Consider the following 44,440-nt stretch of genomic DNA (forward strand, 5'->3'; position numbering starts at 1 on the left):
TTCGTCGCAGAAGCCCATATCGAGCATCACAGTAAAGCGACCGCCTTCGAATCCCAGAAATTCGATATCTCCGAAATCATCATTTGGCATGTTGCCGGGCGGATCGAAGGAAATGTGATCGACACCCTCGAACACCAGGAAACCATCCACCACGTCTTCAGCAGAGTAGAAATCCCAAGCCTCTCCCCGGATCCGCGATATGGCATCAATCTGGATCTTCACCTCTTCCTTCCATCCATCGAGAAGGATGGCCTTGCAGGCACGGTCGCCGAGATAGATCGAGTTCAGGAATTCGTCGGGTTTCATTCTGTTTAGTCCCTGATCCGCGCGCTTTCCTCGCCAGGCTTCTCGATCGCCACCGACTTCGCGCGGATAGTGGTCTTGACTTTCACATAGTCCGCGAGTTCGTACCCCGAACCGATTTCCATGACGACAGTGAAGCGCTCGCCATCGTAGCCAAGAAACTCGATGGCGCCGAACTCGTCGTTTAGCAGGCGACCGGGCGGATCGAATGAAATGTGATCAACCCCTTCGAACACCAGGAAACCATCGTCAACATCTTCAGCCGTGTAAAAATTCCACGTTTCCCCGCGAATGCGCGACAAGGAATCGATTTGGATCTTGACCTCGTCCTTCCAGCCGTCAAGCACGATGGACTTGCATGCACAGTCGACGAAATGGATCGTCTTCAGGAAGTCATCCGGTTTCATTTCATTTCCTTATTGGCCAATGTGCACGCGGGCTTTTTCGAGGCACTACATTCCCTTGAACATCAAGCGAAGGGCCTTGTCCTCTTGTGTTTGGCCCAGTTCCCTCAAGGTGACCATGCCCATGTGGTATCGGATCATCTGCGTGCCCCTGCGGATTCAGTCTCTGATAGTTTGATCCATTCGGATAGAGCGTATGTGTGTCAACAGGGTTGTGCCCCGGCACGGTGCTGCCTCCCAAAGGCTCAATCATGTTGTTGCCTAGTCCGTCGTCGATGAAGCGCTGAATGGGCCACCCGGTTTTCTCGTCGATAACATGTGCCCTCTCCAATTCCTCTTGGCGGATTCGCAACTTCTCGCGCTGCTCGTCGAGATATCTGGAGGTTGTCGGCATTCCGCTGTGTGGCCCCGCAATGCCCGGGCCGAACAGCGGAATGCCGTCCTCCCTGCGGCTTCTTCCGGGGAATGGCTCGTAGACAGAGGACGGCGCCAGGGCGCGATCATCCGAAGTCTGGTAGTTGTCCGGAATTCCATCGTCGTTCTTGTCGGCATCAGGTCCGCTGACGAAATCGACCAACCCGCGCACACGATTATCCCGCATGCCTCGATTGCGGTCCCAACGCGGGTGCGATTGGAATTGCAACCCTGTGGATACCGGGCGGCCGGTTTGCCGGTAGATATCGCCGCGCTCAGGATTATCGCGGTTTGACGCCCAACTGGTCGCCTCCTCGCCAAAATCGCGAAGCTCCAGCGCGCCGCCAAGCCCGATCGGCGCTTCATAAAAGTCGTCAAAGTCACTAATTCGTCTCATCCCGGCATCCCTCCGATATGCGCTGTGCTCAGCGCCGTGCCGCCGGCCATTTCGGCCAGGTTCTGCTCGCGTTTCAGGTTGAGTTCGGCATCGATCTGGTAGCGTTTGAGCGCGCCGTTCTGCTGGATCTCCGCAAGTTTCAGCTCGCGCTCCATCTCCAGCTTGCGCCTGGCGTTTTCGCCGTCCATGCGCGCCTTCTCGTTCGCCAGCTGCATCTGCATCTGCAGTTGCTGCATGCCGAAGTCAGGCTGTTGCTGCGGCTGCGCCGCCTGCATCCGCTTCTGGATGTCCTCGGGCGTCGGCTTGGTGAAATAGAGGTCGGGCGATTTCAGCCCTGCCGCCTCCACGGTCTTGGCAATGCCGTTGTAGAGGTTGTCGGGCGAAACATAAGGATTGTCCGGCCCGAGCGTCGTCAGCAGCTTTTCCTGCAATTGCTGGATCATCTGGATCATCAGCATGTCGCGCTCGCGCGTTCCCGCACCAAGCCCGGTGTTGACGGTCGCATCCATGCCGGCGTTCCAGTGGCGCGGGTCGAAGGTCACCCATTTGCCGCGCAGGCGCACTGCCCGCGGCCGGTCCTGGTGCTTGATGGTGAGGCCGAGCAGCCCCTTGAACACGCGTCTCAGCCCTTGCGCGAAGGTGCGCACCATCAGCTCCGTCTGGCCGATGCCCGCCTGTTCGACGAGTGCCGTCGCCTTCGCCGTCATGTTCTGCAGCGCATCCGGCGCCATGCCGCTCGACGCATCGGAAATCCCGGTGCGGTCGGTCGCCTCCTGGTCGAGATAGCCGAGCATGGAGAAGGATTCGCGCGCAACGAAGGGCACCGCCGTGTAGCCGACGGCGCCGCGCACATCGACGCCCTGGCCGACGCGGATGGGCTGGCCGAACTTCGGGTTCAGCACCGATTCCGGGTTCTGGATCACCCCTTCCTGCACGATCGGCTGCTGGTTGTTCTGCCAGTAGAGATTGTCGAGCGTCTGGCGAAGCAGCACGGTCTTCACCCGCTGGATCTCCGCCATGTCGTCGGTGATCGCGTTGCCCTCGCGCTGGTGCGGCCGCCTTTCGGTGATGAGATCGGCAAAGGGCACCTCGTCCCATTCCGCATCCTCGAGCAGACTGTCGGCCCCGGTGCCGCCGGCAAAGACCAGGCGGCGCAACTCGGCAATGCCGTCGTCGTCCGCATCCACCTTCACATAGAGCTCGTAGTAGTCGACCTCCTGCAGCGCTGTCGCCGTCTCCTCGCCATCGCCGAAGATGCCGCGCCTGCGGGCAAATTCCTCGTCCTCGCCATCCGCATTGCCGGCAATGGCAAAGCCCTCGACGAGGTCACGGTCATAGCCCATGGCGATCAGGTCCGAGCGGCGCATCCGCCGCTTGATCCCGGCAATCGGGCTATCGTCGATCGAGATCGCATCGGGGTGAATGAGGAATTCCTCGAGCGGCACGGCCGCAAGCCTTGTTGCCCCGCGTTCCGCCGTGCGGCGGATCTTCACGGTGAAGACCGGCTGCTCGACAGGCCCGGTCGCAAGCTCGATCCGCTCGACCGATTGCGCCTGTTCCAGAACCTCCACCGTGTCGTCGGCGATCAACTGCACCAGCGCCGCCTCGTCGAGCCCGCTATGGGTCGAAACCTCGACGCTCTTTTTCTTCTCGTACCACCAGCGGATCACGCCGTTGCCGAGCTTCAGCGCGTCGTGTGCGGCATCCTGCACCGCGTCATAGCCGTCACTTTCGGGAAAGACGATGTAGTTGATGTAGTCGGTCGCCTGCTCGGCGCCCGCCTCGTCACCCTGGTTCACCGGCTGGTATTCCACCACCTTGTCATTGCCGAGCACGGTGCGGATCAGCGACGGCAGCACCTTCTTCACCGCGGCCCGCACATCGCGCGAAACCACCTTGGAGCGGTTCGCTTCGACAGGCACATCAGCCATCACGCCGTCGTAATATTCCATCGCCCGCACGCGCGTGGCCGAGAGCTGGTCGCGATAGTCCTCGCAATCCCTGACGAGCTGGCTCACGAGCTCCGTCAGTTCCGGTTTCGTCATCGCTGCCATCTGGAGAACCTTTCAGGGAATGAGCTTTGGTTGAGCAGCCGGTGTTGGCACACGTGGAGTAAACGCCGCGAACGGGTGCCCGCCAGCGCTTTGGCTGGTAGGGGGAGCGGACAGACGCCGCGAAACCATCGTGTAGTTGTCATGAATTGACGGCAGCCCGGGACGAACTGCTCTTCGGTCGCCGGCTTAATACCTGTTGCAACCGGATCGGAAGCGGCAAGAGAAGGAATAGGCGGCAACAAGACGCAGCCGTTACCCGGTGGGTTCAGCCCTTGCGGCAAGACCTAGATGAGCGCCGAGAGGCGCCGACCAGTTTGGAGCACTAGGCTGTGGATCGAAGCCGAGTGCGATGTTAGTGCCGTCTGGCACAACGTGACGCGATGGTCGCCCTAATGACAAGGAACCCGCCTTTGAAGGCGGGTCCGATGCATTAGGCATACATACGGCGTTCCCAACTGTGATTATGTTGTTCAAAAAGGACATCGTCACTTGTTGGAGTGTCCTTTTCGATAAGTTTCCGGATGGTCTCTATCCATCGGGTCAAAATCTCGGAGCCCTCCGGCTGAGCAACTGGAGACCCAAGGAAAAGCACACGGTAGGCAACGTCGGCCGTGCCTGACAGGTTCGTCTTTCCTTTTTCCCAACGCGCCACAGTCTGGTCGTCCACGCGCAGGAGGCTTGCTACCTCCGCCTGCGTCTTGTCCATCTTGTCGCGCAGATACTTGATTTCCTGAGGAGAAAGAATTTTTTTGTTAGTTACTAGATTTAGTCCAATCGCTTTCCAAAGTTCATCCACGGAGTCAATGCTTACATACTCCTCCCCATCTTCCTCTTCTATGGTATAGCCATTCATGAGGTAGATGTTATCAAGACCGCACTCCATGTAGTGATACGGCCGTTGTGCCAAATCGTCGTCACCACAATAGAAGTTTTCTCTGTTCATAGGTCTTCCCATTCCACGGTTTTGATGAAAAGCCGCTGGTGCCTGATCACGATAGTGACGACCCCAACCTCCCTCTTTCCTTTCATCTGTTTAACCATCTTCGCTTTCCACTCGCCCGGACAGCGCCCGGGCTCGACGTCCCCCTTTAGGTACCCCGTCCTGAGAACGTCGAACATCATGCGGTCTGTGATGTCTCGCCATTCCATTCGACTCTCAGCGTGGGTCTCATGGGTTATTGCCCGCCACCTGACGTTGCTGGAGTTCATGGCTAGCTCCCTGATCGTTCGCTCAAGATCGGAAGCACGGGGTTTAAACGGCACAACAACAGGTGTTTGAGTGGGCTTTGTCATAACGCCTATCATAGTGATAGGTTCATGCCTGTCAATATGATAGGAACCCGTTAACGGTCAATTAATAAATTATTAAAAATTCGTTACCATCGCTCCACTAGCGCCAAAGCTGCCCCTCCACCCTCTGAAGCCAGCGACTTGTTGGTTCGTCATCGCTGCCATCTAGAGAACCTTCCGATCGGTAAAGGCCCAGGCGGCGCTGTCCGCCTTCACCCGGGCAAAGCGTTTCATCATCAGCGCGTAGCGAGAGGCCGAAATCACGTCGTCGCGTTCCTTGACGATCCGGCCGTCCTTGCGGTGGTAGAGCCTGAATTCCTCGAACCAGTCGCCAGCGGTCGAAAACACCTTGAAGCGCCCGGTCTGCATCCTTTGCAGCATGTCGGAAATCCCCGCCTCGACACCGTTGCTGCCGTCGTCGAAGGTCGCGCGTTCGGGCAGCATGACGAGCCCCTGCCCGCGATATTGCGCCGCCAGTTGCTCGCCCGAGCCCTTGTCGTGCTGCAGGCCGTCATGCGGCCAGGCCCATGGCAGCCAGGCCCCCCAGGGTTTGAGGCTCGCCGCATGGATGATCGGCGTCGCCTCGCGCTCGCGGTAGCAGCGGGTCACGTAAAAGACATCCGCATCCCGGTCCCAGGCGCAGAGCGCTGCGGCAAAGGGGTGGTCCCAGCCGAAGTCGAGCCCGCCGATCTGCACCCAGTGCCTCGGGATCTCGAACGGCTCGACGCGGATCTGCTCTTCCGTCACCGGGAAGATCCGGCCGGAACCGAGCGTCGGCACGCCCTTGGTGCGCGCCTCTTTCTCGTGCGCCGGATAGCTGGCGATGATCTTCGCGCGCTCCTCCGGCGAATAATGTTCGGCATCGTCGATCGTCATCGTCACCACCGTCCTGTCGTCCGACGGTTCCAGCAGATAGCGGCTGACGACCGAGCTCATGCCTTTGAGCGGCGTAAAGGTCACGGCAATCGAGCCACCCGTCGCATTGGTGCGGGTGATGCCCTCGAAATAGACGTCCTCCGGCGGCTCCTCGTCGAACCAGACATAGTCCACCGTGTTGGCCTGCCACTTGGCACGCCCCTGCTCATAGGCTTTGAGAAGCAGCGTCGAGGTGCCGCCCGAGACATGGCGTACTGTCACGCTGTCGAGCGCGCCCGACGCGCTTGAACGTCGGGTCCAGCCGGCAAGGGCCGCCTTCGGCAGATAGCCGGTGCCCCACTCCTCCTCGCTCATCGGCGGGCCGACGAGCAGCCGCTGCACGCCATCGCGTGTCAGCTCGTGCGATTCCGAGCCGCCGATCATCGTGATCGGCCGGTCGAACCGTCGGCCCGCCCACCAAGAGGGATAGTCGCCTGTCAGGTGCATCGCCGCTTCCGCAGCCCCGGCAAGCGTCTTGCCGAGCTGGTTGCCGGCCATGAACAGCCGTTCGCGGACTGTGGCGCCCGCCGCATGGAATGCCGTCTGCTTCGCATAGGGCTGGTAGTAGCGCAGCCTATTGGTTTTCTGCCTGCGCCCGATCTCCATCGCCAGTTCCATCCGCTCCCTGAGCATCAAGGAAAGGCCGGATGGTCTGGTCGAGCGTGTGGATCCGCCTGATGAGTTGTTCATCCGTCATCTCGCCGATCTGGTTGGCATGGATGGTCGCGTCCTTCGGCATCAGCGCCGCGATCGTCTTTAAGAAATCATTCGGGTTCTTCTCGATCAGCGCGTGGATCGCGGCCGCTCCCCGGCTTTCCCAGGCCGAAAGCATGTCTTCGAGAAAAAGCTCGCCGAGCTTGTTGCGCACTGCCTTGCGGGCGCGCGGCCGGATAACCGAGCGTGCCCGTTCGTTGCACGGCAAAAAGCGCCCGGTCTTCGGGTCCTTGGCAGGTCTGGTTGTCATGGCATTGCTCCGTGGCATGGACACGCGGCAACACTCCTCGGGCGCAAGGGGGACGCGCATCTTGACCGGGAGTTGCATTTCGCCATCAATGCCAATGGGCCGCATGGTCGCGGCAAGATTTGTGGAGGCGGTAGCAGGTGATCGGCAGATTGTGGGCGAAACTGTATCGTACGTTCGCGAAACCGGCCCCGCCCTCGCCCGAAGCAGCAAACGTGTCGTCTCCAGGTGCGATCGCCTCCGTGCCGGCGGGCGCTACCTTGGTGTCTCCCCGGCTGTTCGAACTCGCCGAGGCGGGTGATGTCGATGCCCAGGCCGCCCTCGGCGAACATTTCTTCGACGATCGCAAGGAAAACTATGCCGCCTGCTACCATTGGAACGAACGCGCCGCGCTTGCGGGACACATCGGGGCCCAGGGCCGGCTGGCAACGATCTATCACGAGGGGCTCGGCGTCGACCGCAATCCCGAAAAGGCGTTCCAGTGGTGGTACAGTGCCGCCCGTCAGAACCACCACGGCGCACAATTGATGGTCGCGGCTGCCTATCAGACCGGGACCGTCGTCAAGGCCGACCTGATGGAATCGGCCTATTGGGCGTCGCTTTCCTATCTCAATGCCCGAAACAATACGGAAGGGCGTGAGTGGGCCAACGCCTACTATCGATCAGTCCTGAACAAACTGACCGAAGAGCAAAAAACGCAGTTGCTCGCGCGGCTTCAGCGTCAGGTGAAACAGGATTGACGGACGCGCGAAGGTACACCTTTGCGCCTTTCACCGTCGGACCTCGGCACGACGCAGCTGCCTCAAGGTGAAAGCGTGACGACAACTCACCGAAAATTGCGGATGTCACGCCTGATGTCACGCTTGCCAACTTGACTTCAGGTTGCATTCAATCATCAATGCTCCTCGTCGCTTGCCGGAAGTGTTTGCATGCTGCCGGTGCGTGACTGGCAGTGACAGGAAAAAGCCAAAGTAATTCAAAATTCTGAATAGCTTGCCAGTTGAGCAGCTCCACCGCGGGAACCATGCAATGAATGCAGAAGGTACCAGATGATCCGCAACACAATCAGGACGTTGAAGACCATTCTCACCCCTCGGCCCTCGGCTACGAATATCTCGCCACGGTTGCTGGAGCTGGCCACGTCAGGAAACGTCGACGCCCAGGCCAAGCTCGCCGAAATCTATTTCAGCGATGGCGGCGAGGAACACTACGCCGCGTCCCTGCATTGGAACAGGCAGGCGGCCCACCAGGGCCATCCCGCAGCTCAGGCACGTCTCGTCACGATCTATCAAAGAGGCCTTGGCGTTGAGCGCGATTCGCAGGAGGCGTCACGCTGGCTTCGCAGCATCGGCCAGCCTCGCCCCCGCCACGAGCCGGTGCTCGCCGTCGCCGGCAAGATCGCCAAGCAGGAAGCGTAATCAAGCCAAACGGGAAGCATACTCAGGAAGGAATCAAAAAGGCCGCTTCAATGACGAAACGGCCAGCCTGGAATATCCTTAGCCCGCTTCATGGCCCTTGGCAAGCCCCTTCGCCTAAATTTGTTTCCGTTTTGTTCGAATTCTTCCGCGAGCGGAGTGCAAGCTCTGTTCCATAGCGCTCCCACACGGCTTCACCCGTTTGGTGATATACTGGCGCCCGGCACGGCATGCCACCGCCGCTCGACTCCCCACAACGAAAGGGCGCGCGCCAGGCCGGTGAATGGCAAAACGGCCGGAAGCCGTTCTCGCGATCACGGGAGGATCTCATGACATCTCGGCATCTGCTCGTCGCGATTTCCGTTGCGATCCTCATCCTTGCCGGCTGCGCCACCAAACCGGGCCGCACTGCCCCACCCGGCCCAAGCCAGGGAAGCGATCGAGACATGGGAAACCAGGGCTCGCAGGGCGGCGGAGGCTACGGCGGCTACTAGAGTGACGCGCGCTCAAGAAGAACGCATTGAACTTCCGGCCCGGAAACGCGTTTCGTAACCATGCCGCGCAATCTCCCTGCCACGCCATTTGTTTGCGCGCATTCTGTGTTAAGCTTGCGTCCGGGAGGAAAATGCTATGGAGAATTTCTTCGCACTCGCCGCCATCGTCGTCGGCTCGGCCATCCTGGGACTGGCGCTCGCCTACGGCTTCCGCCGCAAGGACGCCCACCGGCCTCCCGAACATGACGATGCCCGCCTGAAGTTTTAGGTCAGCCACGGCTTCCTCAGGTCGGCCCGTCTGCTAGCACCCATTCTCCAGCGTTGAATGCACGCGTTTGCTGTCCTGCCGGATACCGGTCAAGTCCGCGGTGGAAATGGCCCGGCCGCATTCGCCGGCAAGCACTCTCAGCGTCAAAGCCGCACATCCATCCCCCACCCCCATGCAAAAGGCCCGTCGGTCATGACGACCAACGGGCCATTTGAATGTCTGCGAAGCCGCCTCAGAAGTAAGGCGAGTAGCACTGCTGGCGTGGGCCGCCATAGGGCTGGAACGAGTTGTCCCAGGCGCGATAGGAACGGTAGCGCGCATAGCACCAGTCGGCATGGCGCGGATTGACGCCGCTTTCGTAGCGCCGCGGCGGTGTGGCAATGGCGCCGCCGATGATCACGCCGGTGCCGAAGGCGGCCAGCGGATACCACCAGCCGTCATTGTGGCGGCGATAGCCATAGCGCTCGTAGCGATAGCCGCGGTAGCCGTTGTAGCGGCCATAGCGGTAGCCGCCGTCCCAACCGGGACGCGGGCGATAGCCGCCATTCCAACCTGGCCGGTATCCGCCGTCCCAGCCCGGCCTGTAGCCCGGCCGATAACGGGGGCGATAGCCGCCGTCCCATCCGCCGCCGTGCCAGCCCCGGTCGCCGCGTCCGCGCCAGTCCTGTACCGGCACGACGTCGCTCTTCTGCACGCGCTCAATGGCAACAGCCGGCACGGCATTTGCCGGCGTGATGCCTGAAAGAGCCGTAATCGCCGCCAGCACGACGATGCCAATCTTCCTCATCTCGTCACCTGTCCGTTTGAAAAACAGGTGTCACAGCGCCACACGTCTGACCGTGCGGGTAAAATGCCGCTGTAACACGTTGAACTGCTGCATTCTTTTGCCTTTGACCGGTCACGATCAAAGACCGATGCAGCAGTTTTGGTCCGGCGACGTGAACCTACAATGAATGCGACAAGCCTAATATTCACCGCAACCCAAGGACGCCGATCCTCAGGCGCGTTCGCCGCGCAGCGTCAGCGCATGCGCGATCAGTGTCTCCACCACCTGAGCGTAGGAGATCCCTTCAGCCGCCAGCGCCTTGGCGTACATGCTGATGTTGGTGAAGCCCGGAATGGTGTTGATCTCGTTGATAACAAGGCTGCCATCGGGCTTGAGGAAGAAGTCCACCCGCGCCATGCCGTTGCAGGCAAGCGCCCGGAACGCCCGCTCGGCCATCTCTTTCGCCTGCGTCGCGATCGCGTCGGGCAGATCCGCCGGTGCCTTGACGACCGCGCCATCGGCGTCGACATATTTGGCGTCGTAGCTGTAAAAGCCGTGGCTTTCCGCCGGAATGATCTCGCCCGGCCGCGATACCGTCACCCGGCCGCTGGCGTCTTCCAGCACCGAGCACTCGATCTCGCGCGCCTTGACGAACTCCTCGATCAGCACCTTGTCGTCGTGGCGAAACGCCTCGTCGAGCGCCGCTTGCAAGCCCTCTGCGCTGTCGACACGGCTGACGCCGACGGAGGACCCCTGCCGCGCCGGCTTGACGAAGAGCGGCAAGCCCAGCGTTTCGACAATCGTGCCACTGGCAAGGGCGTCGCCCTTGCAAAGGGTGATCGCGCCGGCAACGGGCAGGCCGTCGGCGGCAAGCAGCTGCTTGGCGAGGACCTTGTCCATGGCCACCGCCGAAGCCGCCACGCCGCAGCCGACATAGGCGATGTCGGCTGTCTCGGCATAGCCCTGCACCGTTCCGTCCTCGCCGAAGGGCCCGTGCAGCACCGGAAAGATCAGGTCGACCGGATCGAGCAGCCCTTGGCCGCCGTCGGCCGCAATCGTGACTGCCCGACCGCGCCCGCCCGGGATCAGCGCCACCTGCGTTCCGGTCGCCGGGATGGCCCTGGGCAGGTCGCCGTCTTCAAGGTCGAGAAGCAGCCATCGGCCATCCCTGGTGATCCCGATCGGCACGATCTCGTAGCGGCTCGGGTCGAGCGCCGCGACGACATTGCGCGCCGACATCAGCGAAACCTCGTGCTCCGCCGACCGGCCGCCGAACAGAACGGCAATACGCAACTTTTTCGTCATGTGAACTCTCTCCAGAATCGCAACCAAATGGAACGCGGAGGGAAGCCGCCGAAAATGGCAACAAGAGGTCAAGGATGGCGCAAATGATCATTACGCTTCCTTCAACTCTTTGGTGCAATTTGAACGAGAACTTACCACCGCGCAGGCTCAACAGGATTGGGAGCACGGCATGCCGGATACCGTCTGGGTCAGCAGCGTCATGAGCGACCACTCGATAGGAAACAGGCTAGGCATCCGCGAAAAGTTCTATGGCAGCGATTGGGCGCCTCCGACCTTTCAGCTTGGTGTTGAACCTAAACACGTGCTCAACGCCCATATGCGCCATAAAAGCGGCGAGACCCTCGAGCGAACCGATTTTCCGGAAGCAATGTACGTGTTCGCCGAAAACAACTGGAGACGGGTGGGCGATCTGTTCTGTGCCGGCCCCTTCTATGCGGTGAAGGGCAGACTGGCCGAGGTGTTGAAGGATTTCGACCTCGGCAAGGGCGGCCTGATCGAGTTTCCGATCTATCAGGCCGACAAGACCAACCGGCTTCCGGGCCCCTTCTATCTGCTCAACTTCGGCACCGTGAAGGACAGTTTCGTGACGAGCGAAAGTCGCAAGCTGCGCCCGCGCCGAACGATCGACAAGGACGGATACGAGTTGTGGGCGACATACGAACTCGAGGATGGCGATCTGGCTCTGACGGCTGCGGCTTTCGAGGGCGCCGACCTCTGGCACGAGCGCAAGGTTGAAAACAGGCTTTTCATGAGCAGCCGGCTCCATGACGCCATCCTTGCGGCAGAGGTCAAGGTCAAGTTTCGCTTCGTGCAAGCACGGATCATTGGTTGACGGTGCGCGCACCCTGCCTCGGCATATGATCGGAGAAGGTCGTTGCCGGGGTGGCTTTTGCGAGATGATGCCGTAGTTAAGCCGTGAACCCACATCGAAAGGGAAACCTCCATGGCCGAGATCCTGCTGTTTCACCATGCTCAAGGGCTGACACCGGGCATGTTCGCCTTCGCCGAGGCACTCCGGGACGCCGGCCACGTGGTCCACATGCCCGATCTCTTCGAAGGCCGCACCTTCGAAAGCATCGATGCGGGCCTTGCCCATATCAACGCGGTCGGCTTTGACGCGATGCGCGAGCGCGCCGTTCGGCTCGCGGATCCCCTGCCCGACAGCCTCGTCTATGCCGGCTTCTCCTTCGGCGTCCTGCCGGCCCAGCAACTGGCGCAGACCCGCCCCGGCGCGCGCGGCGCGCTCCTGTTTTATTCCTGCCTCCCGATCAGCGGCGAATGGTCCTTCGGCCCCTGGCCAGATGGCGTGCCGGTTCAGATCCACGGCATGGACAACGACCCCATCTTCGTCGGCGAAGGCGACATCGACGCCGCCCGCGAGATCGTCGAGAAGGTCGAGGACGCCGAACTCTTCCTCTACCCCGGCGACCAGCACTATTTCGCCGACAGCTCGCTGCCCTCCTATGACGCAGAAGCAAGCGCACTGCTTAAGCAGCGGGTACTGGCATTTCTGAAAAGGGTGTGAGCAAAGGCTCCCGGCACCGGTCCTCAAGGCAGGATCGGCGGCAAATGGCTGCCCCCCCACTTGCCGGCACGCCGCCAGGGTTGCGCCTGATGGACGGCTGAAATGGATCGTATTAGAGTGCGCTCAATTGCGAATGAGGCATGCACGTACACCTGATCCAGGGGGTAAACGCAGATGTCCAAGCGGTTCGCCTATTCCGTTTCTCTTCTCGCCATCGTCATCGCCACACCCGTCGCAGCCCAGGAGCCGTTGATGGACGCCGGCGAGATCGATCCGGCGACCGTCGCCAAGTTCTACAAGAAACCGGGCTACTCGCCCTATGCAGGACGCCACTATCCAACGCGGGTGTTCTTCGGTGACCAGCATCTTCACACCGCATGGTCCGCCGATGCCGGGATGTCCGGGGCCACGCTGACGCCCGAAGACGCCGTCCGCTTCGCGCGCGGCGAAGAGGTGACATCCAACACCGGCCAACCCGTCCGGTTGAGCCGGCCGCTGGACTGGATCGCGGTCACGGACCATTCCGACGGCATGGGCGTCATCTCAGAGCTGAAAGCCGGCAATCCGGAACTGATGGCGGACACGGTGCTCAAGCGCTGGCATGACATGATGCAGCAGGGTCCAGATACCGCCGCTGCCGCGACGATGGAGTTGATCAAGGCGCAATCCAACAAGCAACTGCCGCCCGAGATCATGGATCCGAAGTTCGCCAAGTCGGTCTGGCAAAAGAGCAACCAGATCATGGAAAAATACAACGAGCCCGGCCATTTCACCGCGTTCATCGCCTATGAATGGACCTCGAACGCCGGCGGCGGGGACAATCTCCACCGCAACGTCATCTATCGCGACGGCTCCGACAAGGCCGACCAGATGATCCCCTACACGACCTTCCAGAGCGAAAATCCGGAGGATCTGTGGAAGTGGATGGAGAACTGGGAAGAAAAGACCGGTGGTTCGCTTCTGGCCATTCCGCACAACGGCAACCTTTCCAATGGCCGCATGTTCGAGCTCAAGACCTTTACCGGCGGGCCGCTGACGAAGGCGTGGGCGGACGAGCGCAGGCGCTGGGAAGTGCTGTTCGAAATGATCCAGACCAAGGGGCAGAGCGAGGCCCATCCGTCGCTGTCGCCGAATGACGAGTTTTCGGCCGGCTACGAGCTGTGGGATCGCGGCAACCTCAACCTCGTTCCCAAACAGCCCGGCATGATCCAGTACGAATACGCCCGCGAGGCGCTGAAGAACGGGCTGAAGATCGAGAAGGAAATCGGCTCCAACCCGTTCAAGTTCGGTTTCGTTTCGGGCAGTGACGCCCATACCGGGCTGACGGCGATGGAGGAAGACAACTACTTCTGCAAGTTCGTCAGTTGCGAGCCGCGTCCCGAGCGCTGGAGCGAAAACGCCATGAAGTTCGGCGACCGCGTCGTCAAGGGCTGGGAAGTGACCGCGGCCGGCTACACCGGCGTCTGGGCAACGGAAAACACCCGCGAGGCCCTGTGGGACGCCATGAAGCGCAAGGAGACCTATTCGACCAGCGGCCCGCGCATGATCGTCCGCTTCTTCGGTGGTTTTGACTTCATGCCTGCGGATGCGACCAGCCGCACACCTGCGGAGATCGGCTATGCCAAGGGCGTGCCGATGGGCGGTGACCTGCAAAAAGCCCCGGATGGCAAGGCCCCGACCTTCCTGGTCGCCGCCCTCAAGGACCCGCTCGGCGGCAATCTCGATCGCGTCCAGATCATCAAGGGCTGGGTCGACAAGGACGGCAAGACTGAGGAAAAGATTTTTGACGTCGTCTGGGGCGACGCCGAAGCCCGCAAGCCCGGCGCGGACGGCAAGTTGCCGGCCGTCGGAAGCACGGTCGACGTGGCCAACGCCACCTGGACGAACACGATCGGCGACCCGGAACTCGCCACCGTCTGGACCGATCCGGAGTTCGACCCGACGCTCAGCGCGGTCTACTACGCCCGCGTGCTGGAAATCCCGACCCCACGCTGGACCGCCTACGACGCCAAGCGTTTCGGCGTGAAGATGGATGCCAAGGTGCCGATGGTGACCCAGGAGCGGGCCTTCACGTCACCCATCTGGTACACGCCGTGATGTGAGGGGCCGTGCGCGCAATGCTCCGTCTTCTCCGCGAGCCCCTGCTGCAGTTCATGCTACTTGGCGCGGTCCTGTTCGCACTGGCGACCCTTGTGACCGGGGCGCCGGAGGATGCGCCATCGAAGATCGTCGTAACGGCCGCCCAGATCGACAACATGGCCCTGACCTTCGCGAAGGTCTGGCAACGAAACCCCTCGCCGGATGAACTGCGCGGATTGATCGAAGACTATGTCCGCGACGAGGTCTACTACCGCGAAGGCAAGGCCCTCGGCATCGACACCGACGATATCGTGATCCGTCGCCGAATCCGGCAGAAGATGGAATTCTTCGCCGAAGACGCCGCCGCAATAGAACCCACGGACGACGACCTTCGATCCTATCTCGCCGCCCATCCGCAAAACTTCCGCACTGAGCCGAAGGCGACGTTTCGTCAGGTGTTCCTCAGCGCCTCGCGTGAGGGGAGCCTCGACGTCGATGCGACGAATGTCGGCCTGAAACTCGCAAAGCCGGACATCGATCCCGAAACCCTCGGCGACGGTTTTCTACTCGGCACCGAGTTCGACGGCAGAGACCGAAGCGAGGTCGCAACCGACTTCGGCGAGCGCTTCGCCGAAAAGATCTTTTCCGTTCCCCTGGGCGGTTGGCAGGGTCCGTTCGTTTCCCCCTACGGCCTGCATTTCGTCTTCGTTCTCGAACGCGCCGAAGCCGCCACAAGGCCGCTTGGCGAAGTGCGTGATGCGGTCGCAAGAGAATGGGCGAATGCCCGCCGCATCGAAAAACTGGAGCAGTTCTATCAAACGCTTCGCACCCGCTACGAGGTGGTCGTGGACCCGCCGGCCGGTGCGCCGGCCATTGCGACGGCCGAAAAGCCCGGAGCAACAAGATGAAGCGGTTTTGCATCGCGCTCCTGGCGACAATGACGCTCTTTGCGCATGCCGCTTTCGCGCATGAAGTACGGCCCGCCTATCTTGAAATCAGGCCGATATCGGCCGAGCGCTTCTTCGTGCTCTTCAAGGTGCCGGCACTTGCCGAAGCGTACCGGCTCGGGCTTTACCTTCGCCTTCCCGATAACACGCGTGACCTAGCCCCGCCGCAGGTGACATTCGAGGCCGGAGCCCATCTGGAGCGCCGCACCATCGAGGTCATAGGCGGCCTCGACGGCAAGACCATCACCATCGATGGGCTTTCGGCCACGATGACGGACGTGCTGGCGCGCGTCGAGCATCCCTCCGGCGCCCTTCAGATCGAACGGCTGACCCCGACAAGGCCAAGCTTCGAAGTCGCCGCATCGCAATCGCTCCTTGAGCGCGCGATGACCTATCTGCGCACCGGCGTCGAACACATCCTTAGCGGCATCGACCACCTGCTCTTCGTCCTCGGCCTGCTCCTGCTCGTCAAAGGCTGGAAGCGGGTTGCCGCCACGATCACCGCCTTCACTGTCGCCCACAGTCTGACGCTTGCCGCCGCCACCTTCGGCGTTATCCATGTGCCCTCTGGCCCCCTGGAGGCGGCGATCGCCATGTCGATCCTTTTTCTCGGCGTGGAAGTCGTCCATCAGTACCGCGGCCAGGCGACACTCGGCACCCGTTATCCCTGGGCGATCGCCTTCGGCTTCGGCCTGCTGCACGGCTGCGGCTTCGCCACCGGTCTCGCAACAACGGGATTGCCTGCCGGTGACATTCCCTTCGCGCTGCTGTTCTTCAATCTTGGTGTCGAGATCGGGCAGCTCGCCTTTGTGGCGCTGGTCTACGCTCTCGCCTTGGCAGCGCGAACGATCGGACTGGCCGCCCCCAAAAGAGCGGAGCTTCTGCCTGCCTATGTGGTCGGGACTGCTGGCGCCTACTGGACCATCGCCCAGACACTGCCGCTGATCCGGGCGATCACATGAAGCCGTGCGGTGTCGAAAATATCCGGAAGGATTAATCGGACACTGGAATTCCACTGCGAACTAACTCTACTATAGATGAACCCGGATTTTGTAGATCATCTCCGGGACTTGGAACAATATTACTACCAATATTGAAATATCTTGGAGTTTCCGTGCTTATCTACTCGGACGAAAACCTGGAGGTCATCCATCGACCTGGCAATTCGCCCTATCTTCTCGTCACCTTCAACGAGATGGAGATCCAGGCCAACGGCAGCCGCTACTGGGGCCAGCGCTTCTGCGAAAAGGCCGATATCGCAGCACTCGGCTTCATCAGCCGCCGCCCCAACTGGTTTCCGGCGGAAAGTGTCGTCAAAGCGGTCGCGGCTGCGGCCGCCATCCTGAAGGCCGCGCCAGAGCGCATTCTCTATGGCCATTCCCAGGGCGGTTACGCAGCGCTTCGCTACCGCCGCCGCTTCAACGCGACGACCGCGATTGCCTTCTGCCCGCAGGTCTCGATCGATCCCCGCTCCGTGCCCTATGACAATCGTTTCCTCAGGCATTTCTCGCCCGCGCTTCACGCCAACATGGGCATATCGCCCGATCAGGCGGCCGGCCGCGCCTATATCTTCTACGACCCCTTCCACGCCATTGACCGCCGCCACGCCGAACGCATCGCGTCCCTTCAGCCTGACACCCATCGCGTCCCCGTGCACATGACCGGCCACGGCACGGTGCGGGTCTTCACCGGCACCGAACGCGCCCTTTTTCTGATTAATGCCTGCCGCGCCGATGACCGCGCAGGCCTTGCCACCCTTGCCCGCGCCGCCCGTATCGATGCGCCCATGCGTCCCTACCAGATCGCCGTTGCCGCCATGCCCCGCCACCCGGCCTGGGCCGACCGGATCAACGCCCGCTTCGGTGATCGTTTCGCGCCGATGGAGCGCGTCAACTTCCTCTACCACCGCGCCAACCGGCACATCGCTGACGGCGATATCCTTTCGGCCCGCGACCAGCTCGAAACCGCGCGCTCGCTGCTGCCCGGCGCCCCCGCCATCCAGCACCGCTTGAGGGAACTCGACGCCCGCATCCTTCGCGAGCGCAAGGTTGCGAGCGCGTCGTAAGGCGCAGCTTCAAGACGCGCGCCGCTCTTCCAGCGGCAGGACGACCTCCGCCAGGACACCCAGCCGGTTGTCGCGGATGCGCACATCGCCCGCATGCAGGTCGGCGATTGCGCGAACAAGGCTCAGGCCCAGGCCGCTTCCCACCGTCGTCCGGCTCTTGTCCAGCCGGTAGAGCCGGCGGAACACTTTTTCCCGCTCGCCGGCGGGTATCCCGGGGCCGTCGTCGCTCACGGCCACCACGGCCTTGCCGGCGCCAACTGGCAGATGCTGTTTCATCAAGGCACGATCACCAGGACCAGCGCGTAAGCCGAACCGAGGCCTCGCGCCGGCGCCGGGTACAACCCAGGTGTCGAAGCTGCTTCGTTTGACTTTTTCTCCTCCGATGTCGGAACCTCGGCCAGCCCTTCGTCTTAAAGGTGAGACCAGGCGACGGAGGCCAATATGACGATCACGATCACCGCTTTTCAACGCTCGCCCGATCGCGGTCGCGGGCTGGCGCGCGACATGCGCGTGCGCTGGGCGCTCGAGGAAGCGGGCCTGCACTACGACGTCCGCCTCGTTTCGTTCCGAGAAATGAAGGAGCCCGCGCATCTGGCGCTCCAGCCCTTCGGGCAGATCCCGACCTATGAGGAGGACGATCTTGTGCTGTTCGAGTCCGGCGCGATCGTCTTCCACATCGCCGAGCGCAACAAGGGCCTGCTTCCGGACGAAACCAACGGACGGGCCCGCGCCCTCGCCTGGATGTTTGCCGCCCTCAACACGGTCGAACCGCCGATCTTCGACCGCAGTCTCGTTACGATCCTGGAGCGCGACCAGCCCTGGTACCAGCACCGCCTCAGCGCGCTCGAAGACACCATCCGGGTGCGGCTCGCCAGCCTGTCGGCACGCCTCGGCGATGCCGACTGGCTCGATGGCGCCTTTAGTGCAGGCGACCTCCTGATGGTGACGGTGCTGCGCCGGCTGCACGGCTCAGGCATCCTGGAAGAGTACCCGAACCTTGCCGCCTATGTTGCCCGCGGCGAAGCGCGGCCCGCCTACAGCCGCGCCTTCGAGGCGCAACGCGCCGTCGCAATGGCGGCTTCAGCAGGGTGAGAACCGGCGGCCGGGTCCCGCCTCACCATTCACGCCGACATCGAGCGGACCTCGCCCTGCAGCCGCCGGGCCGGCTCTGCCTGGTGGAGATGGACCGCGAACGTATCCCACGGCGGCGTGATCCCGAGCCGCCAGACGATCCGTCCGACCTCGCCCCGGTGGTAGCCGCCATGCAGCGCCACATGCATGAGCATCTCCTCCCGGCTCATCGCGCCCTTGTCGCCATCGGTGAAGGTAAAGGCGATGGTCGCGGAAAGCTCGGCCGGGGAAACCTTGCCAAGATAGTCGACGTACCAGCGGTCGGACGATGCGACGGCTGCGCGAAGCTCGTCCAGGCTCGGCGTATCCGCGGTGTTGTCGGACCTGTAGCCATGCCGGGCGCCACAGAGGTGCCCGGCAAAGATCCGCGCCACCACATGAGCATGGTTCATCAGCCGCAAGCCGGTGACAAGCTCGCCCTCGTTCGCCTTCGGGTCGAGCGTCAAAAGGGTGTCGAAGAGTTCGCTGTTGGCCCAGGCCTGATACTCAAAAAGCTTCCGAAGCAACCCGCTCATCAGATTCGTCCTTCCAGCTGCGCAGAATGTGAGTAATTTGCTCACATTCTGAAGGAGGACACCCTGATGTCTACTCGCATTGAGAAGAGGCAGACGGTGATGCGCAAGGCGCCACGCCAGGCCCGTTCGCACGCGACCGTGGCCGCTATCCTTCAGGCCGGGGCTCGCATTTTGAGCGACCAGGGATGGGCGGGCTTTACCACCAACCGGGTTGCCGAAATCGCCGGCGTCAGCATCGGTTCGCTCTATCAGTACTTTCCGGACAAGCTCACCCTGGTCGATGCCATTCGCCGCCGGCATCTCGACGACTGTCTTTCCGTCATGAAGAAATCCCGGGCAACCGAGCGTTCGCCGGCTGAGTTTGCCGCCGATCTTGTCCAGGCGATGATCCTTGCCCACAGCACCCATCCCGGCCTTCACAGGGTCCTGCTCGACGAAGCGCCGAGTTCTGAGGACTACCGAAACCCGAGCAGCGCATTCGAGGTCGAGTACCTCGCCCATTACGCGCAAGCCGTCGCCATCTACCGCAACAGGCGCCCGACCGCGGCCGATCACACGACAGCCCTCATCATCTCGGACGCCATGGACGGCGTGATCCACAATGCCGCCCGGCGCGGCATGCTCGCCGATCCTGGCATAAAGGACGAACTCGTCCGCCTGATCAGCCTGTTCCTTGCCGATACCGGCGGCTAGCCGTCGGGCGAAGCGAGCCATTCGACGCTGGCCCCTGCAGTAAAACTGGACGAGGCAATGCCGGTGCATCCGACGGGCCGGGCGATGCCGCCGTATCTGGCCTGCCTTGGAAGGCATTGCGCATACCCGCTTCCGCCAACGTGTTCAGCTGAGCGCAGCAGCCGGCGAGCCGTTTTTCGCCCCGATACCAGCCAGCCGAATTCCGGGCTATGATGCCCCGTGCCTGTTCCAATCCATGTCTTCCACGCCTCCGAGGAGCGACCGAGCATGACCCGCGATCAGATGCTTGCCCACCTTCGCGTCGCCGACGAGGTTGCGCGCGAAGCCGCTGTCCATGGCCATCACCCCTTCGGCGCAGTCCTTGTCGGCCCCGACGACCGCGTGCTCATGCGCCAGGGCAACCTCGACACCGTGCGCCACGCCGAGACCGAACTTGCCCGGCGCGCCGCGGCCGCTTATCCGGCAAAGTTCCTGTGGTCCTGCACCCTGGTTTCGACCGGCGAGCCCTGCGCCATGTGCACCGGCACGCTCTACTGGGCCAATATCGGCCGGCTCGTCTACGGCTACGAGGAGGAAAAACTGCTCGGCGAGACCGGCGATCACCCCGACAACCCGACCATGAACCTTTCCTCCCGCACCGTCCTTGCCTCCGGCCAGAAGCCGATCGAGGTCGTCGGCCCCTTCCCCGAGATCGAGGACGAACTGCTGGAGCCCCACCGGACCTTCTGGCGGCGATAAGGAGGCTCGCCGGACAGCGGAAAGTTCGGCCATATCCGCGAACGCCGGAGCAACGCCGCTGGCATTTGCCAGAACGGCCGCGCCGGCGCCCGTCTCACTGCATGTTTCCTTTAATCGTATTCAATTGGAGGACAAAAACATGAAGATATTCAATGTTCCATAGCGCCGCGAATCTGAATAGATGCGCGGCGCTGTAGGAAATTAGTTCATGTACTTGGCCAGATAGGACAGCACCTTCTCAGGATGGCGGCCAAACCAGTTGTAGCCGTCCTCGAAGCGCTTCGTCGTTCCCTCGATCCAATGGAGCTCCTTGTGGTTGCTTGCCAGGGCATCGAAGGTGCTCTCAGCATCACTCGGGTTGTTGATGACGGCATCGTCGAGCACCTGCCACATGAAGACCGGCAGCTTGACATTCGGAGCCCACAACCTGCCCGACATGTCGGCAGCGGCAAATCCGCCGAGCTTGAGAAGCTCCAGGTCGATCAGTTCCTGGTACTGTGCGATGCCCTGGTAGCCGGAGAGTTTCGCGAACACCGACGTCATGTTGGGAACCAGGGGGCTCAGCAGGCACTTGACGTTCTCAAACAGCTCAGGGTGCTTGGTGATCGCCGCATATTGCGAAACGCCGCCCAGGCACTGGCTGAATAGGGCAACGTCCATCTTGCTCAGGCGCGGATGGGCGTCGACGAACTTCTTCACGCCGACGCAGTCACGCCATTCCCACTGGCCGACACCGCAGACGCCGCCATTGGCAGCGCCGCTCTGTCCGTGATTGCGAAAGTCGTAGGTCAGCACGTTGTAGCCGGCGTCGGTCAGGTGCTTGTACTGGATGACGAAGTCGATCTCGACCGGCTCGATGAAGTTGGCCCACGGCGCGCCCATGTGGCCGGGATAGCCGGCGCGGCACATGGGAAGGGCGTGGTTGAAGATGACGAGCTTGTTGCTCTCGCCGCCCTTGGCCGGGATGTACCAGGCTTCGAGCGGCGTGCCGTCGTCAGACGGGATGGACAGGTCGTGCCAGCCTTCCATGCCGTACGCGTCGGGGTTCTTGAAGAGGAAGCTGCGCGGCATCTTCACCATCCCGGCGAGCGCCTTGACCTTGGCGTGATCCTCCGCGGAGATGGTCCGTTCCTGCTCCAGCGCCCGCTGCATTCTTTCCTTTGAAATTCCGGTCATGACGAGGCTCCTTTGCCTGTTCGAAGATGCCGCCACCGAGGCCATGCCCTGGCTGCAGAGACATGATGTCGGTCGGTACAGGCAGCATTTTAGAAGGCGGAATAGGTTAGATAAACGACCTGGACACGACATCAGTGTTAAGTGATAACTGACAATATGTCGCTTGATCCGTCCCTGCTTCCCGCCATGGCGTGGTTTGTCCACGTGGCCCGCCGCCGCAGCTTCACCAAGGCCGCCACGGAGATGGAGGTGACGCGCGCGACCGTGTCACAGCACCTGAAATCCCTGGAGCGGCACCTGAACGTGCGGCTGTTGAACCGCACGACGCGCGACATGTCCTTGACCGAGGAAGGTCAGCGTCTGTTCGACGTGCTTCAGCCCGCACTTGCGGCCATAGAAGCCGCGGTCACCGACTTGGGCGAAGCCGGTACCGAGCCGACGGGCACGATCCGGCTGTCCGTCTCGCGCGTCGCCGCACGCTCGCTGATCGAGCCGCATATGGCGGCGTTTCTGGCACGCTACCCGAAGCTGCGGCTGGAGCTGGTGACCGACGACGGCTTCTCCAACATCGTGGCTAAAGGGCTCGACGCCGGCATCCGCTTGGGGGAAAGCCTGGACGAACACATGATTGCCGTGCCCATCACGCCGCCGCTCACGATGGCGATCGTCGGCTCGCCCAAGTACTTCGAGCGCTGCGGCGTCCCGGAGACGCCGCAGGACCTGAAACACCACAATTGCCTTTCCTATCGTTTCACCTCAAGCGGCACCATCGACCGCTGGACCTTCCTCATGCCCCACCAGGAAACGGGCACCGTGGTATACGAGCCCCAGGGCAACGCCATCTTCAACGACGACGGCAGCATGTTGCAGGCCGCACTGGAGGGCGTCGGCCTGGTGCAGCACCTTGACCTCTGCGTTCGGCAACATCTGGAGGACGGAACGCTGGTGCGCGTGCTTCTGCCGTGGGCTCATCCTCGTCCCGCCTTCTTTCTCTACGTGCCGTCGCGTGCCCAGATGCCCGCCAAGACCCGGGCGCTCGTCGACTTTCTTGTCGAACAGCGCAAGAAGCTCATGCGGCAAACCACAGCGTAGCGCTTGACGATCGCTCCACGCCGTTGACCTGTGCACCGACGACCAATGAGATTGTGGCTAGCCCCAGCCAAATCTGGGAGCTGTGTCGGGGAGCGAACGGGCGCTCCAACGTTCCTTCTCCCCGCCTGGCGGGGAGAAGGTGCCGACAGGCGGGTGTGGGGCACACCCTCATACAAATCCCGCCTCAAACCGCCTCCTTCTCCCGCGACAGGCCCAGATGCCAGTGCAGCTCCTTGAGCCCACGCTTCAGCCATAAAAGCTGCGGCTCCGGCATCGTGCGCAGCATCTCGTAGTCCATGATGCAGACGTTGAAGACGGTCGTCTTGACCTGCGGCCCGTCGGGCAATTTCAACAGCGCGCCTTCGAGCTCCATCATCCGATTGGCGGCCTGGCGGGCGCCGCGGGCGCGCTCCCCACTCGTCTCGCCGGCAAAGCCCTTGACGTCGAACAGCGACTGCGCCCGCACACTCGGGAAGGGAATGCCGGTGAGGCTGTAGTAGCGGGCCATCTGCCTTGCGTACTCGTCTCCCGCCTCGCGCTCATGCGCCGTCAGCTTGCCGTCGAGAAACATGCGGCCGAGCGTGTAGCCCGCAAAGGGGCTTGCAACATCGACGTCGCGCTTGCCGGCAAAGTGCATGCGCTGGCGCGCATCGAGCGCGACCGAGCGCACCTCGCGCTCCGTTTCGCCGTGTTTGATCTGCCCGCTCGGATAGCGCGCCACGTTAACCTTGCGCGGCCTCCCGGCCCGGCTGGCGCGCTTGATGCGGATGCGCTCTGCCTTGGATGTCATGATACCAGTCTCCTTGCTCAAATCGTGAAATGCTCTTGGCTGCGGTCGTCCGGCCGATATCTCTGCGCCGATTTCCCTGGGCCGAATTCCCCGCGCTGAAATCGCCTCGGCTGCAGCCGCCTGGTGTCCACGCCTGCCGCGGCGAGGCGCGAGGCGTGGGCACGTCGCCAAGTCGTGAAGGCGTGAAGGCGTCAAAGCGCCGGCGCGCCGACGCTGTCGCCGTCTGCCGATGCGCGCAATCGGGCGGGCTTTCGCGCCCGCGCGCGGCGCGGCTGGTCGCCCTCGCCAGATTTGCTGGCCGCGTCGCTCCTGCTGAAGCCATCGCTGCAGTCGGCCCGGTCGCTCCCGTCGGCCCTGTGTCGCTTGTCGGCATCGTTCCCCTTATCGTCCTCGTCCCTCTTGTTGACCGCGTGCAGCACCGAGGTGTGGTCGCGGTGGAAGATGCGGCCAAGCGCCGGCAGCGACAGATCGGTGCGCTCCTCGTAGACGGCGCTCATGCACCGGTGGCGCGGCTCGACGAGGCGACGCTCGCGGCCGACGCCGATGATCTCCTCCCAGCGGATCCCCGGATAGTGCGCCAGCACCTCCTCGACGATCTCGCGTACCGGCCTGCGGCTGAAGAGATCGCCATCGGCCGCAAGCGTGGAAGCGCAGATGAGCCGCGCCTGGGAGAGAATGCGTGCCTCGGCATCGGCGAGCGCCAGCTCCAGTTCCGCAATCCGGCGCGTCTGCCCGCGAACCTCGGCGGCAACGATGGAGGCGAGGTCGTCGAGCGTTGCCGAAAGCGCGCCCTTGCCCGCTTCGGCCGCCGCGGCGTCAGCCCGCGGTGCTTCGGCTCGTACCGTGCCGGTGCATGTGCCACGCTGCGCAAGCGCGCCTGGGGAAAGCATCAGCGATGCGCCGCCCGGCCGTTCCTTTGCGCCGGAACGATTGGCGACGTCCTCGAGCATCCCTCCGGATGCTCGCCCGGTCGTTGCTGCCCGGCCCTGTTGCGCGCGGCCCGCTGCCCGCTTCGTGGTGAAATCCGTTGTTTCAGGCTGCATGGAAGGTTTCCTTGGAAAAGCTGGGGTTGAGCTCTGCGGCGCAAATGCCGGTTTCTGTGTCGGTGTCAGCGCCGAGTTGGGACGCCTCCCGCCTTGCGGCCGCATGCGCCCGCCGGAAGTTTTCAAGCAGCGCCTGAACCCGGCTGCGGCTGGCCGCCGATCGGCGCTTGTCCGTCCGGTCGGCGGTCAGCGCGGCCACGATCTCGCGCTTGCGGGCAAGCTCGGCCCGCAGTGTCAGCGCTTCGGCCTTGGCAAGCGCCGAAAGCACCGGCGGCTTGGGGATCGTGCCGAGAAGCACGTTCGGGTTGGCGGCATAGTCGCCGCGGATCAGCTTCTGCGTTGCCGCCGCCAGCCCCGATCCCGGCACACCGCAAAGCGCGTAGTGATAGACAGCCAGGATCTTTTTCGGCTCGATCGCCGGCGGCATCGTCATGCCGGCCGTCTGCATCGCGTCGAGGCTGCGCAGCACCGCCGCTTCGCTGACGCCGGCGAGGCGCTCAGTGAGCGCGGTAATCTCCCGGCTCAAGGTCGAAAGCCGGGCCTCTCCCGGCAAGATCATCGTCTCTGAAAAGGTCATTGTTCTCGTTTCCATGGAGTTCCTGTTCGATTGCTTGCCTGCATTCCCGCTGGTGGCGGGCAAAGGCGGTTTCTCGCGGCGGCGCCTGGCCGCGCTGCGACCGGTGCGGTCGGGCAGCGCGCCGTGGCCTGCCGGCATTGCGCATCCAGTTGCGCCAGGTGGCAGCCCAGTCGAGCTTGGTGGCGTCGCGCCCGGATTTGGCGCGCCAGTAGTCGCAAAACTTGTCGAACTCGACGCCAGCCCCGGCCCGGGAAAAGCCTGCCTTAGCGGCAAAGTCCCAGTCGGGCTCGAAGCCCTCCGGCAACCGGGTCGCCCGCCGTCCACCGCACCGGCTCGCCGCCCCCGGCACCTGATCGCGGTCGCCGTCAAACAGGTCGCCAGCCTCGCCCGGAGCCCCGCTCGGAGTCGGGTCGGGAGAGTTAGTTTCTTTAGGGGGTGTGGGGGAGCTTTCTTTATCAGAGAGGACATCGAACGCCGTCACCGTGACATCGCGTGACGTCACGCGCGCCCGGTGGCGTCGCTGCCGGTCACGGTCGCTTGCCCGACGCCGCTCGGCCTCCAACTGTTGCCCCGCCTCCGCCGCCTTGACGGCAGAAAGGATCATCTCGGGCGACGCGCCCGATTGGACCAGGGCTTCGACGATTGCGGTGATGCGCATGGCTACAGCCCGAACGCAGGGCGGCATGCGCCGGCACGTGTCTTGCCGCAGCACCGCGCCGCGGCCTTGCCGCCCACGCGCCCGGATGCGGGCAGTGCCGCGCCCATCCCGGCGCAGCCGCCCCGGCATGCACCATGCCACGTCGCCTTTCCGGTCCGGTCATCGTCAGCCATTCGTCCTGTCTCCCTTCCACTTTCCCAGTCCGGTGTTCCCGATCCTGTCTTCCGGCACGGTTTTCCGGGCAGCCGGTCATGCGTTCCCGTTTGGCTGCCCCTCTGGCACGGCCATTCCGTCGCGCTTGCCGCGCGTCCGTTTCCGATTGTGTCTCCCTCGCCGGCCAAGCGCCCGGCGATCCGTCCTCAGATGTGCCCGCGCCCGATTAGCCGCGCACACGTTCTGCCGCCGGCCGTTACCGGCCGCGCGATGCGCCGGCCTGCCTGCGCAATCTGAAAAGCGAGAGGTCGCCGGGGAGGACGCGACGACCCCTCGCCTGGACCGCCGCAAACGATGCGGCGGTCGATCCTTCGAAACACCCGGCCGACGGAACTGGTCAGAGTTGGATGGCCACCTCAGCGCCAAGTCGACGTCCATGCCGGCGTCCCGCAGCGGAAACGAAAGGCGCCGACTGCGCCGCTCATTTCCGTTGACATCCTATTCATAGTAGGATTTCTTATTGCCATCAAGAGGAAAAATCCTATTGGACGTCAGAAACGGAATCTGGGATGCCAGTGCCATGGACGAATTGCGCCACCTTATCCGGGAAGCAGTCGACGCGAAGAAGACGACCTACAAGGATCTGTCGATCGCGATCGGGAAGAACCACGCCTATATCCAGCAGTTCGTCGAGCGCGAGACGCCGCGGGAGCTGCGCGAGCGTGATGCCCGCGCGATCATCGAGCTGATCCAGGGTTCCGCTGTCGCTGGTGAAGCGGCACCCCCGAGACGCGCGCCCGGCTTTGCACCGCAGATCGTGCCCGGCGAGCAGCTCGTCGGCCACCGCGACCTGCCGATCTTCGCCGCCGCGCAAGGGGGCGACGGCCACGTGATCGTCACCTTCGATGCGGTCGAATACGTCAAGCGTCCCTCGGTGCTCGAAGGCGTCAAGGGCGCCTATGGCATCTACCTGACGGGCAGCTCGATGATCCCGGCCTACGAGCCCGGCGACATGGCCCTGGTGCACCCGCATTTGCCGCCGGCGCGCGACAAGGACGTGGTGCTCTATCACGTGCCGCCGGCCAACGACGCCGAAGCCATCATCAAGCGCCTGGTCTCGTTCAACGACCGCGAATGGACGCTCCGACAGTACAACCCCTTCCTGGAGTTCACCGAGAGCCGGGTCGAATGGTCCTTCTGCCACCGGGTCGTCGGCAAATACAGCGCGCGGTAATGTCGGCGGACGCGCCGCAGTCCGCCCGAAGATCGTCACATGGCCTCAGAGAGATAGCTCCGCAGGCGGCTGGGGTCGCTTGCCCGACGAGACGCACAGCGCCATCGGCAGCTGCGCCTTGCGCCGTCGCAATCGTCCGCCCTTCATGGCTTAAACCCTTGATTTTGATGCGTCAGTCCGGGCAGCGCTCGACCAGCGCCTGAAACGCGGCATCGACCGCTGTCCGAGGGCTGCTTGCCGTCACCCAGATCGGATCGGTCGCAACGACAACCCTGTCACCGAGGCCGCCGACGTCATCAGCAGGAGCCGCCTCGAAAATGGCGCATGCGCGCTTGCTTTTGCGGCTGAACGCAAGTTCGAACATTGCCTCCGCGGGGCCGGCAGAATTGGCAAAGACCTGCACCACATACGCCCGAAAACTGCGCCTGTCCTCGCAATCATTGATTTGCTGCAGGAGCGCAGGGCTCAACTCGGCCCCATCAACCGGAATGGGCGAAGACCAGAATTGACCGCTTGGCGGCTTTGAAGTTGGAACAATGTCGACGGCAACCACTTCACGTCTCCCCTTCCAACGATCGGCGACGACATTACCACGGCAACGTCAGCCAGTAACCAATAAACTCTCAGTGGCCGCAACGCGGGCCGCATCCGCGCCCACGCAGATGCCGCGCCCTGCCCGGCCATCACGCCGCCAGTTCCTCCTGCATGTCCGTGGGCAAATCGCCCGACATGAACAGCACCGTCGCATCCTCGAATTCGCCGGTCGCCGGATCCCCTGAGCGGCTGAAGGCGATGACGCCCACCTTGCTTGCCGCAAGCCTCTCGGCCAGCCGCCGGGCGTGCTCGGCACCGGTCGCCGGCACCGGGTCATCGGCGATGTACGCACCGCGGCTCCCGAGCGTGAAGCTCTGTACGACGAAGTAGGTGATCATCTCATGCTCCCTTTCCGCCACCTGAAATGGCACGGCCAAGGTGGCGCAATCGCGCGAACAAAACAAGAACAAATAGGCGGTCATCGACAGCTTCCGCGCATCTTTTCCTGCTGACAGTGTTTTTCCTATTGACCTTAATATAGGAAATTTCCTATATTTCCGCCAACAGCAAAACCGGAGGGCCAGCAGGGAGACCCGAAAGGGAACCTCCGTGGCACCTCGCACAGACCGAGGTGAACGATGCCCGATGCGACGACCGAAAGCGGAACGGCGATCAGCACTGCCCCCTTCCTTCAGCGGCGCGAGATCATTCTCGCCCTGATGACACTGGGCGCCGGCCATTTTTGCGATGAGACCGACTGTGTCGGCACCACCTACAGAACCGCAGCCGACTGGCTGAAGGTTCATGACGGTGAGCACGCCGAAAGGCTGATCCGTTTCGACCTCGACGCGCTTCACGGCGAAGACGTCACCGAAACCGTCGCCGACGCCTGGCTCGACGGCTACGGCGAGAGCCCCGAGCGCGAGCACAAGCTGCCGGCCTTCGTGCGCAGTTCCAGCGCCTGGGAGCGCTGGTGCGCCGACTTCGACGCCGAGCGCGTACCCTTCAGCCAGGCCGCCCACGGCACCCTCAACCATCGCCAGCAGTTCGGCGCGTGGCCCCGATGACCGTCACGCTCGACAAATCCGCGCTCTTTGCAGCACTTGATGCCTTCTGGGAAACCGAGGGCGGCAACGATCGCGGCGTGGAGGCGGCGATATCCGCCTATCTGCAGCGCCAGGGGCTGACGGCCTTCAACGACATGGCCAGTCGCAAGCGAAAGGCGCTTGCCGCCGTCACCGCCAGGCCTGATCGGCCAGCCTGACCGGATGCCACCTCGCCGATCGCCCAAATTTGGCAACTCGATTTATTTACGAAAATGCTAATAAATAAGCGATGGGCACAACGAGGGAGACAACCGATGCCACGGCTCGCACAGCTCTATTTCAAGACCGCAATCATCTTTCTGATCATTGGCCTCCTGATGGGCCTGCACATGGCGATCAGCCAGGACCACGCGGCAACCCCCGCCCACGCCCACACCAACCTGCTCGGCTGGGTCACCATGGCGATCTTCGGCGTCTACTACGCGCTCAATCCGGCCAAGGCGGAGCGCCGGCTCGCTCTGGTGCAATACTACGTCTACACCTCGGGCGTCGCAGTGCTCGTGCCGTCGCTCTATCTGATGACGACAGGCAATCCGGAGATCGAGCCGATCGTCGCCGCCGCCTCCATCGTCGCCTTCCTCGGCGTGCTGTTGTTTGCGGTGATCATCTTCACCAGCGCCCAGACGATCGGACAACAGCGCGCGGCTCCCTTGCGGTAATTTGGGGCTGCCACAGGCTCGATCCCGCCATGCTCCCGCGCGGCGCGGCCACGTGTGCGCGGCGGCGGGGTTCAGCCTGCCTATTTCGAGGTCGATTTCAGCACCCGGTGCGTCGCATCGTCGAGTGCGAGACCGGCCTCGGTGCCGTCCTGGCGAAACCCGCGCGCGGTGTTGCCGCAGCCCGAAAGCACCAGAAGCGCCAGACACAGAACCGCAACCATCGCCTTTGACATCGTCGCCTCCGTCGGTTTCCTCCAATCGGAAATGCAGCGCGCCGCGCCAAAGTCAACGGTGGCGCCGGTCGTGCGCGGGCCCGGCGCCGCCGTGTTGTTGAAGCTTGCCCTGCAGGCTTCCCCGCTCCCATGCGCTCAAATTATTTTAGCAACCGTACCAGAATCGCCGAATCCGGCCTTCCCCACGAAGCCACATGCGCGTTAGCTTCCGTACCGCGCAGTACGTTTCTTTCTGGCTGCGCTTCCCCGCACCCCGAGCCATTTTTGGGTGCCTGCTTTGCCCCGCCCTCGTGCGGGGCTCTTTCTTTCCCGGCGCCTTCCTGGCCAGCGCGCTCTTATGCGGCGCCGGCAGGTGTCATTCGACCTTGAACACCGCGTCGCCGACGAAGACGATGACGTATTGGCCGCCGTCGCCCTCCCGCGCCAGGCGTTGAAGTCCCGCATGGTAAGGCTGCTGCCGCCAGATATCGGGCATGTCAGGATCGACGAGAACCGTGATCTGCGGGCCCTGGCGGTAGATCATCATATGCGCGCGCGCCGGTTCCCAGACATCGCCAAACGTCTCGTCCGTGCGCCAGAGACAGAAGAAATCGCGGCAGAGCTGCGGCCGGTCGTCATAGATCCGGCACCCCTGCCCCTTTGTGCAATGCCGGCACCAGGCATTGGCAGGCTTGTCCAGCGCGTCGATATCGGGCAGCCGGCAGCAGAGCGTGCACGTGCCGCAGCTGCGCGCGGCAAGCGGCCTGATGTCGATGATGTGGGCGTCGATGGTGCGGGCGTCGATAGTGTGGGAATGGGCCGTCATGGCGGGACCCATACCATCTTCGCGAGGGTTAAGAAAACGCCTTTGCAAACGTTTGGCGGGCGCCTTGGGCGCCCGCGTGTCTCGTCAAATCTTGCAATGCGCCGGCCGCAACAGGTTGCGGCACCCGCTCAGCCGTCAGCGCAGACGCGGACAGCCGCTGCGATTGGCGAGATAGAGCCTGGTATACTCCCCGCGCCGGCCGATGCCCTCGACGGTGATGCGGTTGCGGCTCATGCCTGCGATCGCGGGGTCGCGCATGCCATAGCCATAGGCACGGCGAATGGCCTGCCGCGGGCTGCAACCGCGCCGGTCGCGATAATAGTCATCCTCGTCGTCGTATCGGCGGTCCCTGCGATAGTCGCCACCGTCGTAGTCCCGGCCCGGCCCGATATAGAGATCGAGCGATTGCGCCTGTGAAACCGATGGCAGCACCGGCACCGCGCTTGCGGCGATCAGTGTCGCGACCAAAACCTTGCTCATCGTGTTTAGCATATCAGCCTCCTGCAACTGGCTAGCTTCAGATTGATTCCAAGGCTAGCGCAGTGAACATGAATGCAAGAGTAACAAACGACCCCCAGAAAAGTTGCGTCATGACCTGCAGAAGGATCGGCAGGTCGCTTGCATTCAGGTGCGCGCGCGATGGAAGTGGAAGGTCTTGCGGTCGGTTTCGCCCTGCTTGAACCCCTTGTCCGCCAGGGTTTTCTTCAGTTCTTCGACCTTCGCATCACCGATGATATGCGGGTGAAGCTCGACGAGAATATCCCTGACGGACCCAAAATCGCCGATGCGCAGCAATTCGTCCTCGGTCCCCTCGACGTCCATGATGAGAACGTCCGGCTGGTAGTGCTTCAGCACTTCGCCGAAGACGTCGCTTTCGATGTCCACCTTCGCGCCGGGAAGCTTGCGATCGTAGGCGCTGGACGAAATGATGTTCTCGCTGCGGAAAAACGAAATCGTCCGCCCGTCGACCGTCATCGCCTTCAGCCGCAGGGTCGGCTCGATGCCGTTCAGGCGGAAATTCTCGCGGATAAGCGGCTCCAGCGTGGCATTGGCCTCGTAGGTCAGCACGTTCGACGCCCCGCAGGTCCTTGCCGCAAGCAGCGCGATGAAGCCAACGCCGGTGCCGACTTCCAGCACCCGCGAGCCCGGCTTCAAAAGCCTGAGCAGGATGTTGCGCTCCGTATCCTCGTAGACCTCGCGAAACATCAGGTCCCGCACGACCGCCGGCACACGCGCCGCGTCCGATACCAGCCGGATCCCGTCGATCGTCACCGTCCGCGCGTGGGTCAGGTAACGGAATCTCTTTCTAACCGAACGAAGAAGACGCTTCATGCTTTACCCCAAGGACCTTTCACTGCCGTTTGCTGCGCAATTGCGACCCGGATGAGGCAGGTTTGCGCGCGTCCTTCACGCGGATCGCGCACCGCTTCAACCAACCAAATCCGATAGGGACACGCAATCGCCTCCCAATTCACTTAAGTCACGCCTATATTACGCACCAAGAATACATATAGGAATGGCAATGCCGGACATCACATACCCTTTCAGGGATCGAACCGACGCCGAGATGATCGCGAACCGAACCATGTTCGACCGCCTCGTCAGCTGGTACGAATCAAAGAAGGTCGAGCGTCGCGAGCGCGGCAAGAACCGCGAGGTCGATCTCAGATGCATCAGCGCGCAGGGCCAGACACCGCTTTATCCGGATGATCTCCCGCTGATCTTCCTCACCCACGACGACGCCAAGCTGATGCCCGGCTTTCTGGCGCACTACCGCGCACTGGGCGTCACGCGCTTCATCTGCGTCGATGATGCCTCAAGTGACGAGACGCGAGCCTTTCTGCTGGGCCAGCCCGATGTCGACCTGTGGACCTCGCAGGTGCGCTACAGGGACGCCCGGCGCGGCCGGCTGTGGCGGGAGGCGCTGTTTGCGCTCTACGGCGGTGACCGCTGGTACATCAACGTCGATTCGGACGAGTTCCTGATCTACGACAACTGCGAGAGCCGCACCCTCTGGTCGGTGATCCATGCGCTCGAAGCGCTCAAGATCTCGCGCCTGCCGGCGCCGATGCTGGACATGTATCCGGTCGATCTCAGTGCTGCCGACGTCAGCCAGCTGCAGTCGCACGCTCCTTGGGAAATTGCCGACCATTTCGACTGTCGCGGCTACACGCTGGCAACGACGAAACGCGCCATCACCGTCAAGGGCGGCGCACGCCACCGCGAGTTTGAAGCGGACCTGGAGCTGATCAAGTATCCGCTGATCTTCTGGGACGAGGACTGTCGCTTCGGCCCCAGCATCCACCAGCCACTGCCCTATCAGCGGAATTTTTCCTCGGTTCTCGGCGCGCTGCTGCACTTCAAGTTCTTTGCCGACTACCAGAAGGTCATCGATGACGCCGTTGCCGATGGCCAGTATTTCGACGGTTCGGCTGCCTACGCGAAGATGACGGAGGCGCTGGCAAGCACCGGCGCGTTGCAGCTCTTTTCCGAATCCTCGGTGAAGTTCGATGGCTCAAAGCAGTTGCTGCGCCTCGGCTTCATCACCCCCCTGCCCGATGACACCGCCAAGGGTCGATGATGCAGGCTTGAAGATCACGCAACGCCGGGCGGCCCTGTGCCGCCGGCCTTGGCCCGGCCGATCTTGGCCCGATCGATCTTGAAGGTACGGCACACCCCGTCAGACGGCGGCCGCCTTCTTCACGCCGCGCACGGCAACCTTTCGCGCCGGCGAGCCGACATAGATCCCAAGCGGGTCCGTGCGTCCCCTGACCACGCTGCCCGCACCGATCACGCATCCGCGCGAAATATGCGCGCCGTCGAGGATGACGGCACCGGCGCCGATCCAGACATCGTCCTCGATGACGATGCCAAGGCGTGTTTCCGGCTGCATCTTGATTGGCACGTCGGGATCGTCGAAACCGTGGTTGGCCGGGATGACGACGACGTGGGCCGCGATGCGCACCCAATTGCCGATCGTCAGGCCACCGGATCCATAGAGGATCGAATAGGGGTTGAGGCTGAAATGGTCGCCGATGGTCACGGTGCCTTCGATCGCCTGGATCATCGCCCCGTGCTTGATCTCCGCACGCTTGCCAATGTCGATCCGCCCTTTGCCGGGGTCGATGATCGCGCCCCGAATCCGGCTGCGCTCGCCTATGGTCAGTCGGCCGCGGTAGCGCAGCCGAAGCCATATCGCCTTGAGTTCGCTGAGCTTCATGCAGCCTTGCACCTCCCGGCTATCGCCTGATCCGGCTTTCACGTCAAAACGACTCTACGTCTTGCAGCCCACTTCTTGAAGACCGCATGCCGTCGCCGGCCACAAAAGATATCCGCCTGTTGCACACGGCGGTCACGGCGACAATGCCAGCTTCGGCCACGGAGACCTCAAGCCCCCTCGACCCACCCTGGCAGACGGCTCCTCGACGGGTGCCGGGATCAATTTCAACCGGCCAGCGAAGCACACCCGTTGATAATTCGAGCGACCGCTCCATTTACTTGGTGAAGGCACTTAACCTGAGGAGAAGCCTGCATGAATCGCACAGTCATAGGTATCGTGGTTGTGGTCGTGCTCATCGTCCTTGCGGTCATGTTCCTCAAACCGGGAGCCAACCAGCAAGCAACCGAGACCGCGCCGTCAACGACAACGACACAGCCCGCGACGACCGAACAGCCAGCAACGACGACCCAGCAACCGGCAACGACAACCGAGCAGCCGGCGACGACCACCCAACCGGCAACGACGCAGCCGTCCACCAGCCAGTAATGGCCGGAAGCGCCACCACCTCGCCTAGTTGACGGCAGGCGGGGTGGTGGGGTGCTTGAGGCGAGAGGCATGGCGCCGACCTTCCTTGCGGTCGGCGATGTCGTCGGCATCCGCCTCGACTGGAGATTGGCGCATCTCCATACCCTCGGCCTGCTCCCATCCCGGCATCATCATCCAGCAAACCCTGGCTATCCTCGATTGACCGTAAGGTTGGAGAGGCCCGCTCGCGCGGGCCTCAGTTGCGTAACAGCGCCTGATAGGCAACGGGCATGGCCCATAGGGAGGTCACGGCCTGTTCGGATGCCGCCGCGCCCTCCTCGACGCCGATATCGCGGCGCATCCGGTCGGAGAGATGGCTCAGTTGGTTGACCGTCCGGCGCCCTCTCCAGGCGGCGAGCAGGAAAGCGCCGACGGTTCGCCAGAAACCGAAGGTCTTGTAGAGGTCGTCCATGAGCGCCGGCAGACCGCCAGCGGACGTAAGCTGTAATTCGCGCATGATTAATCCCCGAAGCTCAAACGCGGTCGGGTCCTCTAGATTATGGATGTGCGCGGACACGGAAACGCGTTCCGCAAACCGGTCACATCAAGTCAAAATGAAAGTTTAGAAAAGGCGAAGCTCGGTCGACGCTTATGCGCCGAAGTAGCCGAAAGAATTGCCGCCACGACGTCGTGACGGGCAAACCACTCCACCAGAGGTGCACATCTGCACGAATGTATGATTTACATGATTCATCGTACGCCTCCTCTAGTTTGAGCTCCGATGCTCAGAAAATTACACGAGATTACTTTTCCGGCAAGAGGGCAATCGCAGAATGGAGGTCGAAAGATGGACCTGTTGCAGACGGGCAACAGCTGGCAGTTGCAGCAGGCGGGCACGGGCACGCGGGCGCGATATCGTACGAACGCAAACGAAAATCGGGGCGTCCCGATCAGTACCTATGGTTGCACAGCGCCCAATAGGATTACTTGAAGTTCTCTCTTCCGCAGCCATACTTCAAGTTGAATGATTACCTAAATCAGCCACATGGAGTGCGTGTTTTGCCGAGCTTCGTCGCTCTCTGCACGGCCGGGCTCTACGGCGCCATCACCATCGGTCTCCCCTTTATCCGCCTGGGCGCCCACGACAGGCCGGACGAACCCTGGGCGCAACAGATGGAGAGGATGGAACGCGTTTGCTGGCGGCTGCGGTATGGGGAAGAATGCAGGAAGGATCGCTTGATATTGAACCTGTGCGCGGGCGTGTGCCTGACCGCCTTCGCCGGGCTTTTCTTTTCTCCCGAGCTATTATCGTGACGCCGATTCGCGTTGTCTGCGCCGTTGTTCTTCTGGCGGCCCTCGCAACCGTATGGGATCTCCAACGCCCGGGCGTGCCGCCAACAGCGCTTGCGTGGTTCTCCACGTTCTGCATCGCCGTTATCTTCATCAGCTTCGCGACAGGGTTCATCGCGATGGCGTGGTGGATCCTGTGGGTCAACGCCACGATCGACGATGATGAGGGATGGCAGGAAAGATATCGCCAAGCCTTGTCGTGGAGCGATCCTCCGGACGCATACAAGACGGCGCGAACGATCGCGATCGTTTCGTTTGGCCTCTTTTACGCGGCACTTTGCGCGGGCGTCATCGCGGGTCAGCCGAGCAAAGCCCCAATCCCGTCCTACTTTGACGTTGACGCCCTGCCGCGATGAGGGTGCTCAGAATGCCGGGTTGACCGCGCCGCAAACGCTTCGGCTCAGCAAGAGGAGCGCGAAAAATGCGTCAAGAAAAATGGAACTTAATCAGCGCTTTAGGAGAAATTTTGGTGGGTGATCACGGGCTCGAACCGTGGACCCGCTGATTAAGAGTCAGCTGCTCTACCAACTGAGCTAATCACCCATCCATGGCGTGGCTTTAGCGCACAGCTCCGTCGTACTCAAGGGGCAATCGCACCGTGCTCCTCAAAAATTCACAGCTGTCTTCCACATTTTCCATTTCGCCGGAATCCGTCATCTTGCTTGTCGAGTTGCGATGCGTTGACGCCTGCTGCTGCCTCTTTTGAGAGCGGGCGCGTTCTCCACAGGGAGCATACTGGTCGCTGCCGGTTTTTCAAAAAATTTTCACAAAGGCGCTGGACAACCCAAGAGAACGCCTTTATACGCCCCCTCACGACAGCAGCGGGACACGCCGCAGCGGTCGCGGATGGGTGATTAGCTCAGTTGGTAGAGCAGCTGACTCTTAATCAGCGGGTCCACGGTTCGAGCCCGTGATCACCCACCAAACTTCTTCAAGACGCTGATTAATCTCAATTTTTTCAAGACGCACCAGACCTGCGCCTCACACGTAGAGTTCGCCAGCTGCGATCTTTACCGCATGGCCGCCAATGCGGGCGTTGCTGATCTCGCCGCCCGAAATATCAAGGTGCAGGTGGATGAAGGACGACCGCCCCATCTCCACGCCCTGCTCCACCAGCACAGGATGGTGACCGTCGATGAACTGGTCGAAATGGTGGATCGCGCCCGAAAGCGCTGCGACCGCCGAGCCGGTGGCCGGATCCTCGAGATGGGAAGCTCCCGGCCCGAACTTGCGGGCGTGGAAGCGCGCGGTGTGGTTCACGCCGCCGCGGCAATAGACATAGGCAGGCGCAAGCCGCCCCTCTGCCATCGGCGTCAACTGCTCCCAGCGCAACGGGTCGAACTCGATCGCAGACGCCGCCGCGACATCGTGCACCGGCACCAGGACAAAGGCGGACCCGGCGCTCCAGAACGACGGCACGTGGTTTTCAAAACCGATCTGCGAGACCTTGAGGCTCATGGCGTCGGCAATCGCCTGCCGGTCGAAGCGGGCGTCGAGCCGGACGGATTTGCGCGGCAGGTCGAATTCGGCAAAGCTCGGGCGCCCCGGCTTCAGCCGGACGGCACAGCGCACCGGCCCGACCTTTTCCTCCAGCACCTGCACGAGGTCGATCCCCTCCTCGATCGCGCCATGCTGGGCCTCTGCGAGCGCCACCGCAGCACCCACGGTCGGATGACCGGCAAAGGGAAGCTCCTGGGAGGGCGTGAAAATCCTGAGCTTGGCGGTGTGCGCAGCGCCGCCGGGCCGGCGCACGAACACCGTCTCCGACAGGTTGAATTCCTGCGCGATTGCCTGCATCGCCTCGTCCTCCAGGAAGTCGGCGCCGAAGACGACCGCGAGCGGATTGCCCAAAAGCGGCGTGTCGGTGAAGACGTCGTAGATCGCGTAGCTGAGCGCCATTCATGTCCCCTTGCGAATATAGCGCCGTGACCTTGCAATGTCGGGGCGCAGGCAGCAAGAGCAAAAGCACCGCTGTCCAAGGTCGACTGCGGTCACGATTGCGTGGTCTTGGCCGCGGCCCCACGGTGCGGGGCTGGCGCCGGCCTGGCGTGAAACGCCGCTTGCCTCCCGAATGCCGTGCCTTGCCAAGTGGACGGCCCCGAAGGACAGCGGTAGACTGCGTTGCCTCGGTTGATGTGCCCGTCGCTGGTGCTGCCCATGGAGCGTCGACTTGCCGCCGTCCTGATTGCAGACGTCGTCGGCTATGGCCGAAGAAGCCAGATCGACGAAGAGGGCACGCGCGCCCTGTTTCAAGCCGACATGAACGACCTATTTGCGCCACGGATCGCCGTGCATCGGGGACGCCTGATCAAGACCATGGGCGATGGCGCCCTGGTCGAGTTTCCAAGCGTCGTCGAAGCGCTGCAATGCGCCGTGGAAATCCAGGAAGAGAAGGCCGCTTCCACCGCCGCAAATCCTGAGAAGCCTCCGCTCCCGTTCCGCATCGGCGTCAATGTCGGCGACGTCATCGTCGAGGGCGACGACATTCATGGTGACGGCGTCAATATCGCCGATCGCGTGCAGGGTCTGGCGCTGCCCGGCGGCATCGCGCTCTCAGGCGCTGCCTACGACCAGGTCAAGGGAAAGCTGCCGCTCACCTTCGTCTCGCTTGGCGAGCAAAAGGTGAAAAGCCTCGCCGACCCCGTGCGCATCTATCGCGTCTCCCCCGGACCGTCCGAAGCGGGCACACCCGCCAGTCGTTTCAGAGAATATCGCGGCTGGCGCATCCCGGCGATCGCGGCCGCCGGCCTGCTGTTGCTCGCCGCCCTCATGCTTGCAGTTTTCTGGCCGTCCCCGGCGACAATCGGCACCGCTGCGAAGACGCAACCGGCCACCGACGCCCGCCCCTCGCTGGTCGTCCTGCCCTTCGACAATCTGAATGCCAACAGGGACCAGGACTATCTCGCCAACGGCCTCACGGAGGATTTGACGACAGCACTGGCGCGCGTGCCGGGCCTCTTCGTCATCTCGCGCAACACCGCCTTCGCCTATAAGGGCAAGAGCGTGACACCGGCCGAGATCACAAGGGAACTGGGCGTGCGCTATCTTCTCGAAGGCTCGATCCGTCGCGTCGGCGACGACATGCGCATCAATGCGCAGCTGATTGACGGCGCCACGTCCGGCCATGTCTGGGCCGACCGCTTCGACGGCCACTGGCAAGACGTGTTCGCGCTACAGGACAGGGTCATCGGCAGCATTGCCGGCGCCCTCCAGCTGCGGCTGGTGGCAGACGCCGTGCCGGCGCGCGCCGGCGGCACCAGCATGCCTGCCGCCTATGACGCCTACCTCAAGGCGATGGACATCTACAACAGGGACAACACCCCGAAGGAATTCGCCGAGGCCGTGAAGCTCCTGCAGCAAGCCGTCGCCATCGACCCGGATTTCGGCGCCGCCCATGCCCAGCTCGCCTGGGCCTATTGGGATGCCGATACCACCCGCGCCGTGATGATGGGGCTGTCGGTGGACGAGGCCTATGCCAAGGTCGGAGAGACGCTCGCAATTGCGTCGCGCCATCCGTCGTCGGCCTATTACCAGCTGGTCGCCGAACTGAAGGTGCGCGAGCACGCGTCGGACGAGGCCGTCAACGTGCTTCTGAAGGCGGTGGCGCTCGACCCGAGCAACAGCCTCAACCAGCTTTCGCTTGCCCATGCCCTCAACTTCAACGGCAAGCCCAGCGAAGCGCTCGGCTATCTCGATGCGGCGGCGCGCGTCGACCCGAATTCCTGGGTGGACTACCGGCGCTACGAGACGGCGCTGGCAAAATTCACGGAGGGCGACTTCGAGGCAGCGATCGAAACGATCGAGACGATGAACTTCAATTCGCCCGATCCATGGCCGAAGTTCTACGCCCAGCAGATCCTGGTTTCAGCCTATGGGCATCTGGGGCGAACCGACGAGGCCGCCTCGGCACTGGCAAAGCTGAAGACCACGCTTGCCGACCGATACCTGGGGCAACCCAACCAGCTCCTCACCCAGGATTATATGGTCTTCAAGAACACGGAAGACATCGAGCGGCTTCTGGCCGGACTTACCAAGGCGGGTGTCCCCGAACTGCCGGGCTTTGCAAGCGGCGGGCTTGCGCCCGGCGACCGGCTGAGCGGGGCGGAGATCAAAGAACTCCTCTTCGGCAGCCGCATCCGCGGCCGAACGGCCTTTCCAAAATCGGAGCCGATCGAGCAGACGATCGCTTCGGACGGCACGTTGACGCAGACCATCGGCACAAGGTCGCGCCAAGGCACGGCCTGGGTGCAGGGAAACTTCTTCTGCAAGTCCTTCCCCGGAGAGCTTTCAAGCTGCGGCGCCATGTTCCGCAATGCCTTTCGAACGCCCGGCCGCGAGGACATGTACCGCGCCGTGCACTGCTGGCAGCAATACGAGTTCGCGGTTCTGGAGTAGCTGGTTCACGGCTTCACGCACCTGTCACGGTCCACGCGTATTGCGGCGAGCGATCGAGCCTGATTTGGGAGTGTGGGAGCGACGATGCTGATCTGTCTGCACGGAAGCAGCGGTTCGCCAAAAGAGTGGGGATCATTCCCGGAGGCTATCGCGCCCCATATGCGCATCCATCGCCTGAAGGGTGAAATCCCTGACAATGGCGGCCATACCTTCTTCTCGAAACGTCCGGACCGGAGCCTGGATCCGGCCGAAATGGCGGCCCGCGCCGATCAGCTGGCGGTCCGCATCGTAGCCCTTGCATCCGGTTCCCGCGCGCCGCTGCTCCTCGGCTTTTCGAGTGGCGCGACCATCGCCGCCGCCGCCATTCAGCGTCATCCGGCGCTTGCCGCCGGTGCAATCCTGCTCCGCCCCGAACCACCCTTTGCAGCGCCGCCCTTTGCCGATCCCCCGACTCACCGCCTTGAAGGCCTGCCGATCCTGATCCTTGCCGGCGCGCATGACGAACGCCGCGCCCCCGATGCAGCCGACGTGCTTGCCCGCCAGCTTCGCGCCGTCGGTGCCGCAGTCGACCTCTATACGCTCGACATTGGCCATGCCTGGCAACCTGATGGCCTCGACCAGCAGCTTGCCCGCGATTGGATCGCTCGCCTCACAGTCAAGTGACCACGAAGAAACAATGACTTAGCGGGCAATCCTGACTCAAATCAGAACGACCCACATTTACCGAAACAGCCATGTCAGGATCGGCAGAATGAAGGGCGGATAGTTGTGCGCTGTCGGATCGGGTCCGAAAACGGCAATCGCCTCGTCGATCTCCGGCTCCGGGTCGGTGACAATGTGCGCCGCCACTCGCGCGAGCAGCGCTTCAGCCGTTTCCGGATAGCGGTAGACGCGGATGACCGTCACCGCGCGGTCCATGTGCAGCAGGTGATAACCGGGCTCGGCCGTGGCAAGCGCCAGGTCGATGCCGGTCTCCTCCAGCGCCTCGCGGCGGATATTGCCGTCGATGTCGCAGCGGCCGTCGACGATATCCTCGGGCTCGAGCGAACCGGAGGGGCTGTAGACGCGGGCCGGATTGGCCGTGTGCGAGCCCATGCGCACGAGGATCAGCGCCCCGTCGGATGACAGGATCGCCGGCATGGCAAAGAGATGGAACGCGCCGTCTGCCCGCGTCTTGCGCCACCACATGAAGGTCGAATAGGGCACCACATGCCCCTCGCCGCGCACCTGGCCGTCCTCGATCCGCAGCGCCCGCTGCAAGACCATCCGCCCGTCGAAGAGATGCGGGTTGGCCGCGATTTCCAGGGCCCAGTTTTCCTGCGCCCGGCCCACCTCCTGAATGTGAAAAGGATGCGCCGCGCCGTTGACGCGGATGTCGATGTCCGAAATCGGGATGATCACCCCTTCGGCGGGCCAGACCGGAGTATTGCTCTCAAGCGCGCCCATCGTCACACGTCCAGCTCGATCGCCACGGGGCAATGGTCCGATGCCTTCGGCCGGTCCCAGCCGGTGCGCGGATAGCGCTCCACCTCCAGCTCCGGCGGGAAGATCGTGCGGAACGGCTGCCCGCCGCGAATGACCTCGGGCACCTGGTTGGCATTGCGCTTGGCCAGTGCCGGCGACAGCCAGATATAGTCGAGCTGGCAGAGATGCCGCTCGGCCGGCCCACGGCTGTGAAACAGCGTCCAGCGATCGAGCACCGGCCGCCGCTGCATCGGGTTTTCGGCAAAACCATCCTGGCTGAAGATGTCGAGCGCGCTTTCCGTCTCCTGGTGCGGCACGAACTGGTAGCCGTTGCGCCGGTCGCCGAGGATGTTCACCTTCTCCTGGTAGTCGTTCATGTCGCCGCAGATGGCAAACATCTTGTCGTCCGTCTGGCCGCGGCCAAAGCGGCTCTCGATGATGTGACGCACGGCCCTCGCCTCCGCCTGCCGGATCGGCATGGTCGCCTGCCGTCCGTCGAGCCCCTCGCGCGCCGGCCCCATCGACTTGAAGTGCACGACATAGAGCGTCAGCGGCCGCCCGCCGATCCTCAAGTCCAGTTCCAGGCAGTCGCGCTTGAAGATCCGGTCGGCCGGCCGGTTGGTGAGCGCGATCCTGTCGTTGAAGAGGTCGAGGTCCTCATAGGTCAGCCCCGCATGGCTCTTCACCTCCAGGCACTCGATCGGCTGGCCGTCGCGCGTTTCCTCGCGCATCAGCACCGCCACATCGATCCCGCGCGAATCATTGCCCTCGATCAGATACTTCTGGCGGTAGCCGTTGCCGACCATGCGGAAGAGATAGTTGTATTCGAAGGCCTGCAGCGAGGCCATGTTGTCGGCTTCCTGCAGGCAGAGAATATCCGCGTCGCAATCGGCGATCGCCAAGGCCGACATCTGCCGCGTGTCGTCCGTGTGCGCGATGGTGCGCGCCTCCTCCAGCCGCTGGTATTCGGCTTCCGTCTTCACATCGAAGAGCCGCAGCACCCGGTCCTGTTTCAGCTGGTTGCGAAAGCCGGAAAAATCGAAGCGGCTCAAGAGGTTTTCGATATTGAAGGTGGCAAGGCGAAGCGACATTTATCAATTCCGTGGCATGAAATGCCGGGAGCTTAGAGCAAATCCAGGAAAAGTGCGAAGCGGTTTTGCGTTCGGAATTGGGCCAATCCAGAGCATTTCCGACGCGGAGCAAGTCCTCGTTATAATGTTCTCGCAGAAACATTATAACGCCCGGCAATGGCGCTGACAGGCAGCGACAATACCGCACCCGTTCCCGCCCTACTTCGGAAACAGGAAGACGATCGCCGCACGCACGCCAAAGCCTTCCGGGCCGTTGTCCGGCGCGGTCGCCCAGTAGCGGGCGCCGAGCTGCAGGCTCACCGGCTGCTCGCCGAACTTGGTGAGCTTGGCGACGGAGAAATTGATCGGCACGCTCCAGTCGTCGTGCTTCCAGTCATAGGTGCTTTCGGTGTTGAGCGTGAAGGTCCAGGCATCGGGCGTGGTGTAGGAGATGAACGGTTGCAGGAAGGTCGAGCTCACGTCGTCGCGATCGTGGTCGCCGGCAACCGACCAGATGTGGTTGGCAAGCGCGCCATAGGTCCAGTGGCCCTCCTGTTTCAAGAGAACCGCTGTCGGGCCGATGCCCCATTTTTCACCACCGAGCAGGTCGTCCGTCGCCGTCGGCAGCAGGAACGCCGGGCCGGCACCCCAGATCAGGCCACCCGCCGTCGGCTCCTTCGGCGAGAAGAAGAAGCTCTGCAGCGTATCGCCAAGGCCGAACTGGCTACCGCTGTCGCCGGCAATGTCGTTCTGCCAAGTGATGGGCACGATAGTGCGCGAGATCACGTTCCAGTCTTCGTTGAGTTCGATCGGGATCACCGGCTGGATGTTCAGCGTCACCTTGCTGCCATCATCAGGCCCGTAGCCATGGTCATAGTTGAACTGGAAGGGAACGCTGATCAGCGAGGCCACCGGATTGGACAGCTGCTTGGCGAGATCGGCATCCTGCGCGTGGGCCAATGAAGCGAAGGAGAGCGCCCCCGCCACTCCGATCAAGGCGAAACGTGCATGCATCGGCAACTCCCGAATCACGGCCTCTATGCGACTTCAGTACATACGAAGTCACTAAACTGGTCCAGCGGATAGGCCATGGTCAGTGCCGAGCGGATCGTCTGCGCGTTTGCGCCGGGTGCATCGATGACGGCGACGCCCACTTGCATGGCGTTATCGAACGGCAAGCGCCCCCTTACCAATTCCTCTGCCGCCGCCTGCGACATCACTAGAATGTTGTCGCGCATGCCATTTTCATCCGGCACGATCCGCGGTGGAGCGGGGTTGGCATTGGCGTCGAACCCGTCGCGCGTCGGATGAAAATAGCCCCAGGTGCGGCTCTCGATCATCAGCACATAAAAGTCTGGAAGGGCTGCCAGCCTTGACGCCGGCAACACCTGTTCCAGCCGCTGCTGCATCGTGGTCAGAAGCACCGTCGCGTTGTGGCGCGACTGTGTCATGTCGGTTTCAACCCGGAGATCGAGTTCCGGCAACAGCCCGGTCTCGATCGCCTGCCGTGTCGCCACCGCAACCGCGAGCGCCTCCGGATGCTCGACGGCAAACTCGATCGTCAGTGCGCAGATGGTGCACATCGTCCCCTGCCCTTAAAAAGCGCCGCGCGTCTCACCCGACACGCAAATGGTCGCTGTCAAACTCTGTGGTTCGGCCCGGTCGTGGGGGGGGGTG

The 44,440-nt window shown here is 62.7% G+C and carries 52 protein-coding genes, 2 tRNA genes and 2 pseudogenes; 25 read left to right on the forward strand and 31 right to left on the reverse strand.

Annotated elements, in window-relative coordinates; translation table 11 throughout:
- The 8 genes from VGO04_RS03510 to VGO04_RS03545 all read right to left on the reverse strand — a co-directional run.
- Positions 1-306: DUF6258 family protein (locus VGO04_RS03510; protein WP_327494570.1), on the reverse strand; the 306-nt coding region annotated here is incomplete at its 3' end.
- Between the two features lie 5 nt (positions 307-311).
- Positions 312-710 (reverse strand): DUF6258 family protein, encoded by a 399-nt coding sequence (locus VGO04_RS03515; protein WP_327494571.1) that lies wholly within the window; start codon positions 708-710, stop codon positions 312-314.
- Position 711: 1 nt separating this feature from the next.
- Positions 712-1,518 carry a hypothetical protein gene (locus VGO04_RS03520; RefSeq protein WP_327494572.1) on the reverse strand — a complete coding sequence of 269 codons (807 nt, stop codon included), beginning with the start codon at positions 1,516-1,518 and terminating at the stop codon, positions 712-714.
- Positions 1,515-3,572 (reverse strand): portal protein, encoded by a 2,058-nt coding sequence (locus VGO04_RS03525; protein ID WP_327494573.1) that lies wholly within the window; start codon positions 3,570-3,572, stop codon positions 1,515-1,517. Before VGO04_RS03525 ends, VGO04_RS03520 begins: the two co-directional genes overlap by 4 nt.
- 430 nt (positions 3,573-4,002) lie before the next feature.
- Positions 4,003-4,515 carry a helix-turn-helix domain-containing protein gene (locus VGO04_RS03530; protein ID WP_327494574.1) on the reverse strand — a complete coding sequence of 171 codons (513 nt, stop codon included), beginning with the start codon at positions 4,513-4,515 and terminating at the stop codon, positions 4,003-4,005.
- Entirely contained in the window at positions 4,512-4,865 is a 354-nt protein-coding gene (locus tag VGO04_RS03535; protein WP_327494575.1) for a hypothetical protein, read from the reverse strand. The genes VGO04_RS03530 and VGO04_RS03535 overlap by 4 nt, the downstream gene beginning before the upstream one ends.
- Positions 4,866-5,027: 162 nt before the next feature.
- Complete coding sequence (locus VGO04_RS03540; RefSeq protein ID WP_414650507.1) at positions 5,028-6,410, reverse strand: terminase large subunit domain-containing protein; 1,383 nt, start codon at positions 6,408-6,410, stop codon at positions 5,028-5,030.
- Positions 6,352-6,741 (reverse strand): hypothetical protein, encoded by a 390-nt coding sequence (locus tag VGO04_RS03545; RefSeq protein ID WP_327494577.1) that lies wholly within the window; start codon positions 6,739-6,741, stop codon positions 6,352-6,354. Before VGO04_RS03545 ends, VGO04_RS03540 begins: the two co-directional genes overlap by 59 nt.
- 212 nt (positions 6,742-6,953) lie before the next feature.
- On the opposite strand from VGO04_RS03545, the gene VGO04_RS03550 reads away from it, so the two are divergent.
- The 4 genes from VGO04_RS03550 to VGO04_RS03565 all read left to right on the forward strand — a co-directional run bounded on the left by VGO04_RS03550 (position 6,954) and on the right by VGO04_RS03565 (position 8,915).
- A complete protein-coding gene (locus VGO04_RS03550) occupies positions 6,954-7,478 on the forward strand; it encodes a tetratricopeptide repeat protein (RefSeq protein ID WP_327494578.1) in 525 nt (174 codons plus the stop codon).
- A gap of 309 nt (positions 7,479-7,787) precedes the next feature.
- A complete protein-coding gene (locus VGO04_RS03555; protein WP_327494579.1) occupies positions 7,788-8,156 on the forward strand; it encodes a hypothetical protein in 369 nt (122 codons plus the stop codon).
- Between the two features lie 326 nt (positions 8,157-8,482).
- On the forward strand, positions 8,483-8,647 hold the full coding sequence (locus VGO04_RS03560; RefSeq protein WP_327494580.1) for a hypothetical protein: 165 nt from the start codon (positions 8,483-8,485) through the stop codon (positions 8,645-8,647).
- A 136-nt stretch (positions 8,648-8,783) separates the two neighbouring features.
- On the forward strand, positions 8,784-8,915 hold the full coding sequence (locus VGO04_RS03565; RefSeq protein WP_255380915.1) for a hypothetical protein: 132 nt from the start codon (positions 8,784-8,786) through the stop codon (positions 8,913-8,915).
- Positions 8,916-9,147: 232 nt separating this feature from the next.
- Here VGO04_RS03565 and VGO04_RS03570 read toward each other — a convergent pair whose 3' ends face one another.
- The gene (locus tag VGO04_RS03570; protein ID WP_327494581.1) at positions 9,148-9,702 is read right to left on the reverse strand and encodes a BA14K family protein; all 555 of its coding nucleotides are present in this window, start codon (positions 9,700-9,702) and stop codon (positions 9,148-9,150) included.
- On the opposite strand from VGO04_RS03570, the pseudogene VGO04_RS32930 reads away from it, so the two are divergent.
- Positions 9,700-9,777 (forward strand): annotated as a pseudogene (locus VGO04_RS32930) (hypothetical protein); the annotation flags it as partial. The gene VGO04_RS03570 and the pseudogene VGO04_RS32930 sit on opposite strands and share 3 nt — an antisense overlap.
- Positions 9,778-9,912: 135 nt before the next feature.
- Here the strand turns inward: VGO04_RS32930 and VGO04_RS03575 are convergent.
- Complete coding sequence (locus VGO04_RS03575; protein ID WP_327494583.1) at positions 9,913-10,986, reverse strand: D-alanine--D-alanine ligase family protein; 1,074 nt, start codon at positions 10,984-10,986, stop codon at positions 9,913-9,915.
- A gap of 169 nt (positions 10,987-11,155) precedes the next feature.
- On the opposite strand from VGO04_RS03575, the gene VGO04_RS03580 reads away from it, so the two are divergent.
- The 6 genes from VGO04_RS03580 (at position 11,156) to VGO04_RS03605 (ending at position 17,602) form a co-directional block, all read left to right on the forward strand.
- Entirely contained in the window at positions 11,156-11,818 is a 663-nt protein-coding gene (locus tag VGO04_RS03580) for a hypothetical protein (RefSeq protein ID WP_327494584.1), read from the forward strand.
- 111 nt (positions 11,819-11,929) lie between these two features.
- On the forward strand, positions 11,930-12,511 hold the full coding sequence (locus VGO04_RS03585) for a dienelactone hydrolase family protein (RefSeq protein ID WP_327494585.1): 582 nt from the start codon (positions 11,930-11,932) through the stop codon (positions 12,509-12,511).
- Positions 12,512-12,685: 174 nt separating this feature from the next.
- Entirely contained in the window at positions 12,686-14,608 is a 1,923-nt protein-coding gene (locus VGO04_RS03590; protein ID WP_327494586.1) for a DUF3604 domain-containing protein, read from the forward strand.
- A gap of 20 nt (positions 14,609-14,628) precedes the next feature.
- Positions 14,629-15,498 carry a peptidylprolyl isomerase gene (locus VGO04_RS03595; RefSeq protein WP_327494587.1) on the forward strand — a complete coding sequence of 290 codons (870 nt, stop codon included), beginning with the start codon at positions 14,629-14,631 and terminating at the stop codon, positions 15,496-15,498.
- Complete coding sequence (locus tag VGO04_RS03600; RefSeq protein WP_327494588.1) at positions 15,495-16,499, forward strand: HupE/UreJ family protein; 1,005 nt, start codon at positions 15,495-15,497, stop codon at positions 16,497-16,499. Before VGO04_RS03595 ends, VGO04_RS03600 begins: the two co-directional genes overlap by 4 nt.
- A gap of 152 nt (positions 16,500-16,651) precedes the next feature.
- The gene (locus VGO04_RS03605) at positions 16,652-17,602 is read left to right on the forward strand and encodes a hypothetical protein (RefSeq protein WP_327494589.1); all 951 of its coding nucleotides are present in this window, start codon (positions 16,652-16,654) and stop codon (positions 17,600-17,602) included.
- Between the two features lie 9 nt (positions 17,603-17,611).
- Here VGO04_RS03605 and VGO04_RS03610 read toward each other — a convergent pair.
- Positions 17,612-17,884, reverse strand: a pseudogene (locus tag VGO04_RS03610) (sensor histidine kinase); the annotation flags it as partial.
- A 159-nt stretch (positions 17,885-18,043) separates the two neighbouring features.
- On the opposite strand from VGO04_RS03610, the gene VGO04_RS03615 reads away from it, so the two are divergent.
- A complete protein-coding gene (locus tag VGO04_RS03615; RefSeq protein WP_327494590.1) occupies positions 18,044-18,694 on the forward strand; it encodes a glutathione S-transferase family protein in 651 nt (216 codons plus the stop codon).
- Positions 18,695-18,723: 29 nt separating this feature from the next.
- Here the strand turns inward: VGO04_RS03615 and VGO04_RS03620 are convergent, their stop codons facing one another.
- Complete coding sequence (locus VGO04_RS03620) at positions 18,724-19,248, reverse strand: DinB family protein (RefSeq protein WP_327494591.1); 525 nt, start codon at positions 19,246-19,248, stop codon at positions 18,724-18,726.
- Positions 19,249-19,314: 66 nt separating this feature from the next.
- Between VGO04_RS03620 and VGO04_RS03625 the strand changes: the two genes are divergently transcribed.
- A complete protein-coding gene (locus tag VGO04_RS03625) occupies positions 19,315-19,941 on the forward strand; it encodes a TetR/AcrR family transcriptional regulator (RefSeq protein WP_327494592.1) in 627 nt (208 codons plus the stop codon).
- A gap of 267 nt (positions 19,942-20,208) precedes the next feature.
- A complete protein-coding gene (locus VGO04_RS03630) occupies positions 20,209-20,679 on the forward strand; it encodes a nucleoside deaminase (protein ID WP_327494593.1) in 471 nt (156 codons plus the stop codon).
- A gap of 201 nt (positions 20,680-20,880) precedes the next feature.
- On the opposite strand, the gene VGO04_RS03635 is transcribed toward VGO04_RS03630, so the two are convergent.
- The gene (locus tag VGO04_RS03635; RefSeq protein WP_327494594.1) at positions 20,881-21,855 is read right to left on the reverse strand and encodes an alpha/beta hydrolase; all 975 of its coding nucleotides are present in this window, start codon (positions 21,853-21,855) and stop codon (positions 20,881-20,883) included.
- 156 nt (positions 21,856-22,011) lie between these two features.
- Here VGO04_RS03635 and VGO04_RS03640 point away from each other — a divergent pair, with 156 nt between their 5' ends.
- Positions 22,012-22,947, forward strand: coding sequence for a LysR family transcriptional regulator (locus VGO04_RS03640; RefSeq protein WP_327494595.1), 936 nt, complete (start codon positions 22,012-22,014; stop codon positions 22,945-22,947).
- A 184-nt stretch (positions 22,948-23,131) separates the two neighbouring features.
- On the opposite strand, the gene VGO04_RS03645 is transcribed toward VGO04_RS03640, so the two are convergent.
- From VGO04_RS03645 to VGO04_RS03660, 4 genes are all read right to left on the reverse strand, one after another.
- Complete coding sequence (locus VGO04_RS03645; protein ID WP_327494596.1) at positions 23,132-23,737, reverse strand: hypothetical protein; 606 nt, start codon at positions 23,735-23,737, stop codon at positions 23,132-23,134.
- 191 nt (positions 23,738-23,928) lie between these two features.
- Positions 23,929-24,780 carry a helix-turn-helix domain-containing protein gene (locus tag VGO04_RS03650; protein ID WP_327494597.1) on the reverse strand — a complete coding sequence of 284 codons (852 nt, stop codon included), beginning with the start codon at positions 24,778-24,780 and terminating at the stop codon, positions 23,929-23,931.
- The gene (locus VGO04_RS03655) at positions 24,770-25,357 is read right to left on the reverse strand and encodes a hypothetical protein (protein WP_327494599.1); all 588 of its coding nucleotides are present in this window, start codon (positions 25,355-25,357) and stop codon (positions 24,770-24,772) included. The genes VGO04_RS03650 and VGO04_RS03655 overlap by 11 nt, the downstream gene beginning before the upstream one ends.
- Positions 25,278-26,015, reverse strand: coding sequence for a hypothetical protein (locus VGO04_RS03660; RefSeq protein ID WP_327494600.1), 738 nt, complete (start codon positions 26,013-26,015; stop codon positions 25,278-25,280). Before VGO04_RS03660 ends, VGO04_RS03655 begins: the two co-directional genes overlap by 80 nt.
- A 733-nt stretch (positions 26,016-26,748) precedes the next feature.
- On the opposite strand from VGO04_RS03660, the gene VGO04_RS03665 reads away from it, so the two are divergent.
- Entirely contained in the window at positions 26,749-27,402 is a 654-nt protein-coding gene (locus VGO04_RS03665; protein ID WP_327494601.1) for a S24 family peptidase, read from the forward strand.
- Positions 27,403-27,574: 172 nt separating this feature from the next.
- Here the strand turns inward: VGO04_RS03665 and VGO04_RS03670 are convergent, their stop codons facing one another.
- On the reverse strand, positions 27,575-27,955 hold the full coding sequence (locus VGO04_RS03670; protein ID WP_327494602.1) for a hypothetical protein: 381 nt from the start codon (positions 27,953-27,955) through the stop codon (positions 27,575-27,577).
- A 130-nt stretch (positions 27,956-28,085) separates the two neighbouring features.
- Entirely contained in the window at positions 28,086-28,334 is a 249-nt protein-coding gene (locus VGO04_RS03675; RefSeq protein WP_327494603.1) for a hypothetical protein, read from the reverse strand.
- A gap of 240 nt (positions 28,335-28,574) precedes the next feature.
- On the opposite strand from VGO04_RS03675, the gene VGO04_RS03680 reads away from it, so the two are divergent.
- The 3 genes from VGO04_RS03680 to VGO04_RS03690 all read left to right on the forward strand — a co-directional run bounded on the left by VGO04_RS03680 (position 28,575) and on the right by VGO04_RS03690 (position 29,701).
- Positions 28,575-29,003 (forward strand): hypothetical protein, encoded by a 429-nt coding sequence (locus tag VGO04_RS03680; RefSeq protein WP_327494604.1) that lies wholly within the window; start codon positions 28,575-28,577, stop codon positions 29,001-29,003.
- Complete coding sequence (locus tag VGO04_RS03685) at positions 28,991-29,200, forward strand: hypothetical protein (protein ID WP_327494605.1); 210 nt, start codon at positions 28,991-28,993, stop codon at positions 29,198-29,200. The genes VGO04_RS03680 and VGO04_RS03685 overlap by 13 nt, the downstream gene beginning before the upstream one ends.
- A gap of 96 nt (positions 29,201-29,296) precedes the next feature.
- A complete protein-coding gene (locus VGO04_RS03690) occupies positions 29,297-29,701 on the forward strand; it encodes a hypothetical protein (protein ID WP_327494606.1) in 405 nt (134 codons plus the stop codon).
- A gap of 80 nt (positions 29,702-29,781) precedes the next feature.
- Here VGO04_RS03690 and VGO04_RS03695 read toward each other — a convergent pair whose 3' ends face one another.
- The 4 genes from VGO04_RS03695 to VGO04_RS03710 all read right to left on the reverse strand — a co-directional run bounded on the left by VGO04_RS03695 (position 29,782) and on the right by VGO04_RS03710 (position 32,071).
- Positions 29,782-29,934 (reverse strand): entericidin, encoded by a 153-nt coding sequence (locus tag VGO04_RS03695; protein WP_327494607.1) that lies wholly within the window; start codon positions 29,932-29,934, stop codon positions 29,782-29,784.
- 355 nt (positions 29,935-30,289) lie between these two features.
- Positions 30,290-30,739 (reverse strand): hypothetical protein, encoded by a 450-nt coding sequence (locus tag VGO04_RS03700; protein ID WP_327494608.1) that lies wholly within the window; start codon positions 30,737-30,739, stop codon positions 30,290-30,292.
- A 135-nt stretch (positions 30,740-30,874) separates the two neighbouring features.
- Positions 30,875-31,231 carry a hypothetical protein gene (locus VGO04_RS03705; protein WP_327494609.1) on the reverse strand — a complete coding sequence of 119 codons (357 nt, stop codon included), beginning with the start codon at positions 31,229-31,231 and terminating at the stop codon, positions 30,875-30,877.
- Positions 31,232-31,363: 132 nt separating this feature from the next.
- Positions 31,364-32,071, reverse strand: a complete 708-nt coding sequence (locus VGO04_RS03710) for an FkbM family methyltransferase (RefSeq protein WP_327494610.1) — start codon at positions 32,069-32,071, stop codon at positions 31,364-31,366.
- 235 nt (positions 32,072-32,306) lie between these two features.
- On the opposite strand from VGO04_RS03710, the gene VGO04_RS03715 reads away from it, so the two are divergent.
- A complete protein-coding gene (locus VGO04_RS03715; protein ID WP_327494622.1) occupies positions 32,307-33,320 on the forward strand; it encodes a glycosyltransferase family 2 protein in 1,014 nt (337 codons plus the stop codon).
- 99 nt (positions 33,321-33,419) lie between these two features.
- On the opposite strand, the gene VGO04_RS03720 is transcribed toward VGO04_RS03715, so the two are convergent.
- Complete coding sequence (locus VGO04_RS03720) at positions 33,420-33,959, reverse strand: acyltransferase (RefSeq protein WP_327494611.1); 540 nt, start codon at positions 33,957-33,959, stop codon at positions 33,420-33,422.
- Between the two features lie 312 nt (positions 33,960-34,271).
- Between VGO04_RS03720 and VGO04_RS03725 the strand changes: the two genes are divergently transcribed.
- The gene (locus tag VGO04_RS03725) at positions 34,272-34,505 is read left to right on the forward strand and encodes a hypothetical protein (protein ID WP_327494612.1); all 234 of its coding nucleotides are present in this window, start codon (positions 34,272-34,274) and stop codon (positions 34,503-34,505) included.
- A gap of 235 nt (positions 34,506-34,740) precedes the next feature.
- Here the strand turns inward: VGO04_RS03725 and VGO04_RS03730 are convergent, their stop codons facing one another.
- The gene (locus tag VGO04_RS03730) at positions 34,741-35,001 is read right to left on the reverse strand and encodes a DUF1127 domain-containing protein (RefSeq protein WP_327494613.1); all 261 of its coding nucleotides are present in this window, start codon (positions 34,999-35,001) and stop codon (positions 34,741-34,743) included.
- A 703-nt stretch (positions 35,002-35,704) separates the two neighbouring features.
- Between VGO04_RS03730 and VGO04_RS03735 the strand changes: the two genes are divergently transcribed.
- Positions 35,705-36,190 (forward strand): hypothetical protein, encoded by a 486-nt coding sequence (locus VGO04_RS03735; protein ID WP_327494614.1) that lies wholly within the window; start codon positions 35,705-35,707, stop codon positions 36,188-36,190.
- 111 nt (positions 36,191-36,301) lie between these two features.
- On the opposite strand, the gene VGO04_RS03740 is transcribed toward VGO04_RS03735, so the two are convergent.
- Positions 36,302-36,377, reverse strand: a tRNA-Lys gene (locus VGO04_RS03740).
- 305 nt (positions 36,378-36,682) lie between these two features.
- Here VGO04_RS03740 and VGO04_RS03745 point away from each other — a divergent pair.
- Positions 36,683-36,758 (forward strand) — tRNA-Lys (locus VGO04_RS03745).
- A gap of 57 nt (positions 36,759-36,815) precedes the next feature.
- On the opposite strand, the gene VGO04_RS03750 is transcribed toward VGO04_RS03745, so the two are convergent.
- Complete coding sequence (locus VGO04_RS03750) at positions 36,816-37,733, reverse strand: PhzF family phenazine biosynthesis protein (RefSeq protein ID WP_327494615.1); 918 nt, start codon at positions 37,731-37,733, stop codon at positions 36,816-36,818.
- A 258-nt stretch (positions 37,734-37,991) separates the two neighbouring features.
- On the opposite strand from VGO04_RS03750, the gene VGO04_RS03755 reads away from it, so the two are divergent.
- Both VGO04_RS03755 and VGO04_RS03760 read left to right on the forward strand, forming a co-directional pair.
- Complete coding sequence (locus VGO04_RS03755) at positions 37,992-40,229, forward strand: adenylate/guanylate cyclase domain-containing protein (RefSeq protein WP_327494616.1); 2,238 nt, start codon at positions 37,992-37,994, stop codon at positions 40,227-40,229.
- An 84-nt stretch (positions 40,230-40,313) separates the two neighbouring features.
- On the forward strand, positions 40,314-40,892 hold the full coding sequence (locus tag VGO04_RS03760) for an alpha/beta hydrolase (RefSeq protein WP_327494617.1): 579 nt from the start codon (positions 40,314-40,316) through the stop codon (positions 40,890-40,892).
- 57 nt (positions 40,893-40,949) lie between these two features.
- On the opposite strand, the gene VGO04_RS03765 is transcribed toward VGO04_RS03760, so the two are convergent.
- From VGO04_RS03765 to VGO04_RS03780, 4 genes are all read right to left on the reverse strand, one after another.
- Positions 40,950-41,675, reverse strand: a complete 726-nt coding sequence (locus tag VGO04_RS03765; RefSeq protein ID WP_327494618.1) for an NUDIX hydrolase — start codon at positions 41,673-41,675, stop codon at positions 40,950-40,952.
- Positions 41,676-41,677: 2 nt separating this feature from the next.
- Complete coding sequence (locus tag VGO04_RS03770) at positions 41,678-42,784, reverse strand: endonuclease/exonuclease/phosphatase family protein (protein ID WP_327494619.1); 1,107 nt, start codon at positions 42,782-42,784, stop codon at positions 41,678-41,680.
- 198 nt (positions 42,785-42,982) lie between these two features.
- A complete protein-coding gene (locus VGO04_RS03775; protein WP_327494620.1) occupies positions 42,983-43,777 on the reverse strand; it encodes a transporter in 795 nt (264 codons plus the stop codon).
- 23 nt (positions 43,778-43,800) lie between these two features.
- Complete coding sequence (locus VGO04_RS03780; protein WP_327494621.1) at positions 43,801-44,346, reverse strand: hypothetical protein; 546 nt, start codon at positions 44,344-44,346, stop codon at positions 43,801-43,803.
- Positions 44,347-44,440: the final 94 nt, after the last annotated feature.

The organism is Ensifer sp. (assembly GCF_035999185.1).
Taxonomy (GTDB): domain Bacteria; phylum Pseudomonadota; class Alphaproteobacteria; order Rhizobiales; family Rhizobiaceae; genus Ensifer.

Bases quoted from the DNA above. Each gene is read 5' to 3' on its own strand.
- VGO04_RS03515 (WP_327494571.1), bottom strand. From the start codon at position 710: ATGAAACCGGATGACTTCCTGAAGACGATCCATTTCGTCGACTGTGCA.
- VGO04_RS03520 (WP_327494572.1), bottom strand. From the start codon at position 1,518: ATGAGACGAATTAGTGACTTTGACGACTTTTATGAAGCGCCGATCGGG.
- VGO04_RS03525 (WP_327494573.1), bottom strand. From the start codon at position 3,572: ATGGCAGCGATGACGAAACCGGAACTGACGGAGCTCGTGAGCCAGCTC.
- VGO04_RS03530 (WP_327494574.1), bottom strand. From the start codon at position 4,515: ATGAACAGAGAAAACTTCTATTGTGGTGACGACGATTTGGCACAACGG.
- VGO04_RS03535 (WP_327494575.1), bottom strand. From the start codon at position 4,865: ATGACAAAGCCCACTCAAACACCTGTTGTTGTGCCGTTTAAACCCCGT.
- VGO04_RS03540 (WP_414650507.1), bottom strand. From the start codon at position 6,410: ATGCTCAGGGAGCGGATGGAACTGGCGATGGAGATCGGGCGCAGGCAG.
- VGO04_RS03545 (WP_327494577.1), bottom strand. From the start codon at position 6,741: ATGACAACCAGACCTGCCAAGGACCCGAAGACCGGGCGCTTTTTGCCG.
- VGO04_RS03555 (WP_327494579.1), top strand. From the start codon at position 7,788: ATGATCCGCAACACAATCAGGACGTTGAAGACCATTCTCACCCCTCGG.
- VGO04_RS03560 (WP_327494580.1), top strand. From the start codon at position 8,483: ATGACATCTCGGCATCTGCTCGTCGCGATTTCCGTTGCGATCCTCATC.
- VGO04_RS03565 (WP_255380915.1), top strand. From the start codon at position 8,784: ATGGAGAATTTCTTCGCACTCGCCGCCATCGTCGTCGGCTCGGCCATC.
- VGO04_RS03570 (WP_327494581.1), bottom strand. From the start codon at position 9,702: ATGAGGAAGATTGGCATCGTCGTGCTGGCGGCGATTACGGCTCTTTCA.
- VGO04_RS03575 (WP_327494583.1), bottom strand. From the start codon at position 10,986: ATGACGAAAAAGTTGCGTATTGCCGTTCTGTTCGGCGGCCGGTCGGCG.
- VGO04_RS03580 (WP_327494584.1), top strand. From the start codon at position 11,156: ATGCCGGATACCGTCTGGGTCAGCAGCGTCATGAGCGACCACTCGATA.
- VGO04_RS03585 (WP_327494585.1), top strand. From the start codon at position 11,930: ATGGCCGAGATCCTGCTGTTTCACCATGCTCAAGGGCTGACACCGGGC.
- VGO04_RS03590 (WP_327494586.1), top strand. From the start codon at position 12,686: ATGTCCAAGCGGTTCGCCTATTCCGTTTCTCTTCTCGCCATCGTCATC.
- VGO04_RS03595 (WP_327494587.1), top strand. From the start codon at position 14,629: ATGCTCCGTCTTCTCCGCGAGCCCCTGCTGCAGTTCATGCTACTTGGC.
- VGO04_RS03600 (WP_327494588.1), top strand. From the start codon at position 15,495: ATGAAGCGGTTTTGCATCGCGCTCCTGGCGACAATGACGCTCTTTGCG.
- VGO04_RS03615 (WP_327494590.1), top strand. From the start codon at position 18,044: ATGACGATCACGATCACCGCTTTTCAACGCTCGCCCGATCGCGGTCGC.
- VGO04_RS03620 (WP_327494591.1), bottom strand. From the start codon at position 19,248: ATGAGCGGGTTGCTTCGGAAGCTTTTTGAGTATCAGGCCTGGGCCAAC.
- VGO04_RS03625 (WP_327494592.1), top strand. From the start codon at position 19,315: ATGTCTACTCGCATTGAGAAGAGGCAGACGGTGATGCGCAAGGCGCCA.
- VGO04_RS03630 (WP_327494593.1), top strand. From the start codon at position 20,209: ATGACCCGCGATCAGATGCTTGCCCACCTTCGCGTCGCCGACGAGGTT.
- VGO04_RS03635 (WP_327494594.1), bottom strand. From the start codon at position 21,855: ATGACCGGAATTTCAAAGGAAAGAATGCAGCGGGCGCTGGAGCAGGAA.
- VGO04_RS03640 (WP_327494595.1), top strand. From the start codon at position 22,012: ATGTCGCTTGATCCGTCCCTGCTTCCCGCCATGGCGTGGTTTGTCCAC.
- VGO04_RS03645 (WP_327494596.1), bottom strand. From the start codon at position 23,737: ATGACATCCAAGGCAGAGCGCATCCGCATCAAGCGCGCCAGCCGGGCC.
- VGO04_RS03650 (WP_327494597.1), bottom strand. From the start codon at position 24,780: ATGCAGCCTGAAACAACGGATTTCACCACGAAGCGGGCAGCGGGCCGC.
- VGO04_RS03655 (WP_327494599.1), bottom strand. From the start codon at position 25,357: ATGACCTTTTCAGAGACGATGATCTTGCCGGGAGAGGCCCGGCTTTCG.
- VGO04_RS03660 (WP_327494600.1), bottom strand. From the start codon at position 26,015: ATGCGCATCACCGCAATCGTCGAAGCCCTGGTCCAATCGGGCGCGTCG.
- VGO04_RS03665 (WP_327494601.1), top strand. From the start codon at position 26,749: ATGGACGAATTGCGCCACCTTATCCGGGAAGCAGTCGACGCGAAGAAG.
- VGO04_RS03675 (WP_327494603.1), bottom strand. From the start codon at position 28,334: ATGATCACCTACTTCGTCGTACAGAGCTTCACGCTCGGGAGCCGCGGT.
- VGO04_RS03680 (WP_327494604.1), top strand. From the start codon at position 28,575: ATGCCCGATGCGACGACCGAAAGCGGAACGGCGATCAGCACTGCCCCC.
- VGO04_RS03690 (WP_327494606.1), top strand. From the start codon at position 29,297: ATGCCACGGCTCGCACAGCTCTATTTCAAGACCGCAATCATCTTTCTG.
- VGO04_RS03695 (WP_327494607.1), bottom strand. From the start codon at position 29,934: ATGTCAAAGGCGATGGTTGCGGTTCTGTGTCTGGCGCTTCTGGTGCTT.
- VGO04_RS03700 (WP_327494608.1), bottom strand. From the start codon at position 30,739: ATGACGGCCCATTCCCACACTATCGACGCCCGCACCATCGACGCCCAC.
- VGO04_RS03705 (WP_327494609.1), bottom strand. From the start codon at position 31,231: ATGCTAAACACGATGAGCAAGGTTTTGGTCGCGACACTGATCGCCGCA.
- VGO04_RS03710 (WP_327494610.1), bottom strand. From the start codon at position 32,071: ATGAAGCGTCTTCTTCGTTCGGTTAGAAAGAGATTCCGTTACCTGACC.
- VGO04_RS03715 (WP_327494622.1), top strand. From the start codon at position 32,307: ATGATCGCGAACCGAACCATGTTCGACCGCCTCGTCAGCTGGTACGAA.
- VGO04_RS03720 (WP_327494611.1), bottom strand. From the start codon at position 33,959: ATGAAGCTCAGCGAACTCAAGGCGATATGGCTTCGGCTGCGCTACCGC.
- VGO04_RS03725 (WP_327494612.1), top strand. From the start codon at position 34,272: ATGAATCGCACAGTCATAGGTATCGTGGTTGTGGTCGTGCTCATCGTC.
- VGO04_RS03730 (WP_327494613.1), bottom strand. From the start codon at position 35,001: ATGCGCGAATTACAGCTTACGTCCGCTGGCGGTCTGCCGGCGCTCATG.
- VGO04_RS03735 (WP_327494614.1), top strand. From the start codon at position 35,705: ATGCAGGAAGGATCGCTTGATATTGAACCTGTGCGCGGGCGTGTGCCT.
- VGO04_RS03750 (WP_327494615.1), bottom strand. From the start codon at position 37,733: ATGGCGCTCAGCTACGCGATCTACGACGTCTTCACCGACACGCCGCTT.
- VGO04_RS03755 (WP_327494616.1), top strand. From the start codon at position 37,992: ATGGAGCGTCGACTTGCCGCCGTCCTGATTGCAGACGTCGTCGGCTAT.
- VGO04_RS03760 (WP_327494617.1), top strand. From the start codon at position 40,314: ATGCTGATCTGTCTGCACGGAAGCAGCGGTTCGCCAAAAGAGTGGGGA.
- VGO04_RS03765 (WP_327494618.1), bottom strand. From the start codon at position 41,675: ATGGGCGCGCTTGAGAGCAATACTCCGGTCTGGCCCGCCGAAGGGGTG.
- VGO04_RS03770 (WP_327494619.1), bottom strand. From the start codon at position 42,784: ATGTCGCTTCGCCTTGCCACCTTCAATATCGAAAACCTCTTGAGCCGC.
- VGO04_RS03775 (WP_327494620.1), bottom strand. From the start codon at position 43,777: ATGCATGCACGTTTCGCCTTGATCGGAGTGGCGGGGGCGCTCTCCTTC.
- VGO04_RS03780 (WP_327494621.1), bottom strand. From the start codon at position 44,346: ATGTGCACCATCTGCGCACTGACGATCGAGTTTGCCGTCGAGCATCCG.